Annotated in this window: 46 protein-coding genes (1 of these 46 running past the window's edge); 32 read left to right on the plus strand and 14 right to left on the minus strand. The window is 41.6% G+C overall.

Going from position 1 to position 57,671, the window contains the following annotated elements; translation table 11 throughout:
* The 3 genes from rpsD to rplQ form a co-directional block, all read left to right on the plus strand.
* Nucleotides 1-608 (plus strand): 30S ribosomal protein S4 (rpsD, locus tag ACJAZP_RS11850; RefSeq protein WP_415230955.1); only part of this gene is annotated, 608 nt, incomplete at its 5' end.
* 25 nt (nt 609-633) lie between these two features.
* A complete protein-coding gene (locus tag ACJAZP_RS11855) occupies nt 634-1,620 on the plus strand; it encodes a DNA-directed RNA polymerase subunit alpha (protein WP_415230956.1) in 987 nt (328 codons plus the stop codon).
* A gap of 36 nt (nt 1,621-1,656) precedes the next feature.
* Entirely contained in the window at nt 1,657-2,037 is a 381-nt protein-coding gene (gene rplQ / locus ACJAZP_RS11860; protein WP_011770891.1) for a 50S ribosomal protein L17, read from the plus strand.
* 90 nt (nt 2,038-2,127) lie between these two features.
* Here the strand turns inward: rplQ and oxyR are convergent, their stop codons facing one another.
* A complete protein-coding gene (gene oxyR / locus ACJAZP_RS11865; protein ID WP_415230957.1) occupies nt 2,128-3,033 on the minus strand; it encodes a DNA-binding transcriptional regulator OxyR in 906 nt (301 codons plus the stop codon).
* Between the two features lie 324 nt (nt 3,034-3,357).
* Between oxyR and trmH the strand changes: the two genes are divergently transcribed.
* The 3 genes from trmH to ACJAZP_RS11880 are packed head-to-tail and all read left to right on the plus strand — an operon-like array spanning nt 3,358 to nt 6,900.
* Nucleotides 3,358-4,062, plus strand: a complete 705-nt coding sequence (trmH, locus tag ACJAZP_RS11870) for a tRNA (guanosine(18)-2'-O)-methyltransferase TrmH (RefSeq protein WP_415230958.1) — start codon at nt 3,358-3,360, stop codon at nt 4,060-4,062.
* A 17-nt stretch (nt 4,063-4,079) separates the two neighbouring features.
* Nucleotides 4,080-5,513, plus strand: a complete 1,434-nt coding sequence (locus ACJAZP_RS11875; RefSeq protein WP_415230959.1) for a DUF2868 domain-containing protein — start codon at nt 4,080-4,082, stop codon at nt 5,511-5,513.
* Nucleotides 5,506-6,900, plus strand: a complete 1,395-nt coding sequence (locus tag ACJAZP_RS11880) for a GTPase/DUF3482 domain-containing protein (protein ID WP_415230960.1) — start codon at nt 5,506-5,508, stop codon at nt 6,898-6,900. Before ACJAZP_RS11875 ends, ACJAZP_RS11880 begins: the two co-directional genes overlap by 8 nt.
* A 91-nt stretch (nt 6,901-6,991) precedes the next feature.
* On the opposite strand, the gene ACJAZP_RS11885 is transcribed toward ACJAZP_RS11880, so the two are convergent.
* Nucleotides 6,992-7,849 carry a phospholipase A gene (locus ACJAZP_RS11885; protein WP_415230961.1) on the minus strand — a complete coding sequence of 286 codons (858 nt, stop codon included), beginning with the start codon at nt 7,847-7,849 and terminating at the stop codon, nt 6,992-6,994.
* Nucleotides 7,850-7,954: 105 nt separating this feature from the next.
* On the opposite strand from ACJAZP_RS11885, the gene recG reads away from it, so the two are divergent.
* The 3 genes from recG to putP all read left to right on the plus strand — a co-directional run bounded on the left by recG (nt 7,955) and on the right by putP (nt 12,947).
* Complete coding sequence (recG, locus tag ACJAZP_RS11890) at nt 7,955-10,027, plus strand: ATP-dependent DNA helicase RecG (protein WP_415230962.1); 2,073 nt, start codon at nt 7,955-7,957, stop codon at nt 10,025-10,027.
* Between the two features lie 9 nt (nt 10,028-10,036).
* Nucleotides 10,037-11,338, plus strand: coding sequence for a hypothetical protein (locus ACJAZP_RS11895; RefSeq protein ID WP_415230963.1), 1,302 nt, complete (start codon nt 10,037-10,039; stop codon nt 11,336-11,338).
* A 112-nt stretch (nt 11,339-11,450) separates the two neighbouring features.
* Nucleotides 11,451-12,947 carry a sodium/proline symporter PutP gene (gene putP, locus ACJAZP_RS11900; protein ID WP_415230964.1) on the plus strand — a complete coding sequence of 499 codons (1,497 nt, stop codon included), beginning with the start codon at nt 11,451-11,453 and terminating at the stop codon, nt 12,945-12,947.
* A gap of 174 nt (nt 12,948-13,121) precedes the next feature.
* Here putP and glnG read toward each other — a convergent pair whose 3' ends face one another.
* The 5 genes from glnG to glnA all read right to left on the minus strand — a co-directional run bounded on the left by glnG (nt 13,122) and on the right by glnA (nt 20,380).
* Nucleotides 13,122-14,522, minus strand: a complete 1,401-nt coding sequence (glnG, locus tag ACJAZP_RS11905; protein WP_415230965.1) for a nitrogen regulation protein NR(I) — start codon at nt 14,520-14,522, stop codon at nt 13,122-13,124.
* Nucleotides 14,523-14,591: 69 nt separating this feature from the next.
* On the minus strand, nt 14,592-15,662 hold the full coding sequence (glnL, locus tag ACJAZP_RS11910; RefSeq protein ID WP_415230966.1) for a nitrogen regulation protein NR(II): 1,071 nt from the start codon (nt 15,660-15,662) through the stop codon (nt 14,592-14,594).
* 10 nt (nt 15,663-15,672) lie between these two features.
* Nucleotides 15,673-16,311, minus strand: coding sequence for a DUF4124 domain-containing protein (locus ACJAZP_RS11915; RefSeq protein WP_415230967.1), 639 nt, complete (start codon nt 16,309-16,311; stop codon nt 15,673-15,675).
* A gap of 174 nt (nt 16,312-16,485) precedes the next feature.
* Nucleotides 16,486-18,660, minus strand: coding sequence for a glutamine synthetase III (locus tag ACJAZP_RS11920; protein WP_415230968.1), 2,175 nt, complete (start codon nt 18,658-18,660; stop codon nt 16,486-16,488).
* A 301-nt stretch (nt 18,661-18,961) separates the two neighbouring features.
* A complete protein-coding gene (gene glnA, locus ACJAZP_RS11925) occupies nt 18,962-20,380 on the minus strand; it encodes a glutamate--ammonia ligase (RefSeq protein WP_415230969.1) in 1,419 nt (472 codons plus the stop codon).
* 404 nt (nt 20,381-20,784) lie between these two features.
* Here glnA and typA point away from each other — a divergent pair, with 404 nt between their 5' ends.
* The 10 genes from typA (at nt 20,785) to galM (ending at nt 33,356) form a co-directional block, all read left to right on the plus strand.
* Nucleotides 20,785-22,608: a translational GTPase TypA gene (gene typA, locus ACJAZP_RS11930; RefSeq protein WP_415230970.1), complete on the plus strand. Its 1,824-nt coding sequence runs from the start codon at nt 20,785-20,787 to the stop codon at nt 22,606-22,608.
* Between the two features lie 163 nt (nt 22,609-22,771).
* A complete protein-coding gene (locus ACJAZP_RS11935) occupies nt 22,772-23,653 on the plus strand; it encodes a virulence factor BrkB family protein (RefSeq protein WP_415230971.1) in 882 nt (293 codons plus the stop codon).
* A complete protein-coding gene (dtd, locus tag ACJAZP_RS11940) occupies nt 23,650-24,087 on the plus strand; it encodes a D-aminoacyl-tRNA deacylase (RefSeq protein ID WP_415230972.1) in 438 nt (145 codons plus the stop codon). The genes ACJAZP_RS11935 and dtd overlap by 4 nt, the downstream gene beginning before the upstream one ends.
* 133 nt (nt 24,088-24,220) lie before the next feature.
* Nucleotides 24,221-27,097, plus strand: a complete 2,877-nt coding sequence (locus ACJAZP_RS11945) for an insulinase family protein (protein WP_415230973.1) — start codon at nt 24,221-24,223, stop codon at nt 27,095-27,097.
* A gap of 128 nt (nt 27,098-27,225) precedes the next feature.
* A complete protein-coding gene (rph, locus tag ACJAZP_RS11950) occupies nt 27,226-27,945 on the plus strand; it encodes a ribonuclease PH (RefSeq protein WP_415230974.1) in 720 nt (239 codons plus the stop codon).
* A 4-nt stretch (nt 27,946-27,949) separates the two neighbouring features.
* Nucleotides 27,950-28,591: an orotate phosphoribosyltransferase gene (gene pyrE, locus ACJAZP_RS11955; RefSeq protein WP_415230975.1), complete on the plus strand. Its 642-nt coding sequence runs from the start codon at nt 27,950-27,952 to the stop codon at nt 28,589-28,591.
* A 235-nt stretch (nt 28,592-28,826) separates the two neighbouring features.
* Complete coding sequence (gene galE, locus ACJAZP_RS11960; protein WP_415230976.1) at nt 28,827-29,849, plus strand: UDP-glucose 4-epimerase GalE; 1,023 nt, start codon at nt 28,827-28,829, stop codon at nt 29,847-29,849.
* 50 nt (nt 29,850-29,899) lie between these two features.
* Complete coding sequence (locus ACJAZP_RS11965) at nt 29,900-30,973, plus strand: UDP-glucose--hexose-1-phosphate uridylyltransferase (RefSeq protein WP_415230977.1); 1,074 nt, start codon at nt 29,900-29,902, stop codon at nt 30,971-30,973.
* A 32-nt stretch (nt 30,974-31,005) separates the two neighbouring features.
* Nucleotides 31,006-32,166 carry a galactokinase gene (gene galK, locus ACJAZP_RS11970; RefSeq protein WP_415230978.1) on the plus strand — a complete coding sequence of 387 codons (1,161 nt, stop codon included), beginning with the start codon at nt 31,006-31,008 and terminating at the stop codon, nt 32,164-32,166.
* Nucleotides 32,167-32,297: 131 nt separating this feature from the next.
* Nucleotides 32,298-33,356 (plus strand): galactose-1-epimerase, encoded by a 1,059-nt coding sequence (gene galM, locus ACJAZP_RS11975; protein WP_415230979.1) that lies wholly within the window; start codon nt 32,298-32,300, stop codon nt 33,354-33,356.
* A 218-nt stretch (nt 33,357-33,574) separates the two neighbouring features.
* Here the strand turns inward: galM and ACJAZP_RS11980 are convergent, their stop codons facing one another.
* The 3 genes from ACJAZP_RS11980 to ACJAZP_RS11990 are packed head-to-tail and all read right to left on the minus strand — an operon-like array spanning nt 33,575 to nt 38,389.
* Entirely contained in the window at nt 33,575-36,661 is a 3,087-nt protein-coding gene (locus ACJAZP_RS11980) for a multidrug efflux RND transporter permease subunit (protein WP_415230980.1), read from the minus strand.
* A gap of 9 nt (nt 36,662-36,670) precedes the next feature.
* Complete coding sequence (locus ACJAZP_RS11985; protein WP_415230981.1) at nt 36,671-37,792, minus strand: efflux RND transporter periplasmic adaptor subunit; 1,122 nt, start codon at nt 37,790-37,792, stop codon at nt 36,671-36,673.
* Nucleotides 37,793-37,813: 21 nt separating this feature from the next.
* Nucleotides 37,814-38,389, minus strand: coding sequence for a TetR/AcrR family transcriptional regulator (locus tag ACJAZP_RS11990; protein WP_415230982.1), 576 nt, complete (start codon nt 38,387-38,389; stop codon nt 37,814-37,816).
* 219 nt (nt 38,390-38,608) lie between these two features.
* On the opposite strand from ACJAZP_RS11990, the gene rep reads away from it, so the two are divergent.
* From rep to ACJAZP_RS12015, 5 genes are all read left to right on the plus strand, one after another.
* The gene (gene rep / locus ACJAZP_RS11995; protein WP_415230983.1) at nt 38,609-40,618 is read left to right on the plus strand and encodes a DNA helicase Rep; all 2,010 of its coding nucleotides are present in this window, start codon (nt 38,609-38,611) and stop codon (nt 40,616-40,618) included.
* Between the two features lie 288 nt (nt 40,619-40,906).
* Nucleotides 40,907-41,638 (plus strand): glutathione peroxidase, encoded by a 732-nt coding sequence (locus tag ACJAZP_RS12000; RefSeq protein ID WP_415230984.1) that lies wholly within the window; start codon nt 40,907-40,909, stop codon nt 41,636-41,638.
* A 118-nt stretch (nt 41,639-41,756) separates the two neighbouring features.
* On the plus strand, nt 41,757-43,208 hold the full coding sequence (locus ACJAZP_RS12005) for a dihydrolipoyl dehydrogenase (protein WP_415230985.1): 1,452 nt from the start codon (nt 41,757-41,759) through the stop codon (nt 43,206-43,208).
* A 204-nt stretch (nt 43,209-43,412) separates the two neighbouring features.
* Nucleotides 43,413-43,727 carry a ComEA family DNA-binding protein gene (locus ACJAZP_RS12010; protein WP_415230986.1) on the plus strand — a complete coding sequence of 105 codons (315 nt, stop codon included), beginning with the start codon at nt 43,413-43,415 and terminating at the stop codon, nt 43,725-43,727.
* 148 nt (nt 43,728-43,875) lie between these two features.
* The gene (locus ACJAZP_RS12015) at nt 43,876-44,397 is read left to right on the plus strand and encodes a transposase (protein ID WP_415230987.1); all 522 of its coding nucleotides are present in this window, start codon (nt 43,876-43,878) and stop codon (nt 44,395-44,397) included.
* Between the two features lie 780 nt (nt 44,398-45,177).
* On the opposite strand, the gene ubiA is transcribed toward ACJAZP_RS12015, so the two are convergent.
* The 4 genes from ubiA to rfaH all read right to left on the minus strand — a co-directional run bounded on the left by ubiA (nt 45,178) and on the right by rfaH (nt 48,252).
* On the minus strand, nt 45,178-46,041 hold the full coding sequence (ubiA, locus tag ACJAZP_RS12020) for a 4-hydroxybenzoate octaprenyltransferase (RefSeq protein ID WP_415230988.1): 864 nt from the start codon (nt 46,039-46,041) through the stop codon (nt 45,178-45,180).
* The gene (locus ACJAZP_RS12025; protein ID WP_415230989.1) at nt 46,038-46,595 is read right to left on the minus strand and encodes a chorismate--pyruvate lyase family protein; all 558 of its coding nucleotides are present in this window, start codon (nt 46,593-46,595) and stop codon (nt 46,038-46,040) included. The genes ubiA and ACJAZP_RS12025 overlap by 4 nt, the downstream gene beginning before the upstream one ends.
* A 301-nt stretch (nt 46,596-46,896) precedes the next feature.
* Entirely contained in the window at nt 46,897-47,739 is an 843-nt protein-coding gene (gene glpG / locus ACJAZP_RS12030) for a rhomboid family intramembrane serine protease GlpG (RefSeq protein ID WP_415230990.1), read from the minus strand.
* A 3-nt stretch (nt 47,740-47,742) separates the two neighbouring features.
* Nucleotides 47,743-48,252, minus strand: a complete 510-nt coding sequence (rfaH, locus tag ACJAZP_RS12035; RefSeq protein WP_415230991.1) for a transcription/translation regulatory transformer protein RfaH — start codon at nt 48,250-48,252, stop codon at nt 47,743-47,745.
* Nucleotides 48,253-48,446: 194 nt separating this feature from the next.
* On the opposite strand from rfaH, the gene ACJAZP_RS12040 reads away from it, so the two are divergent.
* From ACJAZP_RS12040 to ACJAZP_RS12075, 8 genes are all read left to right on the plus strand, one after another.
* A complete protein-coding gene (locus ACJAZP_RS12040; protein WP_415230992.1) occupies nt 48,447-49,646 on the plus strand; it encodes a Wzz/FepE/Etk N-terminal domain-containing protein in 1,200 nt (399 codons plus the stop codon).
* Between the two features lie 923 nt (nt 49,647-50,569).
* Entirely contained in the window at nt 50,570-51,646 is a 1,077-nt protein-coding gene (rfbB, locus tag ACJAZP_RS12045; RefSeq protein WP_415230993.1) for a dTDP-glucose 4,6-dehydratase, read from the plus strand.
* Nucleotides 51,646-52,527, plus strand: coding sequence for a glucose-1-phosphate thymidylyltransferase RfbA (rfbA, locus tag ACJAZP_RS12050; protein WP_415230994.1), 882 nt, complete (start codon nt 51,646-51,648; stop codon nt 52,525-52,527). The genes rfbB and rfbA overlap by 1 nt, the downstream gene beginning before the upstream one ends.
* 4 nt (nt 52,528-52,531) lie before the next feature.
* A complete protein-coding gene (rfbD, locus tag ACJAZP_RS12055) occupies nt 52,532-53,413 on the plus strand; it encodes a dTDP-4-dehydrorhamnose reductase (RefSeq protein WP_415230995.1) in 882 nt (293 codons plus the stop codon).
* Between the two features lie 22 nt (nt 53,414-53,435).
* Nucleotides 53,436-53,993, plus strand: a complete 558-nt coding sequence (rfbC, locus tag ACJAZP_RS12060; RefSeq protein ID WP_415230996.1) for a dTDP-4-dehydrorhamnose 3,5-epimerase — start codon at nt 53,436-53,438, stop codon at nt 53,991-53,993.
* 236 nt (nt 53,994-54,229) lie between these two features.
* Nucleotides 54,230-55,678 (plus strand): oligosaccharide flippase family protein, encoded by a 1,449-nt coding sequence (locus ACJAZP_RS12065; protein ID WP_415230997.1) that lies wholly within the window; start codon nt 54,230-54,232, stop codon nt 55,676-55,678.
* A gap of 43 nt (nt 55,679-55,721) precedes the next feature.
* The gene (locus tag ACJAZP_RS12070) at nt 55,722-56,570 is read left to right on the plus strand and encodes a hypothetical protein (RefSeq protein WP_415230998.1); all 849 of its coding nucleotides are present in this window, start codon (nt 55,722-55,724) and stop codon (nt 56,568-56,570) included.
* Nucleotides 56,571-56,658: 88 nt separating this feature from the next.
* Nucleotides 56,659-57,671, plus strand: partial view of a glycosyltransferase family 4 protein gene (locus tag ACJAZP_RS12075; RefSeq protein WP_415230999.1) — the 5' portion only. Its footprint extends 106 nt past the window's final position; 1,013 of the gene's 1,119 nt are visible here — the first part of the coding sequence; the start codon lies at nt 56,659-56,661; its stop codon lies beyond the right edge, outside the window.

Raw genomic sequence — 57,671 nt, forward strand, 5'->3', positions numbered from 1 at the left:
TAGGTCCTAAGCTAAAGCTTAGCCGTCGCGAAGGAACAGATCTTTTCTTAAAATCTGGCGTCCGTGCGATTGAATCTAAGTGTAAAATCGATAATGCACCAGGTGTTCACGGTGCACGTAAACCGCGTCTGTCGGATTACGGTTTGCAATTACGCGAAAAACAAAAAGTACGTCGTATGTACGGTGTGCTTGAAAAGCAGTTCCGTAACTACTACAAAGAATCGGCACGTTTACAAGGCAACACAGGTGAAAACCTGCTTCAATTACTTGAAGGTCGTTTAGACAATGTTGTTTACCGTATGGGTTTTGGTGCAACGCGCGCTGAGTCTCGTCAACTGGTTAGCCATAAAGCTATTCTGGTAAACGGTAAAGTTGTAAATATTCCTTCTTTTAACGTTAAAACAAGTGATGTTATCGCAATTCGTGAAAAAGCTAAAAAGCAGTCACGTATTGGTGCAGCACTTGAAATAGCCGGTCAGCGTGAAATCCCAACTTGGGTTTCTGTTGATGCAACGAAGATGGAAGGCGTATTTACTCGTCAACCTGAACGTTCAGATTTATCTGCTGAGATTAACGAACAGTTAATCATCGAGCTTTACTCCAAGTAAAGTTAACCGATAAGAGAGGGCACAAATGCAGGGTTCTGTAATTGAATTTCTAAAACCGAATTTAGTTGGTATCGAACAAATAAATGCAACTAGAGCAAAAGTGACATTAGGACCATTAGAACGTGGTTTTGGTCATACTTTGGGCAATGCGCTTCGTCGTATCCTGTTATCCTCCATGCCCGGCACGGCGGTAACAGAAGTCGAAATTGATGGTGTACAACATGAGTACAGCACCAAAGAGGGCGTACAGGAAGATATCCTTGAGATTCTTCTTAACCTTAAAGGTCTAGCGGTTAAACTTGAAGGTAAAGACAGTGTTCTAGTCAGCCTAACTAAATCTGGGGCCGGTCCTGTAACTGCAGGTGACATCACTCATGGTAGTGATGTAGAGATAGTCAACCCAGAACATGTGATCTGTAATTTAACGGGCAATGCTGAAATCAGCATGCGTATTAAAATTGAATCAGGTCGCGGTTATGTTCCAGCTTCATCACGTATTCATACTGAAGAAGATGAGCGTCCAATTGGTCGTCTATTAGTAGATGCGACTTTCAGCCCCGTTGAGCGTATTGCTTACAGTGTTGAATCTGCTCGTGTTGAACAGCGTACCGATTTAGACAAACTTGTCATCGATATGGAAACAGATGGCACACTTGATCCGGAAGAAGCGATTCGTCGTGCAGCCACTATTTTGGCTGAACAATTAGACGCATTCGTTGATTTACGTAAAGTCAGTGAGCCGGTAGCGAAGGAAGAAAAACCTGAGTTTGATCCTATTCTCTTACGTCCAGTAGATGATTTAGAATTAACTGTTCGTTCTGCTAACTGTTTGAAAGCAGAAACGATTCACTATATCGGTGACCTGGTACAAAGAACAGAAGTTGAACTTCTTAAAACGCCTAATTTAGGCAAGAAGTCACTTACTGAAATCAAAGATGTGCTTGCATCACGTGGACTTTCTCTGGGCATGCGCCTGGAAAACTGGCCCCCTGCAAGTCTCAGCGAAGATTAATCAGTCATTCGAATCATGAACAATAAGGATTAGGTTATGCGCCATCGTCAAAGTGGACGTCAACTTAACCGAAACAGCAGCCACCGTCAGGCTATGTTTCGTAATATGGCGATCTCTATTGCTATGCACGAAGTTATTAAAACTACCGTGCCTAAAGCAAAAGAGTTGCGCCGTGTAATTGAACCATTAATTACATTAGCTAAAACGGATAGCGTTGCTAACCGTCGTTTAGCTTTTGCTCGTCTTCGTGATGATGCAACAGTAGCAAAATTATTTAATGAACTAGGTCCTCGCTATGCGACTCGTCCTGGTGGATACACTAGTATCATTAAATGTGGTTTCCGTACTGGTGATAAAGCTCCTATGGCTTACATCACCTTAGTAGACCGCCCAGTAGTTGCTGAAGACGAAGAGTAAATCTTAGTTTAAAGCGACATTAAAAAAGCCGAACAGTTGTTCGGCTTTTTTGTATCTGGAATTCAGCTGTTAGCTGATAGCAGATAGCTGTTAGACATATTGTTCTAATTTAGTCTGTACCGTGGTGCTGATGAGTTTTGCTAATTGTTCAAAACAGCTTTTGCGAACACTGTTTTTGCGGCACAATAAACTTATATCACGGGTTGGTTGCGGCTTTTTGAAAGGAATGTATTTTACTCCTCCCTGATGCCTATCCATTGGAATGGCTAATTGCGGTAATAAGGTCATGCCGTTTTCAGCACTGATCATATGACGCAATGTCTCTAAACTGGTCGCTTGAAAACTACCATCTTCTACGGCGCCTGCTGCAAAACAAAACCCCTTGGTTTGATCCCTTAAACAGTGCCCATCTTCAAGCATTAAAATATGCTCACCACGGAGACTGGCAAGCTCTATTTCCGATTTCTTTGCCCATGGGTGTACATCGGCGATGGCCAGCTCTAACGGCTCCTGATAAAGAGGATATTCAGCAAAGGATTCCATACCGGGTAAAAGCGCCAGGATCAGACAATCGAGCTCCCCCTCCTCAAGCTGTTTTAATAACACCTGAGTCTGCTTTTCGTGCAGATACAAAGACAAGTCAGGAAAATGTGCCTTTATTTCTGCAATGATCAAAGGTAACAGATAAGGGGCTATGGTGGGAATAAGCCCGATATGCAGAGTGCCCTGCATCGGTTCATTGTAACTTTTGGCTATCTCTTTTAATGACTTAGCCTCTAGTAAAATTGTTTTCGCTTTAGCAACAATATCCAACCCGGCCTGAGTAAAAAGTACTTTGCGGGGTGAGCGTTCCATTAGTTGTATACCCAGCTCATCTTCTAGTTTACGTATTTGACCGCTTAGCGTCGGTTGACTGACAAAGCATTTTTCAGCGGCTTTGCGAAAATGTTTTAATTCTTCGAGTGCGATTAAGTACTCTAAATCCCTAAAATTCATGGTAAAAACCTTCTTCGTAAAAATTTTAACGGTATGCGGACATTATTATTGAACTGTATCAGAAAATCAGTAATAAAGTGCCACACGAAAATTTTTCAGCGGCGTTTCTTGGATTTATTCTTTGTGACCATGTGAGAACGTCGCGAAAATATATATTTGACTGTCACTTTTTATTTCAATGAGTTGAAAAGAAGTGTTTATTGCAAGCATTGCTAGAGGTTGAGGTCGAAGTTTGTCTAAGATGCGCGCTTTGACTGTCTTCTTGTCCTGTTAATATCATGTATAATAGCTGCTTATATATAACCCCTATTCTTGAGAACGATTATGTCACCCGAACGTTTTGCCCGTATTACGCAAATGCTAAATTATCGCCAACCCGACTTGACCGTATTTTTGGAGCAAGTGCATAAACCGCATAACTTAGCGGCTATTGTGCGCACTGCGGACGCTGTTGGCGTGAGCGATGTGCATGCTACTTGGGAAAATAAAACAACCCGGATTTCAGGCAGCACGGCAACGGGCAGTCAAAATTGGGTCAATGTGCATTCTCACGATACGCTAGAAAATGCCGTAAAAGCGTTACGCGATCAGGGCATGCAGATTATTGCAACTAACCTCTCCGATAGTGCGATTGACTTTCGTGAGGTGGATTATACCAAGCCAACTTCAATTTTAATGGGCCAGGAAAAGCATGGTATCAGTGAGGAAGCTTTGGCGCTGGCGGATCAGGATGTGATTATTCCTATGGTGGGGATGTGCCAGTCATTAAATGTATCGGTTGCCTCTGCACTGATCTTATATGAAGCACAACGGCAGCGTCAACTGGCGGGTATGTATACTGGAGAATGCACTTTACCCGAGGAGGAAGCGCATCGCATTTTATTTGAAGGAGGACATCCTATTTTCAGTCAATTATGCAAAGAGAGAAATCTTCCTTATCCTCCCCTGGATGACGAGGGACAAATTAATGCTTCCGATGACTGGTGGCTGGCGGTTCGTTCAACGACAAAGAGTCTTAAAACTAAATAAGGTTAGGAGAAGTTTCATTGAGTCTATTTCAGCAACGTTTATTGGCCGAAGGTGTGCGCGCTGCTGAAGGTGATTACCCGGTTTTATCCGCGCCCATCTTAAATAAGGCAGAAAGCAGCTTTGAACTATTGCTGCTGGACCGTGCGGAGCAGCTTGATCAGAAGCTGCAAATCTCCGCGCTGTTTAACCATTTTAAAGGATTAACTAAAAACCTTTTTGTTTTGTTATCGGTGCTTCTATTTGTAATAGGAGCGAGCAGTGTCGGGCAGATTGTCTTTACTGAGCAGGGCACGCAGATAAACTTTTTTTGGGCGTTTGGCCTGTTTTTTATTCCCAATCTGATCGCCTTGTGTTTTTGGCTGTTCCTGTTTTTACAAACTAATCTATTAAGCAGCGGCTGGCTGGCGCATTTTAGTCTGTTTTTATTGAAAACCGTTGAAAAACGTTTTAATCCGCAAGCCGTCCGGCATAAGCATTTTTGGGCGCTCTTTAAATGTTATTTTAAAATCACGTTCTCCGGTGATTTAGGACGTTATCAGTTATCTTATGTCACCCATCTGTTGTGGTTAAGTTATTTTTCCGGTGCAACGCTGATGCTGGTGATTATGCTGGCAACCCATCAGGTCGATTTTATCTGGGAGACCAGTATCTTATCGCAGCAAAGCTTTCAGTGGTTAACCGAGTTGCTTGCCTATATCCCCAATCTATTGGGAATAGCAGTGCCTAATCCCGAGCAGATCCAGCAAAGCCATTTAGGGGCGGTCAATCTGCTTGCCGAGGCGCAAAACAGCCGCTTGGTCTGGTCCAGTCTGCTGATCAGCAGCTTATTGATTTACGGTATATTGCCGCGCTTTTTGTTATTGTTATTGATGCGCTTTTTATTGATTAGAAAAACCCAGCGCTTTACTTTAACCTTAAGTCAGCCCTATTACGTACAATTACGGCAGCAGTTAAAACCCAATGTCACCTCTTTGGGCATCAAGGATCCTGACTTGTCTAACAATAAAGCTCACTTTCCTCCAAGCCTGGAAACCACAAACCAGCCACTGCCGAATTGTTTTTATCCTGTGGCAATCGAGTTGTCCGAATCTCAATTTATTGAATGTCAGAAACATGTTAAGCACTATTCTCCCGAGCAGTTGGTGCTATTAAAAAATGTCTGTGATTTTCAAACTCAGCAACACTTATTAAATGAGGTTAAAACCATTGAGCAAAAAGCGCTGGTATTATACGTCACTCTGGCGCGTCTGCCGGATCGTGGTTTGCTGACTTTTATTAAATCATTCACCTGTTTAACCTCAAAATCGTTTTATTTATTACTGATAGATGAAGGTCTGATGGAGCCCTCTTTTGTAAGCAAGCGGCGCAGCGACTGGTATCAGCTGGCGGCACAGGTTGATATTCCGTTGGAAAATATTATTCAGTTTAAAGCTCGGGGGTTAAATGAGTAACAAAGGATTGTCAGTGGCAGTAGTTGGCCATGCAAATGCCGGAAAAACCTCATTAATGCGTACCTTGTTGCGGGATCCTGATTTTGGTGAAGTGGCCGATCAGGCCGGCACCACTCGCCATGTTGAAGGCGGTGCATTATTAATGGATGACGGTCATAACCTCGCTCTGTTTGATACGCCCGGGCTGGAAGACTCGATGCGCCTGCATCATATTTTAAGTAGCTATTTTAGCGGTCAGTCTGTTGATGGGGTTGAGCGCCTGCAACACTTTCTTGCGCGCCAGTCTGAATACCCTGAACTTGAACAGGAAGCGAAAGTACTGCGCAGCTTGTTAAGCGAGGACCTTATTTTTTATGTGGTTGATTTGCGTGAGCCAATTTTAGGCAAATATCGAGACGAATTACAGATCCTCAGTTACGCGGCAAAACCGGTTATCCCTGTCCTTAATTTTACTCAGGCAGGTGCTGAAAATCTTGAGCAATGGAAAACTCAGTTGGCCCGGTTAAATTTTCATGCTGTTGTGAGTTTTGATAATGTGCACTTTAAATTTGCAGATGAAATTAAAATTTACCAAAAAATGCAAACCTTGCTGGCCGATAAAGAAGCGCTGTTGCAGGAGTTTATCGATCAGCGCCGTATTCAGTGGTCTGAACGTTTTAATGCGGCCACCTCTATTGTTGCTAACCTGTTTATTGAATCTGCCTGTGTGCGCTACAAAGCGCTTAATACCGAGCAACAGATTGAGCAGGCCACGCTTAAGCTGCAAAAAGTGGTGCGCAAAGTAGAAAGCAAGTGTGTACGACGGTTGTTAACTCTCTATCAATTTCGTAAAGGGGATGTAGACAACAGCGAGTTACCCGTTGAACAAGATGGCTGGCCGTTGGATCTTTTTTCCGCGGACAACCTGCAGGAGTTTGGTATCAAGCTCACGGGCAATATAGCTAAAGGTGCCGGGTTAGGAGTCACCGTTGATCTGGTTACCGGTGGAATGACCTTAGGTGTGGCGGCATTAAGCGGGGGAATTGCCGGCGCATTATGGGGGGTCAAGCAGCGCTATTATGATGAGATACAGGCAAAAATTAAAGGCAACCGTTATATCTGCTTAAATGATACAACGCTGCAGGTATTGTGGTTAAGGCAGCTTAGGCTGTTAACGCTCTTACAAAAAAGAGGACATGCCAGTTTTGATAAAATAGATTATCAAGTGGACGGGCAGAAGCAACAAAACCAATTGCCAAAAAACTGGGATAAATGGTTACGGCAACTGCGCAGCCATCCCCTCTGGTCATCATTGAATCAGCCCGCGGCTGATCTCGATGAAAACAAGCGCAAATTGTTTATTGAGCAAGTCAATGCGGAAATACTTAATCGGCTAAAGGATTTGTAACCAGCCGATGGAATGCCTTGTTGTAATATCTTGTTGTAATACCCCAAATATCGAGGATGACAAGCGGCTGTTATAAATAGGCTAAATCATTTTATAACCAGTCGGTTAATGAGATGCCTAATCCTATGGTATTGGTATATTCATTATATTCTATCAGGCTGTTGCCATAACCCGAAAAAATTTGAAAATAACCGCGAATTCGACCGTGGAGAGGGAAGCTCCAATTCAACTCCAGTGAGCCTTTTCTAAAACCACTTTCGATATTATTGCGGCTGCTAATCGAGAAATTGTGCTTATCCATTTGATAGATAGCATTAATTTTCCCGTGGCCATAATAATCCAATAAATCCGGATTATCATCATCATCGCTGTTTTCTGGAAAACGTACCCAGGGATTAAGCGCTAAGGTAACATTCCCGTTTTCAAAGACAAAATGACTCTCAATACGATTCCAACTGCGCGATGCCGGATCTGTTTTTCCATTTGATTGATGGGTTAAGTTCAGCGTTGCTAATTTGAAATTCCAGTCTCCCACTAATTTTTTGCTCTGTACCCACTGTAAAAATATTTCCGGCTCATAATTAGTTTCACGAAACGGGGATGAATTACTGCCATTATATGCCTGCCAGAAAGAGACTTGGGTATAACCGAAATAAAGCGAAAGAGGCAAGTCGGCAATATCAACTAATACCGGTATTTTAAAACTAAGCTGAAATTTGACCTCAATGGGTTGCAATTCATCGGACGAAACAACATCCTTATCAGTATCATAGGATTGAATATTATTATTAAAGGTAAAAGGCAAAAGATAATTGGGTTTATAGGGGATAATAGAAAAACGATCCGCCTGAAGTTTTTTTTCTTGATCCATACGCTCATCAACGGCAGATTCTTCGGCAAGTACGGCCGTGCTGAATAATAAAACAAAAATTGAAAATAAGAGATGCATAGCCATTTCCTTGGTAAAGTATGTCAATAATGAGTGTAACTTGAAGCATAATGGGTGCAAGTTCTGATTATTGCTTCTGTCGAGTTTAACTGTTTGGGGTGTAAAATGAAATTAGATAAAATGCCCTTAACGGCGCTTAAAGGAGTCGGGGCTAAAGCGTCGGAAAGGCTGGCTAAGATTGGTTTGCACAGTATTGCCGATCTGCTCTTTCATTTACCTTTGCATTATCAGGACAGAACTCGAATCTATCCTATCGGTGAGTTAATAGATGGTATGCAGGTCAGCGTCCAGGGCCGAGTATTAAGCTGCGATCTGCAGTCCGGCAAGCGCCGTATTTTAAAATGTAAAATAAGCGACGGTAGTGGCAGTGTGAGCCTTAACTTTTTTCATTTTAATGCAGCCCAGCAAAATAGCTTTGTAAAAGGGACATTCATCAAATGTTTTGGCGAGTTTCGGCGCGGTTACCAGGGTTTTGAGGTCACTCATCCCGATTACCGCCTGCTTAATTCCATTGAGCAAAGCCATGTTGAGGAAACGTTAACGCCTATCTACCCGTCAACCGAGGGTTTAAAACAAAATAGTCTGCGCAGTTTAACCGAGCAGGCGCTACTGTACCTGCAGCAAAACCAGATTGGCGAATTATTGCCCACTCACCTGTTGGCTCACCCTATCAGTTTATCCGATGCTCTTTTTTATATACACCGCCCACCACCCGACGCCTGCATCGAGCAATTGGAAAACAAAACCCACCCGGCGCAGCAACGTTTAATTATTGAAGAGTTATTAGCACAGCAAATTAGTATGCTGTCTTTACGGGCAAGCGCCCAGCAACATCAGGCCATTGCGGTCAAACAAAGCGGTTTGCTGCAACAAAAGTTATTACAAAATCTGCCTTTTTCGCTGACCAATGCCCAGAATAGAGCAATCGGAGAGATTCAGCAGGATCTCCAGCAGGCCATCCCGATGATGCGTTTGCTGCAGGGCGATGTGGGATCCGGTAAGACCTTAGTGGCGGCAATGGCAGCCTTAAGTGTTATCGAGGCCGGTTACCAGGTGGCATTAATGGCACCCACTGAACTGTTAGCGGAGCAGCATCTGCTTAACTTTCAAAAGTGGTTTGCCGCACTGGATGTGTCTGTCGGTATGCTTTCTGGAAAAATGCGCGTCAAAGAAAAACGTGATCAGTTAGAAAATATCAGTTTAGGTTTATCGAGAATGGTGGTCGGGACGCATGCGCTCTTCCAGGAAAGTGTCCAGTTTAAGAATTTGGCTCTGATTATTGTTGATGAGCAGCATCGCTTTGGCGTACACCAGCGTTTAGCATTACGTGAAAAAGGGCGCTTGGGTGATTTTGCGCCGCATCAGTTAACCATGACCGCAACCCCCATACCAAGAACGCTGGCGATGACAGCTTATGCGGATCTCAACGTCTCGATCATTGATCAACTGCCGCCCGGAAGAATACCCATTAAAACCGTCGCGCTGGTGGATGAGCGTCGTGACGAGGTCGTTCAGCGGGTTTATCAGGCGTGTAAAAAGGAAGGACGGCAGGCCTATTGGGTATGCACTCTGATTGAAGAGTCGGAAGTACTGGAGTGCCAGGCTGCCGAAAATACTGCGAATGAGCTGCAGTTGGCGCTGCCGGATCTGCGTGTCGGCCTCGTTCACGGGCGTATGAAGGCGATCGAAAAACAGTATGCGATGGACTATTTTAAAGATGGACAGCTGGATCTGTTGGTTGCAACCACCGTCATTGAGGTGGGGGTCGATGTGCCTAATGCCAGTCTGATGATTATTGAAAATCCTGAACGACTTGGACTGGCGCAATTGCATCAGCTGCGCGGGCGAGTAGGGCGAGGTAAAGTCGCCAGTCATTGTGTTTTATTATATAAGAATCCGCTCTCGAAAACAGCCCAAAGACGTTTGCAGGTGTTACGTGAAAGTAATGATGGTTTTTATATTGCCGAACAGGATCTGGCGATTCGCGGCCCTGGCGAAGTTTTAGGGACCAGGCAGACCGGCATTGCTGAATTTAAAATAGCGGATTTACTACGTGATCAAAGTTTATTACCACAAGCGCAACAATTAGCCTTTCAGGTGATGCATTCTTTCCCGGAGTTAGTACCGGCGCTTATCCAGCGCTGGTTGGGGGATAAAGATCAGTATGTGCATGCCTAGGAGAAAGAGATGAAACGTTGTTTTGTCACGGGCGCTTTAATAGTGGCTCTATTGGGCTTTTCGCTGCTCCTTTTTATGCGTTTTTTTGATATTAATGCACATCGCGATTTTATCAGCCGGCAGATAGAGCAGCTCAGCGGCTATCAGGTTAATTTTGAGTCAATTGACAGTCACTTATGGTTCGAATCCACTGTCTCACTTTCGGGCCTGTCTCTGACATTAGATAACCACCAAGTACTTTATATTGATCAAGTGAAGGTGAGTCTGACCAAGCTTAATCTCTGGGACAGAGAATTAGCCCTTGGCCCTGTGCAGTTAACCGGGATGCGCATTAAGGGCGATTTCACAGCCCTTATTAAGGCTGCAGATGCTAATACTGAAGAAAATAGCGCAACTGTGCAGCAAACAACGGCGATCCAAAGCGAGCAAAAATTGGCCTGGCGACAGCTTACTGTCAGCCGATTATCGGTTAACGACTTAAATATAGGTCTTACTCATGCAGGACAAAGGGTGGTGGTTGAGGGGGCTGATTTTAGGTCAGATAATCTGTTGATTATTGATGATTGGCAGCTCGTAAAAAGTCCTTCTTCAGGCAACTTAAAGCTGCTGGTAAGAGAGCTTAGTGCACGGCGATCAGTCGGTGAAATACTTCGGGTTAAAAATCTTCAGTTGAGCGGATCTTTTAATCTAAAAAATTTACAAGCTAACTTGAACCTTAAAGCCGGTTCACTCAATCTTGCTTTAGCGGGGCAGGAGGAGATTGCAGTGCAAGATACAGAGCTTGTAGCTTCACTTGATAATAATAAAGCCCGCATAACCAAGTTAAACAGCACAATATTTTCCGGGGAGTTACAACTGCAGGCAGATGCCTTATTTTCAATAAAGCCGTTATCGTCACCTTTTCTGTCGCTTGAACAGTTAACGGTACAACGTTTGGCCATTAAAGATATGAATATAGTTATTCCCACTATGGCAAATGAGACCGGTGTGGCTGACAAGAATAAACTAACATTTCCGATAAATAACCTTACTTTAAAGGCGCTTATTGTCGAAAATGTAAATATTCGCAGTAATAACTCGAAAATTCCTTTAGCGATAAAAAATTTAAACAGTTCGGTGAGTGATTTTGTTTTACTGCAGAATAAGCAGCTGGCCGGTTTAGTTGAAGAACATAAAGAGGCAGGATCCTTTGTCTTGAGATTCGAGTATCTGCGGTGGATGGAGAGCACTATTGAGCAGTTTGAAATCTCAGGGAAACTGTCAAAAAATGATCTGGGTATCTTGCTGATAAAACAGCTGTTAGCCGGATAAAACACCGTTTATAAAATAAGTGATTGTTTATTTGGTGATAAATTTCAAGAATATGATCCTTTCTCTTGCTATAATAGGTCACAGTTTTTAAATTTATAATAATGGGAGTTTCATGATTGACAACACTTTTGCCATAGTGGGAACATTTTTAGTGTATCTGGTGGTGATGCTATTCATCGGTTATTACGCATATAAACGCACCAGCGATACTTCGGATTATTTTTTAGGTGGACGTACATTAGGTCCATGGCCAGCGGCATTATCCGCAGGCGCTTCTGATATGAGTGGCTGGTTGTTACTGGGTTTGCCGGGTTACGCTTATGCAGCGGGTATGGAGTCTCTGTGGCTCGCAGGAGGATTATTAATTGGTAGCTGGGCTAACTGGCTGATCACTGCAAAACGTCTACGTACTTATAGTATTACAGCCAATGACTCATTAACCTTACCGGAATTTATTGCACGTCGTTTTAATGACAAAACTAAATTGCTGCAAACCCTCTCCGCTTTTTTCATCCTCATGTTTTTCCTTTTTTACACCAGCTCAGGTTTAGTTGCCGGTGGTAAATTATTTGAAACTGTATTTGGTCTGGATTATACCTACGCTGTGATTGTCGGTGCTGTGTGTATTGTTTCTTATACGCTGTTTGGCGGATTTTTAGCAGTATCATGGACAGATTTAGTGCAGGGCTTATTAATGTCAGCAGCGCTAGTGATTGTACCTATCGTCGCAATGCAGGATGGATTCGGTCAGTTAACCACTAACTTAGAAAATATTAATCCGCAATTGCTGACTCTATGGAACGGCATGGACGGCGAACCGTTATCGTGGATTGCGATTGTTTCATTAGTCGCCTGGGGTCTGGGTTATTTTGGTCAGCCTCATATCCTGGCACGTTTTCTGGCGACACGCACCAATAAAGACTTAACCAAAGCACGCCGTATTGCGGTGAGCTGGACGATGCTCTCCATCTTCGGTTCGGTCATGGTGGGTATTGTGGGTCTGGTCTTTGTGCAAAGTCATATGTCCATGCAAGTCATCGATGGCGAAAAAATCTTTATGGTATTGGTGAATGCGGTCTTCCATCCAATCCCTGCCGGTATTCTGTTAGCCGCTATTCTTGCCGCTATTATGAGCACCGCTGATTCGCAGTTATTAGTTTCCTCTTCGGCATTAGCAGAAGACTTTTACAAGCAGCTTTTCCGCCCTCAAGCTTCTTCAGCTGAAGTACTGATGGTTGGACGTTTGGGAGTAGTTGGATTAGCGCTATTAGCCCTGTATTTCGCGATGGATCCCGATAGTTCGGTACTTAGTTTAGTGTCCTATGCCTGGGCCGGTTTCGGTGCTGCATTTGGTCCGGTATTAGTGTTAAGCATATACTGGAAACGCATGAACAAAAATGGTGCTTTAGCCGGGTTACTTGTCGGTGGTCTCACTATTGTTATCTGGAAGCAGTTAACCGGTGGTATTTTTGACGTGTACGAGATTGTACCGGGGATAATTTTTGCGACTACTGCGATTATTATAACCAGTTTAGTCACGGCTCCACCGGAAAAAGCTGTTACAGATCAATACGAAGTCTTTGAGAAAAACTTAAAAGAGTTTGAATAAAAACCAGATAGCCGTCAGTTTATGGCTGACGGTTTGAAAGCCTTATGGTTTGAAGGCTGAAGGCTCGAAGGTCTAAAGGCTTGAAGGCCGAAAGGTTTAAAAGTTTGATAAAAAAAGGCTGTAACTTTGTATAAAGTTACAGCCTTTTTTGCTTTCTGCTGACAGCTCGCAGCTTTACGAAATATCAAACTCTTTTAATTTACGGGTCAGCGTATTTCTTCCCCAACCAAGCAGTGTTGCGGCTTCCTGCCTTTTACCCTGAGTGAACTGCAATGCGGCCTGCAACATTATCTTTTCGAATTCCGGCAGGGCATTGGCGAGTATATTCTCCTTGCCCTGTTTCAATTCAGCTAAGGTCCATTCGCGTAACTGTTTCTGCCAAAGCGGATTTTCATCATCGGCAGCTTGAGTCTCCTGAGCGGTTAATTCCGGAGGTAAATCAAAAACCTGAACTTCCTGTCCGCTGGTCATTACCGTCACCCAACGGCACACGTTTTCCAGTTGACGCACATTTCCGGGCCAGGGCAGTTGCGTTAAATACTCTTTTGTCTCCGGCGTGAGTTGTTTACTTTTGACATTTAACTCTTTGGCAATATTATTTAAAAAATGCTGTGCTAATAAACTAATATCTTCACGGCGCTCTTTTAAGTTGGGCAGCTGGATACGTATGACATTTAAACGGTGGAAAAGATCTTCCCGGAAATCACCCGACTGCACTTTTTTTTCTAAATTTTGATGGGTTGCTGCAATAATGCGTACATCCACTGCGATCCCATGATGGCCGCCCACCCGGTAGAATTTACCATCTGCTAATACTCGCAATAAACGAGTTTGCACATCTAATGGCATATCTCCAATTTCATCTAAAAACAGTGTCCCACCATCGGCTTGTTCAAACCGACCTTGACGATTTGCTGCCGCGCCGGTAAAGGCGCCTTTTTCATGACCAAAGAGTTCAGCTTCGATCAACTCTTTGGGAATAGCTGCCATATTCAGAGCGATAAAGGTCTTATCTTTTCGCGGGCTGTGTTTATGTAAAGCCTTTGCAACCAACTCTTTGCCGGTACCGGATTGACCATTGATCAAGACACTCATACTGGAACGTGATAAACGCCCGATAATGCGGAATACTTCCTGCATTGCCGGTGCTTCACCGATAATTTCCGGTGTTGCAACAAGTGATTCCGGCACCGTTTTTTTGCTTTTTAATTCAATGCTATGGCTAATGGCGCGTTGAATTAAAGTCGTAGCTTCATGAATATCAAAGGGTTTTGGCAGGTATTCAAAGGCGCCACTTTGATAGGCATTCACCGCACTGTCCAAATCACTGTGCGCGGTCATTATAATAATAGGAATGGTCGGAAAACGTTCATGGATACGTTCCATGAGTGCTATCCCATTAATGCCCGGCATACGCACGTCGGAAATAATTACTTCGGGCTGCTCTATCTGTAACTGCTGCCATAAACATTCACCGTCGGGGAAACTGGCATAGTCAATCTTTTCAGCTTTTAGAGTGCGCTCTAAAACCCAACGAATAGCGTGGTCATCATCCACAATCCAAGCTGAAGGCATCTGTTTTTTCCTTTTTCATCACTGTTAAATTATTAATGCCTGCTAGGGCCTGTTTATTTTGTTTTTATATCAAATAGTTAAAGGCAGATAGATAATAAACTCAGTATGACCTTCGGTGCTGTTGCATTCAACACGCCCTCTCTCCTGTTTGATAAGCTCCTGAGCAATGGATAACCCCAAGCCCGTACCATCACTGCGGCCCGTTACCATGGGATAAAATAAGGTGTCTTTTAAATGTGCCGGGACACCTGAGCCATTATCAATAATTTTAATTTCGGCGACCAGACGCTGCAGCACACCATGAATAATGACCTGATGAGCGGTACGTGTTTTTATAATTATTTGTAAGTTTTTCTCAGGCTGTGTATTCAGTGATTGCACCGCATTCTGCAGAATATTTAAGAATGCCTGCTGCAGTTGATCGGGCTGCATTTCAAAATCCGGAATACTCGGATCATAATCAATTTTAATGTGAATATGCTCGGGCAAATCCATACAGACCAATTTTCGCACTTTCTCAAGTACCGAATGTAAATTATGGTAGGAGCGCTCTCCTACCGTTTGCGGGCCTAATAAGCGATTAACTAATGCGCTTAGACGATCCGCTTGTTGGATAATTATTTGGGTAAACTCTTTAAGTTCAGGATCCGCCAGTTCACTTTCTAATAATTGTGCCGCGCCGCGCAAGCCACCAAGCGGATTTTTTATTTCATGGGCAAGACCGCGAACCAGATCTTTTGCGGCTTTTTGCTGATGCTCCTGATAATGGAATTGACTTATTTTTCGCTGCTGATCAATACAGTGCATTTCAATGGCCACATAATCCTTATTTTCAAACTCAAAATAGGTCGCGCTTAATGCCATTAAAAGCGCCTGACCATCAACCAGTAAGGTTGTTTCACTGTCGGTGAACGCATTTTTTTTGATAAAAACAGCTTCAATATAGGAGGGATTAAAATGATAATAGTTGGCCAGTTGCTGCAAACTTTGCTGGTAAAGGCGCTGTTTGCTTTGTGACAATAAAACCTCACTCGCGGGGTTTGCATAGATCAGTTTTAATTCTGCGCTTATAATAACGAATGCCGTATTCGCTTCTTCAAGTATGGCAACGGCAAATGAGTTCGAATGATTATTTAACATCTCAGCCTTATTATTGAATGGATATCCGCAGCAAATGCACGGTAACTACCTGTGTTCTTGCAATAACCGTGCCACTTTCATCTAATAATTGAACTTGTATCTGATGGGTGCCTCTGTCAATGTTGTCGGCCCGTATTGTTGATGAAATTTGCGGGCTTCCCAGCGCTTTACCATCTAAAAAGAGTTGCAGTTTCTGGGCGGGTTTTTTCTCTGGCATTATTTTAACCTGGATATCAATAGAGCCGTTATTACTGCGCAGCGGACTGTCATTTTCAGGAGAGATAATCTCAGCTTGATAGATAATTGCGGGGTCTTCTTTGACGCCAGCTTTATTTTCTGAGGTTGTTTCCTGCTTAAGGTTTTCCGGGGTTGTTTCCGGCTTGAGGTTATTTGATGTTACGACATTTGTATTAACAACTTGGATTTCTGTTGTGCCAAGCACCGCCGTATCAGAATAATGGCTTATACCGTTGTCATCAACCCAATGATATATTTTTGCCGGTGCCGCTGCCGCTGTCATTGATGAAAAAACACTACAAAAACAGATTAAAGATACCGAGCTCAATAAAGAAAAATTCATATAATAGATACCGCCAATAGTAAAATATAATAATTCATTGTGGGTTAACGCCTTCTGATAGGCAATCATAAACCCTTATAATTGCAGGTTATGTCACCCAAGAGCAGCACCGTGTGGTCAGCTCTGATAATCCTGCTGCAGGCATATTATAACTTAACTGTAAAAAATAAGGCTCACTTTTTATGTACAAAAAGTGAGCCCTGTTATTGACCTTTATTGAGTGTGCCCGAAGACTAGATAATGTTATTTGATAAATAACATCTCTTGATATTTAGGCAATGGCCATAATTCATCAGCAACCAGCGTTTCAAGCGCATCGCCATGTACACGAGTTTGATCCATCAAAGGCAGAATAACATCAACACAGAAGTGCATATGCGCTTCCACATCAGCAAACTCATCAGCAGCAATTGCTTCATTCAGTTTAGCAACCACCGACATCATTGCATTGGCCTCAACTGCTATTGTAGAAGCTAATGAAGTATCAAGATCGATACCCAGCCCGCTCATTGTCGAAGACGTCACACCGAGCTGAGATAAATAACTGATAGCGGCAGGGTAGATAGTGGTTGTGGCCATATCAACCGTTAATTTAGCTTCTACTTCAATCGAAAGAAGATATTGCTCTGCATACACTTCATAGCGGCTTTCTAATTCAACGGGTGAAAATACCCCGGTGCTTTCAAAAAGATTAACCACAGACTCTTCACGAAATGCAGGTAAGGCATCGGCTGTGGTTGGAATGTTTTGTAAACCACGCTCTTCAACTGCCAATTTGTGCCATTCTTCCGAATACCCGTCACCACCAAAGATAACATTACCATGCAATTCCATTAGCTCTTTTAATACCGAGATAACTGCAACGCTTTGGTCCTCAGAGGTTGTTAAAGCAACTTCTAATTTGTCAGAAATCCAGTTTAATGAATCTGCAAGCATAGTATTCATCGCCACCAATGGGCCGGATACTGATTGCGAGGAGCCAACAGCACGGAACTCAAAACGGTTACCGGTAAATGCAAAGGGAGAGGTTCTGTTACGGTCACCCGGATCGCGTTCAAAGTGAAGGATTTGCGATAAACCTGAGTCCATGAAACCAGCATCAGCACAAGTTAACAGCTTGCCATTTTTAATATCGTTAAATAGCCCTTCTAACTGTTCACCTAAATAGACAGAAAGAATGGCCGGTGGAGCTTCATTAGCACCGAGACGATGGTCGTTAGAAGCAGTTGCAATAACCGCGCGTAATAACGAGCCATATTTATGTACGCCGCGAATAACCGCACCACAAAAGAGTAAGAAATTAAGGTTATCATGGGGTGTTTGACCCGGATCTAAGAGGTTACCCTGAGTGCTGTTACCTACGGACCAGTTAACGTGTTTACCTGAACCATTAATACCTGCAAAGGGTTTTTCATGTAATAAACACAGGAAACCATGCTCTTTCGCAGTGCTCTTCATGACCGTCATCAAGAGTTGCTGATGGTCGGCGGCGACGTTGGCAGCTTCGTAATAAGGTGCAATTTCAAATTGACCGGGCGCCACTTCATTGTGGTGAGTTTTCGCCGGGATACCTAATTTGTACAGTTTGTTTTCAAAATCCTGCATGAACACTTGCACGCGCTCAGGGATTGCACCAAAGTAGTGATCATCAAATTGTTGACCTTTCGCGGGAGCTGCACCAAATAATGTTCTGCCTGCCAGTAACAGATCCGGACGTGCATTGGCAAAATTCTCATCAACTAAGAAGTATTCCTGCTCGGCACCACAGCTTGAATTAAGTGGCGCAATATCTGTCTCACCCATTAATTTAAGTACTTTTTGTCCGGCTTCGTTCATTGCTGAAATGGAGCGCAACAGTGGAATTTTTTTATCTAAGGCTTCACCTGTCCAGGACATAAAGACACTTGGAATCATTAAGGTTGAACCATTAGCTGTGTGCATAATGTAAGCCGGGCTGGTTGGATCCCAAGCGGTATAACCACGCGCAGCATTGGTCATGCGTAAGCTGCCGTTCGGGAAAGATGATCCGTCTGGTTCGCCTTTGATTAACAGGCTGCCGGTAAATTCAGTAATAGCACCGCCGTCAGAATTGGTAATGATGAAACCATCATGTTTTTCTGCGGTAATATTAGTCATAGGGTAAAAGATATGTGAGTAGAATTTAACACCTTTAGTAAGTGCCCAATCTTTCATTGCCGCCGCAACAACATCCGCCGTTGCCGAATCTAACGCGCTACCCGTTTGCACCGTTTTTTTAATAGCTTTAAAGGCATTTTTTGATAATGCTTCTTCCATTTTCTGAAGATTAAAAACATCTTCAGCCCAAATTTTACTTAATGGCTCAGGTTTATCGAGTAACTTAGATGCACGGTTAGTAATTTGCGTGATGGCTTGAAGACGGTTTTGGTTTCCACTCATGTGGGGCTCCTTACTTATAAAATAGAGGCTGGATGAGATCAGCTTGGCGATTTTTAAATTTAAAAGACAATATACGCAGAATAAATGCAATAATTATGCCAATATTTTATTCGCTAAAAAATAGCGTGTTTTTTGGTGGTATAGTGATTTTTATAAGGGGATAGAGGCTGTGAAGGTCTATTTGAAGGTCTAAGAAAAGCTAAAAAGAGCACACAAGTTGCTCCTTTCAGCTGCTGACAATTCCGTTAATAGAGTGGAATTGCTGTCAGGTTATAAGTGTTTATAACCTGATATTAGCGAATTATACGCTGTAGTATAAGTCGAACTCTTTTGGATGTGTGGCGCGCGAAACAGCTTCGCATTCAGCTATCTTAAGGGCGATGTATGCATCAATTGATTCATTCGAAAATACTCCGCCTGCTGTTAAGAAGTCACGGTCAGCATCAAGAGCTGCAAGCGCTTCTTCAAAAGAAATAGCTACTTGCGGGATTGCATCCGCTTCTTCTTTAGGAAGGTCGTACAAATCTTTATCAAGAGAATCACCAGGGTGAATCTTGTTTTTAATACCGTCAAGACCTGCCATTAACATTGCAGAGAAACCTAAGTACGGGTTCATTGTTGGATCCGGGAAACGGACTTCAACACGTGCCGCTTTTGCTGAGGGTACGATTGGAATACGGATAGATGCGCTGCGGTTACCGGCAGAGTAAGCTAACATAACAGGTGCTTCAAAATGTGGTACTAGACGTTTGTATGAGTTAGTTGACGCGTTAGTAAAGGCATTAAGTGCTTTAGCATGTTTGATAATACCGCCAATGTAGTAAAGCGCTAGCTCAGAAAGACCGCCGTACTGGTCACCGGAGAACAGGTTAACGCCGTCTTTACCAAGGGATTGGTGACAGTGGTTACCTGAACCGTTATCACCAACAAGGGGTTTAGGCATAAAGGTTGCGGTTTGACCGTATGCATGGGCAACGTTATGTACTACATATTTGTAAATCTGCAGTTCATCGGCTTTTTTAACCATGGTATTGAAACGACAAGCAATTTCATTTTGGCCGGCGGTGGCAACTTCATGGTGATGCGCTTCAACAACAAGGCCCATCTCTTCCATGATTAGACACATCGCGCTGCGGATATTTTGTGCAGAATCAACCGGTGCTACAGGGAAATAACCACCTTTGATACCAGGACGGTGACCGGTGTTGCCTTCTTCATAGGTCGTACCTGAGTTCCAAGCCGCTTCTTTAGCATCAATGGAAAAGAATGCACCCTGCATAGTATTGCCGTATTTAACATCGTCAAACAGGAAGAACTCTGGCTCTGGACCAAATAAAACGGTGTCTGCAATGCCCGTTGAACGCAGGTAAGCTTCTGCACGTTTAGCAACAGAGCGCGGGTCACGGTCGTAACCAAGCATCGTTTTAGGCTCTAACACATCACAACGCAGGTTCAGCGTTACATCATCTGTAAACGGGTCAAGAACAGCAGTTGATGGATCCGGCATTAATACCATGTCCGAATCTTGAATGCCTTTCCATCCGGCAATTGAAGAGCCATCAAACATTTTACCATCTTCGAAAAAGTCTTCGTTTGCCTGGTGATGCGGAATAGACACGTGTTGTTCTTTACCATGGGTATCGGTAAAGCGTAGATCTACGAATTTTACGTCTTGCTCTTTGATATAATCAAGAACATCTTGTGCTGTTTTTGTAGACATGTTTGGAACCTCAATTGACATTTAAAGTAGTGGACAACCATAACAAATTTATTTAAATACTCAAGCGGGCTAAAATTGTGCCAACCCGAGGGCTATCTATTATATCTGAGCTATTTTTTTTAACGAGTAAAATATTACCTCATAAATGCACTGTTATGGTGCAATGCTGCTCTGGCTTGGTGCGTGGCTGGTATTGTTGTTGGGTAAGGGTGATAAAAGCTCTCATAGCAGAACGTTTCATTAACTGTGACCGAGTTAAAACTTTCTATTTTTCGAATAATGGTTACAATGTGCGCTAATAATACCAATTAGATAAATAAAGTGTGAAATTGCGCTGGGTTTACCTAATTGGTATTTTTCATACATTGTTACTTTTTTATAAATTGTTACTTTTGAGGCTCGTCATGTTGTTAGAAAAATTAAGAAATATTGCCATCATTGCTCACGTTGACCATGGTAAAACCACCCTTGTTGATAAATTGTTAGAGCAATCTGGAACGCTAGATTCACGCGGCGGTTCTGAAGAACGCGTTATGGACTCGAATGATTTAGAGAAAGAACGTGGTATTACTATCCTTGCAAAAAATACTGCGATTGTATGGAATGATTACCATATCAATATCGTAGATACTCCTGGACACGCCGATTTCGGTGGTGAAGTAGAGCGTATTTTGTCTATGGTAGACAGTGTTTGTCTAATCGTCGATGCCGTTGACGGTCCAATGCCACAAACGCGTTTTGTAACTCAAAAAGCATTTGCACACGGCCTTAAACCAATTGTTGTTGTTAATAAAGTCGATAAAGCAGGCGCACGTCCTGAGTGGGTTATCGATCAAGTATTTGATCTTTTTGATAATCTTGGTGCCACTGACGAACAGTTAGACTTCCAGGTTGTTTATGCATCAGCGATAAACGGCTGGGCAACTAAAGATATGGAAACTGAAAGTGATAATATGGAACCTTTGTTCCAAACTATCGTTGACAGTGTTGAACCGCCTGCTGCAGATCGCGACGGTGACTTCCAAATGCAAATTTCCCAACTTGATCACAACTCTTATGTAGGTGTTATCGGAGTAGGTCGTATTACCCGCGGTAATGTTAAAGTTAACCAGCAAGTGACAGTGATTGGCGCTGATGGTAAAAAACGTAACGCTAAAGTCGGCCAGGTATTAGGTTATTTGGGACTTGAGCGTAACGATGTAGAACTGGCAGAAGCCGGCGATATCGTTGCTATCAGTGGCTTGGGTGAACTTAAAATCTCCGATACTGTTTGTGCGCAAAACAATGTTGAAGCTTTACCAGCACTGACTGTTGATGAACCAACGGTTACCATGACCTTCCAGGTAAACAATTCACCTTTCTGTGGTAAAGAAGGTAAATTTGTTACTTCACGTAATATTTTAGACCGTTTAAATAAAGAGCTGGTACATAACGTAGCGCTTAAGGTTGAAGAAACTGGTGACCCGGATAAATTTAAAGTATCTGGTCGTGGTGAACTGCACTTAGGTATTCTAATTGAGAATATGCGTCGTGAAGGTTACGAACTTGCAGTATCTCGTCCTGAAGTTATCGAGCGTCTTGTTGACGGTCAGTTACAAGAACCCTTTGAAACATTAACCGTTGACGTTGAAGAGCAAAGTCAAGGTTCGGTTATGGAGCAGTTAGGCATTCGTAAAGCTGAATTGACTAACATGACGCCAGATGGAAAAGGTCGTGTACGTTTGGATTTTGTTATTCCAAGCCGTGGTTTAATCGGTTTCCAAACTGAATTCATGACAATGACTTCTGGTTCTGGTCTTCTTTACCATTCGTTTGATCACTATGGTCCTCATAAAGGCGGCACTATCGGTCAACGCCAAAATGGTGTGTTGATTTGTAATCAAACAGGTAAAGCGGTTACTTACTCTCTGTTCTTCTTACAAGATCGTGGTCGTCTGTTCCTCGGACATGCGACAGAAGTATACGAAGGTCAAATCATCGGTATTCATAACCGTGCTAATGATTTAACGGTTAACTGTATTCGCGGTAAGCAACTTACTAACGTACGTTCTTCCGGTACAGATGAAGCACAAACACTTTCACCTGAAATTATTTTAACCCTTGAGCAGGCGCTTGAGTTTATCGATGTTGATGAATTAGTAGAAGTAACGCCAAAAAGCATTCGTATCCGTAAGAAACTGCTTACAGAGAACGAACGTAAACGTGCAACACGCCCTACTAAAGGCTAAATAGCTGAAAGCAATACAGATATAAAAAGGTCTTACTTCGGTAAGACCTTTTTTTTATCTGCAATTTAGGGTTAAATGGATAAGACTAACAGCTATCAGTCATTAGCCGTCAGTCTTCAGTCGTCAGGAGTAGGTAGTAAGGTGTAATACTATAAGGATAAGAATGATGAAATTGGGTAGAAAAATTGTTATGGATAAAATTAAAGTTGCCTACCAATATCTGCTCTTTGTATGGCGGCGAAGTGAACAGGATAATATTAAGGTACCGGCAGGGCATCTGGCCTACGTGACTTTATTATCTATCGTGCCCTTATTGGCGGTCATTTTCTACATGCTATCGGCCTTCCCGGTTTTTGCTGATCTTAAGAAAATATTAGAAAATCTTATTTATAATAATCTGCTGCCTACGTCCGGTGATACGATTCAGGTACATATCAGCGGCTTTATTGAAAATACCAAAAAAATGAGCATGATGGGAATCGGCTCATTAATAGTGATTGCCTTGTTATTGATATCAACCATAGATCAAACCATTAACCGTATCTGGCGCTGCACCAATAAACGTTCACGGATTCAGGCCTTTACTATTTACTGGACCATTTTAAGCCTGGGTCCGGTGATTATCGGCGCAAGTATTGCTTTAAGCTCCTACCTTTTTACTGTTTTTCAAGAGGATGGCTCACTGTCATTTGTGCAGCGCATATTAAGCGTCATGCCCTTCATGCTAACATGGTTAACCTTTGCCGGTGTTTATACGCTGGTTCCTCATCAGCGTGTCAGTTTTCGTTATGCATTAATCGGTGCTTTTATTGCCACTATTCTGTTTTCCTTCGGTACCGACCTTTTCCGCTTATACATTACAAATTTCCCTTCACAGCAGATAATATACGGTGCGTTGGCAGTGATCCCGATCCTCTTCGTATGGATCTATTACACTTGGTTAATTGTGTTAATCGGTGCTGAGGTCACGGCGACCTTAGAGGAGTTCTTACAGCAGCATAAAGAGAGCAAAGTGGCTAATGAATATCTGGGAGCTGATACATGATTGCCCTGATACAGCGTGTTAGCGATGCCAGGGTTAGCGTTGCCGGAGAAACTGTTGGTCAAATAGGACCGGGTTTACTGGTTTTGTTAGGCGTTGAAAAAGAGGATGACGAGTCCAAATGCAAACGCCTGGCACAACGGGTTTTAGCCTATCGAATATTTGCTGACGGTGACCATAAAATGAATCTTAATGTGCAGCAGGCCGAAGGGGAGGTGTTAGTTATTTCACAATTTACTCTGGCGGCACAAACCGATAAAGGCAATCGTCCGGGCTTTTCCAAGGGCGCGCATCCGATCGAGGCCAAACGCCTTTATAAACTGTTTAAACAAAACTGTGCCGACACGGGTATCAAGGTTGAAAGCGGGAAGTTTGCCGCTGATATGCAGGTTTCATCAACTAATAACGGCCCGGTAACATTTTGGCTGCAGGTCTGATTTTGTTTAATTCAGCGAACTTTCTTTTCAGTTAAACTTATTGCATAGTGGACTGTCTTATAGCAACCCCCCTGATTTGGTCTGCATAGTTTCCGGGATTTTTTGCAATTTATCATATTCAAGAGAATAAATAATGTCATATTATAATCGACTAACGGTATTGGTTTCTTGCCTCATATTGAGTTTTTCTTCGCAGGTTAATGCCGATTCGAAGCAGCCTTCCGCTTCGCTTGAAATACTCAAAGCAGAGGTCATTAAAAGTCCGAATGACGCCCGTGAATATCAGGTGATCCGCTTAGCGAATCAACTGGAAGTGTTGCTGGTTTCAGATCCGGATTTAAAAAACAGCGCCGCCTCCTTATCTGTGCCCATTGGCAGTATAAATAATCCCGATCAGCAACTGGGTCTCGCTCATTATCTGGAGCATATGTTATTTTTAGGCTCAGAGCGTTACCCGACCATTAATGAATACAGTAAATTTATGACTCAACACGGGGGTTATACTAACGCTTATACCGCGCAGGAGAGTACGGTCTACGGTTTTGAAGTCAATGATAATAACTTTGCAGAAGCGTTAGACAGATTAGGCGATGTAATGCGCGCCCCATTACTGGATAAGCGTTATGCGGACAAAGAAAGAAATACCGTTAACGCGGAATACAAAACCTATTTTGATAACGACATGCGTAAATTTTACGCGCTGCAGCAGTATACTTTAAATCCGAAGCATCCAGCTGCTCGCTTTAGCAGCGGTAATTTAAACACCTTAAAAGATAAACCCGGCAGTAAACTACAGGATGAATTAGGCCATTTTTTCGAAACTTATTATTCAGCTAATTTAATGAAGGTGGCCTTAACCAGTCCGCGCTCGATCAATGATTTAGAGCAAATGGCCCTTTTATATCTCAGCCAGATTCCCAACAAACACGCAACTCAACCGTTGATCGTGAGTCCCATTTTAACCGCAAAAGAGCTTGCTATCAGTGTCGAGATGAAACCCACGGCCGATATTAAATTATTACAGGTGAATTTTTTAATACCGAGCGTAAAAGATGAATATATGTACCAGCCCGGCGGTTATATCAGCCGCTTATTAGGCTCGGATCATGACGGCGGGTTATCGGATCAGCTGCAAAAAGCAGGCTTGGTAGAGTCGGTGATGACAAGTTTCTACGACTCTTTCAGTGAGCACTATTCACAATTTTCAGTGCAATTTGCAATGACCAAAGCAGGTTTAAAGGATCAGGATAAAATTTTAGCCAGTTTATTTGCCTATATTGAGTTAATTAAGAAACAGGGAGTGAATCAACAGCAATATCAGCAACAAAAAAGTGGTTTAGACAGGCGGTTTGAGTTTTTAACTAAAAACTCCGGCTTTAACTATGTCATGACCCTGTCCGCTGATATGCAGCAATACCCGTACAAAGATCTGCTTTTTCATCCCTATCGTCTGGACGGTTTTAATACAAAATTTATAAGCGAATTATTAACTTATTTAACCCCTGAAAACAGCCGTATATTTAAAATGATCCCGAATCTGCAGGAAGGAGTACAAATCCCTTATTATCAGGGTAAATATGCGCGTCATAGTATCACTAAAAAAACTCAGCAAAGCTGGTTAAAACAAGCGCAGAAAATTAAATTAACCTTACCTGCTGGGAATCCGTGGTTACCTGAAAATTTCAACTTAGTAGACAAAGGCAACTCGAATATTGCGCTGCATCTCGTTGATCAACCTGGACATTCGGTGTGGTTTAAGCAAAGTGCTTATTTTAATGAGCCCAAAGCGAGCCTTAAGCTGCATTTAAACAGTGCCCTTAGCGATCAAAATCCTAAGTCTCGAGTCACCATGAGCCTGTTACTGGAAATGTTCAGCAACCAGTTTGCAGCGCTGCATTTTGTTAGCAATGAGGCCGGTTTAGGTTTTGCTTTAAGCGATTCCAATGGTTTGTTAATCAGCACCTCCGGGTACAGTGATAAACAGAATAAATTATTACTCACCGTCTTAAAGGAGATTAAAAACGCACAATTTAGCGAACAAACCCTTAACCTTGCCAAACAGGAGATAAGGAGGCAGTTCAGTAATAAAGCGACCATGAAACCGCTGGATTTTGCCTTTGCTGGTTTTCGTCAATTAGTGCGTCAACCGGCGTGGTCCGATGCGGCTCTGCTGGCTGAAATTGAAGGCATCACTTTAGTGGATATTGATCATTTTATTGAACAAATATTGTCTCAATCACGTTTACGCCTGTTAGCCTTGGGCAATTTAACCCGTCAACAGGTTGTTGATTTGAATAGTGAATTAAGCAAAATTGTAAATGTTCAGCCAAAACCTTTTTATACTATTAAACGTATTCAGGCGGATCTCAAGCAAGGGCCATTAAACTATCAAATCAACTCAAAAATGGAAGATGACGCGTTAGCGAGTATTTATCTTTCTGATTTCAAAGGGGATGCAGCATTAGCCACAGCGGAGTTATTAAATAAATTGCTACAACCGGCATTTTATAATCAGATTAGGACGCAGGAGCAATTAAGCTATTCGCCTTTTAGTGCCACTTTCCCAGTTGATGATTATGTGGCCTTCGGACTTTTCACCCAAAGCCCGACGCTAAGCAACGCACTGTTATATCAGCGTTTTGCTGTTTTCCTGCAAAATTTTAATAAACAGCTGGATAAAACCACTGAGAAAGAATTTGCCGCTATTAAAGAAGCACAGCTTGCTAATTATTTAGCCAAACCCACTTCGATTGCCGATGAGTTTTCTTATTTGAGTCATCAATGGTTAAGTCTGGAACCGGAAATAGACACTGAGCAGGCTTATATTGACAGTTTATCGGCGGTTTCTCTGAATGATGTTAAGGCTTTTTTCCAGGCTGTTTTGGTTAATGGCAAAAATGCCCAGTCCGTGGTTGTTCAAGTGCAGGGGACAAAATTTTCAAAAGATGAAATCTTAGCGCTAAAAAATGAAGTGAAAATTTCAAATATAGACAGTTTACCTAAGCATTAATCATCTCTGCTTTGCAGTTATACCCAAATTCATTGAAGCTACGGTTTCAAGTAATGTGGGTATAACGTGACCTCTATTAACTTTACTCTTATAATAAGCCTTCATTTTCAAAGAAGGCTTTTTAATTTATGCGCCCTAGTAATCGTACTCCTGAACAAAACCGCGAAATAAAAATCACCCGCCATTATACTGACTATGCTGAAGGCTCTGTGTTAATTGAAATGGGCAATACCAAAGTGCTTTGTAATGCCACTGTTTCCGATTCTGTGCCGCGTTTTTTAAAAGGCAAAGGCAAGGGTTGGGTGACCGCGGAATACGCTATGCTGCCGCGCGCGACACATAGTCGCAATATGCGCGAAGCGGCAAAGGGCAAGCAGGGCGGACGGACGCTTGAAATTCAGCGTCTTATTGCGCGCTCACTGCGTGCCGCCGTTGATCTAAAGGCGATGGGTGAAAATATGATCACCGTGGATTGTGATGTGATTCAGGCCGATGGTGGCACGCGTACCGCTGCCATTACCGGCGCCTGTATTGCATTAGCAGACGCCCTTAATTGGATGGTCAAAAAGGGTAAACTGAAGAAAAGTCCTCTCAAGCAGATGATTGCTGCGGTTTCGGTCGGCATTTATCAAGGTACGCCTGTTTGTGATTTAGATTATGCCGAAGATTCTAACGCCGACACAGACATGAATGTAGTCATGAGCGACACTGGTGGTCTGATTGAGATTCAAGCGACAGCCGAAGATGGCGCATTCAGTCATGAACAACTACTTAGCATGTTAAGCCTTGCCAAAGGCGGAATCGATGCCCTTATTGTGGAACAGAACAAAGCACTCAACGCGGAATAAAAAGATGAAAGATTATCAAAAAGAATTTATTGAATTTGCCCTGGAAAAACAGGTCTTAAAGTTTGGCCAATTTACCCTGAAATCGGGCCGTACCAGCCCCTATTTTTTTAATGCCGGGTTATTTAATAGCGGCCGTGATTTGGCGCGTTTAGGGCGCTTTTACGCAGCCGCCTTAATGGACTCCGGTATTGACTATGACCTGCTCTTTGGTCCGGCTTATAAAGGGATCCCTATCGCTACAACAACGGCGGTTGCCCTGTCTAACGATTACGATTTAGATATACCCTACTGCTTTAACCGCAAAGAAGCTAAAACTCACGGAGAAGGAGGGAGTTTAGTCGGTTCTGAACTGCAGGGTAAAATCATGCTGGTGGATGATGTGATCACCGCCGGCACCGCAATTCGTGAGTCAATGGATATTATTCAAGCGCACCATGCACAATTAGCGGGTGTTTTAATTGCTTTGGATCGTCAGGAAAAGGGCAGGGCTGAGCTTTCTGCTATTCAGGAAGTTGAGCGCGACTATGGTGCTAAAGTTATTTCTATTGTGAAGCTTAGTGACCTGATAACTTATCTGGAAGAAAATTCAGAAATGCAGGAAGATCTTGCGTCAGTTAAAGCCTATCGCGAGCAGTACGGCATTTAATCTGCGTTATTGTGAATAGTCTCAGCAAAAACCGCAGTCTATTAATAATAGGCTGCGGTTTTTTTATATCTAAGAACCTAAGTTTTGTAATAAAAATATTCTATTCGGAATAACATTATTTAAAGAAAAACAAAAATAAACTCAAAGTGTAAACGTTTACACTTGCGATCTTGATCACGGATAGAGTATGCTTTTTGCTGTTAATATCATCACATCAACATTACTGGAGTTAAAAATGAAAATTCTTATTACGGGTGGAATGGGTTATATCGGCAGTCATACCTGCATTCAGCTGATGGCTGCGGGCATGACACCCATTATTCTGGACAACCTATCTAACAGCAGTGAAATAGTGTTATCAAGAATCCATGATTTAAGCGGCGCGACACCGGTTTTTTATCAGGGAGATGTGCGCGATCGTCTGATTTTAGAAAAAATATTTGCAGAGCAGGAAATCGCTGCTGTGATTCACTTTGCCGGTTTAAAATCCGTTGGCGAATCCGTTGCAAAACCACTGGAATATTATGATAACAATGTCCACGGCTCGCTCTTATTAGCCGAAGTAATGAAAAATGCGGGTGTCAAAAGTCTGCTGTTTAGCTCATCGGCCACGGTCTACGGTGATCCGCTGCAAATGCCTATTACTGAATCGACGCCAACGGGTGCAACCACTAATCCCTATGGCCGTAGTAAATATATCGTTGAAGAGTGTCTACGAGACTTACAGGCTGCACAGCCTCAATTAAGTATCACGCTATTACGTTATTTCAATCCCGTTGGCGCACATATTTCCGGTACTATCGGCGAGGATCCGCAGGGTATCCCGAACAATCTGATGCCCTTTATTGCTCAGGTTGCGGTAGGCAGACGTGAAAAATTGTCTGTCTTTGGTGATGATTATAATACCCCCGACGGCACCGGCGTACGCGATTATATCCACGTGATGGATTTGGCCGACGGACATGTTGCAGCCCTTAAGGCGGTTGGATTTAAATCCGGCCTGCATATCTATAATCTTGGAACAGGCCAAGGCAGCAGCGTATTAGAGATGGTAGAGGCTTTTGCTAAAGCAAGCGGCAAACCGATCCCTTACACTATTTGTCCGCGCCGACCCGGTGATATTGCCGAGTGCTGGGCAGATACCTCTAAAGCAAACCGCGAACTGAACTGGAAAGCGAGCAGAACATTAAAAGAGATGTCCGAGGATAGTTGGCGCTGGCAGTCACAAAATCCCAATGGTTATGGACCTCAAGAATAATCTGAAGGTCCCGGACAAGAAGTTCTATATTATTTAATTAAGGTTTAAAGATGTCACATTCAGTTGCACAGGATCACGAATTTAGAGCGGTTGATCACCCGCATCGCCGTTTTAATCCACTGACCGGTCAATGGATATTAGTCTCTCCTCATCGTGCCAAACGTCCCTGGCAGGGGCAGGATGAAGAGCCTGAAAATAATGTGCTTAAAAGTTATGACAAAGAATGTTTTTTGTGTGCCAATAATACCCGTATTTCCGGTGATAAAAATCCCGATTATAAAGGCACCTTTGTTTTTAACAATGACTTTGCCGCGCTGACCACGGATACTCCGGACGCTCCGGTTAATAACAATCCGCTTTTTCGCATGGAAAGTGCGCGTGGTTTGAGCCGGGTTATCTGTTTTTCTGCGGATCACAGCAAAACCTTACCTGAATTAGAACCGACTCAAATTCGTGCTGTTATTGATACCTGGGATGAACAGATAAATGAACTTGGTAAAGAGTATGTTTGGGTACAAGCTTTTGAAAATAAAGGTGCCATGATGGGCTGTTCACAACCTCACCCGCATGGTCAGGTTTGGGCGAATAACTTTTTACCCAATGAAATTGAAAGAAAAGACAGATTGTTAGCAGCATACTATCAGGAAAACAAAAGTAATCTGTTAGTTGATTATGCCAATAGTGAGCTGCAGGACGGTTCACGTACCGTCGTTGAAACAGAACACTGGCTAGCCGTAGTACCTTATTGGGCTGCCTGGCCCTTTGAAACTATGCTGATGCCAAAAGCGCATATTCGCCGAATGAGTGAATTAAATGAGTCGCAAAGAGATGATCTTGCTGTGGCTTTGAAAAAGCTGACCAGTCGTTACGATAATCTTTTCAAATGCTCCTTCCCGTATTCAATGGGCTGGCATTTCGCACCCTTCTTTAAAGATGCCGATACCGATATTGAGCACTGGCAACTGCATGCGCTGTTTTATCCGCCGCTATTACGCTCTGCTACCGTGCGTAAATTTATGGTGGGTTACGAAATGCTGGCGGAGAGCCAAAGAGATTTAACCGCTGAACAAGCTGCAGAGAAACTACGTGCAGTCAGCGACGTTCATTTTCGCAGTAATCCGTAAAGCTGTTTATTCAAAACTTAGAGAAAATTAACATGACAAATTCAAATTCATTGATCGAAAAAGTAAAACAAACTTTTAAGCAGCAGTTTGCTTATCAAGAAGCGTTTATTATCCAGGCACCGGGACGAGTGAATCTGATTGGTGAGCATACCGATTATAACGATGGTTTTGTTTTACCCTGTGCAATTAACTATCAAACCATGGTCGCAGCGGCGCCGCGAAACGATAATATTGTGCGGGTTATATCGGCTGATTATGGCAACCAGGTGGATCAGTTTGACCTTACTGAGCAAATAGAGTTTCTTGAAGATCGCATGTGGGCCAACTATATTCGCGGAGTAGTGAAATGTTTGCTTGATCGCGGTTATAAATTTGCCGGTGCGGATTTGGTTGTCAGCGGAAATGTACCGCAGGGTGCCGGATTAAGTTCATCCGCCGCATTAGAAGTGGTTATTGGTCAGACCTTTAAAACACTTTACAATCTTAATATCAGTCAACAGGAAATCGCTTTAAATGGTCAGCAGGCAGAAAATGAGTTTGTTGGTTGTAATTGCGGCATTATGGACCAGTTAATCTCTGCCTGTGGCGAAGAGGGCCATGCTTTATTGATTGATTGCCGCTCTTTGCAAACAACCTCAGTCCCGATGCCGAAGGATGTGGTTGTGATGATCATCAATTCAAATAAAAAGCGCGGGTTAGTGGACAGTGAATACAATACCCGCCGTCAGCAGTGTGAACAGGCGGCCAAAGTATTTGCTGTGCCGGCATTAAGGGATGTCACTATCGAGCAGTTTGAGCAGCGTATTAATGAGCTTGATGGCGTGGTTGCTAAACGCGCCCGCCATGTGATCACTGAAAATGCCCGTACAGAAAAGGCAGCTATCGCCCTAAAAGAGGGAGATTTGATGTTAATGGGGCAGTTGATGGAAGAATCCCATCTGTCGATGCGCGATGATTTTGAAATTACGGTACCGGAAGTTGATCTGTTAGTAGAAATTGTTAAAAAACAGATTGGCAGTTTGGGCGGAGTACGTATGACTGGTGGTGGTTTTGGAGGTTGTATCGTGGCTTTAATGCCGCCTGAAAAAGTGGCCGCGGTGACAAAAGCCGTTGAGGCCGAATATGAGACTGCGACCGGATTAAAAGAATCAATATATGTGTGCCAGGCAAAATCGGGCGCAGCTGCTGTTTAAGCCCGTAGAGCTTTGATAAAGAAAAGTAGCAGGAAGGGAGCAGTTGCTCCCTTTTTTTATTTATAGCCAAATGACTTATGCTGCTTTGTGTCGTGCAGCTGATTTGGTACACAATAGAGGTCGAGAAAAGCATGTCTCTTTTACAAAAAATGACTCAAACTGATTTTTCTGATGGTCAAAAAGCAAAAATTTTTACTCTGACTAATAAACACGGCTCAACTATTTCAGTCATGGATATTGGCGCAACCTGGCTGAGCTGTAAAATTCAATTAGCAACAGAACTGCGAGAAGTACTATTAGGTGTAGATAGTATGGAAAAACAGCTGGCGCAATCGGCCTATATGGGGGCAACGGTGGGGCGTTATGCTAACCGTATTCATAGGGGGCAGTTTGGAATAAACGGCTTAAACTATCAGCTTGATACAAACCAAAATGGAAACACATTGCATGGCGGCAGCGAAGGCTTTGATAAACGCCGCTGGCAGGTTGCACAACAGGAAAATAACAAGATTACTTTTGCGCTGTTTTCAGCCGATGGCGACCAGGGCTTTCCCGGGAATTTGACTGTGAGTGTAAGTTACCAGTTCGACGATGATAATGAAGTCGCGATCGAATATTTGGCAAGCTGTGATAAAGCCTGTCCGGTTAACCTCACAAACCACGCTTATTTTAACCTCTCGGGAGCAGAATCGGGTGAAAACTGTTTCGCGCATAGCCTGCAGATTAATGCGCAACAATACCTGCCAACAGACGCACAGGGAATACCTTTAGGAGCACTGGCTACGGTCAAAGGAACCGGGTTTGACTTTTTAACCGGTAAAAAAGTAGGCCGGGACTTTATGTTAGATGCGGATCAAAAGTTAGCTGGCGGTTACGATCACTGTTTTTTAATTGATCCTCAGTGCAGTGACGGTAAACAGGCAGTTGCACAGTTAGTATCACCCGATAATGCGCTGAGTATGCTTGTCTCTACCAGCGCACCTGCTGTACAGCTTTATACGGGTAACTTTTTAGACGGTAATCCAAGCCGCAAAAATACCCCCTATAATAACCACGCGGGGCTGGCATTAGAAACGCAGTTGTTACCGGACTCGCCAAATCATCCCGAGTGGCCGCAGGCGTCCTGTGTTTTACAACCGGGACAAACTTATCAATCACACAGCTGTTATAAATTTCAAATTTGCAAATAAACCGCCGAGCCTGAAGGTTCAGTTCGAGCCGTCTGTCCGAATCTGCCTTTGGACCCGCGGCTTTAGGCGGACAAAATAACAAGCCGAGCCTGAAGGCTCAGTTTCAAGAGTGTGTACGTATACCGTCATCTTCTGTCTACACAAGCCTGTAAAACAAAAAAAGGCCTGACATTCATAATGTCAGGCCTTTTTAGTTTACTAAATTAAATCAGTGATGATTAGTACTCGTGGCTTTTTACCTTATGCTCAAGCGTTTCATCAAATATCTCCGCAGGCTTATGCTTGCTGGCAATAAATGAATACAGAACAGGCAAAATAAACAGGGTAAATAAAGTACCAATTGATAATCCCGCTACGATCACAACACCTATTCCGAAACGACTTACCGCACCTGCGCCCGTTGCAAAGAGTAAAGGTACTAAACCTGCCACCATCGCAGCTGTGGTCATTAATATTGGACGCAAACGCACCGTTGCGGCTTTTTTAACTGCATCGATACGATTTAAGCCATGATGTAACTGCTCTTCTTTGGCAACCTCGGCAATCAAAATACCGTGTTTGGTAATTAAACCCACCAGGGTTATCAAACCAACCTGAGTATAAATGTTCATGGTTGCCGCTCCCCAGGCAAGCGCTACCAATGCACCGCTGATAGCAAGGGGGACGGTCAGTAGAATAACCAGCGGATCGCGTATACTTTCAAATTGACTGGCAAGTACCAGAAAGATAATCAATATAGCTAGGATAAAAGTCATGTATAAGGCACTGCCTTCAGTTACAAATTGACGCGCTTCACCTAAGTAATCATGGCTATAACCCTGCGGTAATTTGGTCTCTGCAATGCCATCAAAGAAGTCAATCGCATCACCCATGGCGACCCCGGGGGCTAATACCGCACCAATAGTGGCACTGTTAAGCTGGTTAAAGTGGGCTAAAGAGCGCGGCTCAGCAGTGATTTCAATGTCAATTAATTCACTAAGGGGCAGCATATCGCCATTTTTAGCACGCACATAAAAGTTACCCAGTTTGTGCGGAGATAAACGATATTTCCGTTCCACCTGCGCAATCACTTCATAACTGCGGCCGTCAAGATCGATTCGGTTTAAATACCCGTCACTGACTAATGTCCCTAATGTCACACCAATATCTTGCATGGTGACACCATAAGCACCGGCTTTATCACGGTCAATTTTGATGTTCATGGTCGCCGAATCAAAGGCCAAATCTAACTCCGAGTAAACAAAGTTAGGGTTTGCCTGGGTGGCTGCCAGTACATCGGAGGCGATACTGATTAAGCTTTCAAATTGATTGCCCGTGGTGATCACAAACTGCACCGGTAATCCACCCGATGAACCGGGTAATTCAGGCATCTGAAAGGCAGTGGTTGCAACCGCTGCTACGCTGTTAAACATGGGCGTTAAAGTGGTTGAAAGTTGTTTAGGATCTTTCTCTCTTTGACTCCAGGGTTTCATGATCGCAATACCAAATGCCTGGTTGGAATTTGGAATACCGGACATCGCTAAACTGCTGGTCACTTCAGGCTGCTTGGCTAATTCGCCGGTGATAACACGCATGCTATTTTCGATGTAATCAAGGTTGGCATTGGCAGGCGCTTTTGCCATTACCATTAATGCGCCTTTATCTTCTTTAGGTGCAAGTTCAGAAGGAATAGATCCGAACAAAAAAGGTAAGGAGATAAAAACCAAACAGGCAAACAGGATAACCGCAGGGCGACGGGTCATTAATTTATCCAATAAACGCGAATACCCCCTGGTAATAGAGGATAAAACTGACTCTACCGTACGCTCAAAACGGTTCGGCTGGTGATTGCTGGTAAGCAGTTTGCTACACATCATGGGTGACAATGTGAGCGCCACAATACCCGAGACAAACACCGCCCCTGCAAGGGTTAACGCAAACTCGGTAAACAGTGAACCGGTGATCCCGCCCATTAGGGCGATCGGTGCATATACCGCGGCCAGCGTTATCGTCATGGAGATAACGGGTAGCGCAATTTCACGTGTGCCGAGAATAGCCGCACGAAACGGATCTTCTCCCGCTTTGATATGGCGGTCAATATTTTCTACCACCACAATCGCATCATCAACCACCAAACCAATCGCTAATACCATAGCAAGCAGAGTCATCAGGTTAATGGTAAAACCAAACAGCTGCATCACCACCACCACACCGATTAAGGACAGCGGAATAGTAATAATAGGAATAATAACTGCGCGCCATGAACCTAAAAACAGGATCATCACCAGTAAGACGATAAAACCGGCTTCGGCAATGGTTTTAATTACTTCAGATATCGACTCTTCAATCGCGATAGTTGAATCGTATAAGACGTTCATTTGTATTGAACTGGGGTTGTTTTTCTCCAGGGCGGGCAGCATTTCGCGCACCCCGGCGGTAATAGTAAGGGGGTTAGCCGTTGGTGCTGCATCGATTGCCACCACAACCGCATCATTACCATTGGCCATCGCACGATAAATATCGTGACTTTTCTCTAAAGACACTCGAGCAATATCCTGCAGGCGGATAACCTTGCCATTTTCACGCGTGGCAATAACCAGATTTTCCAGCTCAGCGCCGGTTTTTACCTGAGTTTGTACATTACTGTTAAACAGGGTGTAATAACTGTTAGATTGTCCCGCAGCCGATTGAATATTATTCGCCTGCAGTATCTGCACAACGTCTGTCGCTGTTAAACCAAAACCGGCCATACGCTCAGGATCTAACCAGATACGTAGCGCAAACTTAGTGCCGCCATAAAGGTTAACTTTTGCGACACCACTAATACTGAATAACTGCGGTTTAATAATACGCTCAAGGTAATCGGTTATTTCACTTGAACTAAGCTGCTCACTGGAAAAAGAGATATAGATAACCGAGGTTGTTGAACCGGTACTCATATCAATGGTCGGATCTTCGGCTTCACTGGGCAGCTGTGAGCGCACACTATTGACCTTGGCCAGAATATCAGCAACCGCGCCACTGGGGTCGGTGTTTAATTTCATAAACACCGAAACCTTTGAATTACCCATGTAACTTTGTGAGGTAATAAAATCAATATTGTCGGCTTGAGCAATAGCCTGCTCAATAGGTTGGGTAATAAAGCCCTGAATCAGGTCGGCATTTGCGCCATAATAACCGGTTGAAACTGTTACCAAGGTATTGGTCATGCTCGGATACTCGCGTACCTGCATTTTACTTAAGCCCTGCAGGCCCAGTAAAACAAGTAACAGGCTGATCGAAATCGCCAGTACCGGACGGCGGATAAAAATATCAGTAAATTTCATCAATGGCCCCTATAATGCCGGAATTTCAGCAGGTATATTTAAAATATCTGATTCGATAATTTTCACATGCGCCGAATTACTTAATCGTACCTGGCCGCTTGTGACTATCAGGTCACCTTCTTTAAGACCATCGAGTATACGGATTGAACCCTCTTTACTTTTACCTAGTTTAACAATGCGTTGTTCAACTTGGAGGAAGCTTTTACCCGATTTATCCTGCTGCTCTGTTATCACATAAACGGTTTCACCATAGAGCGTATAATTAATGGCAGTTTCCGGAATAATGATCTGTTTTTGCACTGTCGGCAAAATGATATTGGCCTTAGCAAACATACCCGCGCGTAACTTTTGCGCTGTGTTGGGGATATCCGCCTGTACTTGAATCAGACCGCTTTGATAGTTTACCGCAGGCTCGATAGCAGAAATTGTGCCGGTAAAAGCAATTTCCGGCTCAGCATCGACAAAAATATTCATTGCCTGACCGATATGAATTTTATTGAGATCATTTTGCGGCACGGTAAAGCGCAGTCGCATTTTACTGACATCTTCCAAGCGCACTATATCGGTACCGGCACTCAAATAATCACCGATAAATACATTACGCAGACCGGCAATACCGTCAAAGGGAGCACGGATAATGCGTCGGCTAATCGTTGCCTGATAGCTTTCTATCTGTCCCTGTAAGGCTAATAACTCAGCTTCAGCATCATCAACATCACCCTGAGATACAGAGCCTTTGGCAAATAACGAGTTCATTCGAGTATAGTTACGCTGCACAGCAGACAAGCGGCCTTTAGCGGCTTTTAAATTAGCCAGTTCAACTTCCGCATCAAGGTATACAATAGGTTCATTGGCTTTTAGTTTTTGACCGGATTCAAATTCTATTTTACTCACTTTACCGGTTACTTCATTGGCAATATTAACGCCCTGAATCGGTTCGATAAAACCAATGGCGCGCAGATGAGGTGTCCAGTCTTGCAATGCAGCTGTCGCACTGGTGACGGGGAATTCCGGAATCGGACGGTTAGCTAAAAACTCTTTAATCTTCATGGCTTTAAACATATTAAAGCCAATCACAGAGCCGAACACAAGCAGGGCTAAAATAATTGCCGATGCGATCCATTTTTTCATATCAGTACCTTTAAAAAATAATTAATGGGTGGGTTTTAAAATTGCCTGCCAGGAGGCATCTATTATTTGTGTAATAAGTTGTTCGTCAGGTGGTGTAATACTATGATTGAGTACTTTTTTTGCTATGTTAATGGCCGATTCAAAGCTTAATGACATTAAAACCGGTATCGGAAAATCGAGTAATGTTTGCTCACGAATACCTTGTTCATAAATATTAAACAGCGGTGCAAAGAGACTATCATTGCAGGAAAGCATCTCTTGTCCTTGTACGCAGGGTCTAAGAAATAGCATCGACACGGCAATGATTCGATTGGGGTTGGTTAGCACTGACTGGTAGGTATTACGCCAGCATAAAGCATATTTTTGTTTTTGATTTAGCTCGTCATGCAGCCCCTTAAAAGTAACCGCGGCAATCTCTGTTTTAACATGCACATGCAGCTGGTTAATCATATCTTCTTTATTTTCAAAATAACGATAGATAGTGCCTGCCGCAACGCCGGCAGAATTCGCCAGCGCCTTCATCGACAGTCCGTAAAAACCGCGTTCTGCAAGTAGAATTTCGGCTGCAGCTAGTATTTTTTTGCGTTTATCGACCATAATACACCAATAATGAATGAACGTTCATTATCGTGTATTTGTAATATTAAGCAATATTTAAATGATATTAAATATCAATATGACCAATGAGTTGCGATATTGCATAGGCAGCGTTCCTGAGTATCACCATCAGAGTCTAGATTGTTGATTGGTATTCAACCTAAACTGGCGTAAAATCGACAGCTGTTTATTCAAGTTATTTTGCATGTAGGAAAAACCATGAAGCTTAATCCCGGACAAGATGCCGCCGTTAAAATGATCTCAGGCCCATGCCTTGTTTTAGCGGGAGCGGGAAGCGGTAAAACGCGTGTGATCACCAATAAAATTGCCCACCTGATTCAAAATTGTGATTATCTGGCCAAAAATATTGCCGCGGTAACCTTCACCAACAAAGCGGCCCGCGAGATGAAAGAGCGGGTCAGTCAAACGCTGGGGCGCAAAGAAGCGCGTGGTTTAATCGTCTCAACCTTTCACTCTCTGGGCTTGGATATTATCAAACGTGAAGTAAAAACCCTGGGCATGAAAGCCGGTTTTACGCTGTTTGACGATCAGGATACGCTGGCATTATTAAAAGAGCTCACTGAAAAGCAGCTGCAGGAAGATAAGGATCTGCTCAAAGCTTTAACATCGCAAATATCCAACTGGAAAAATGGCCTGATATTACCCCCGCAGGCGATCAAACAGGCTAAAGGTGAACGAGAGGTGATCTTCGCCCATTGTTATGACCTTTACCAGCGCCAGTTAAAAGCCTATAACGCTCTGGATTTTGACGATCTGATCGTTCTGCCAACCCTGCTGTTAACCCACAAAGAAGAGGTCCGTTTACGCTGGCAGAAACGCATTCGTTATCTGCTGGTGGATGAATACCAGGATACTAATACCAGTCAGTATGAATTAATTAAAGCCTTGGTGGGTGAGCGTGCCCGTTTTACCGTGGTCGGTGATGATGATCAGTCTATCTATTCCTGGCGTGGTGCACGTCCGGAAAATTTACTGCTGTTACAAAAAGATTTTCCGCAGTTAAAAGTGGTTAAACTGGAGCAGAACTATCGCTCTAGCCAGCGGGTATTAAAAGCCGCCAATGTTCTAATCGCCAATAATCCCCATGAATTTGAAAAACGTTTATTCAGTGAATTAGCCTATGGTGATTCCTTAAAAGTCCTCTTTGCTAATAATGAAAAACATGAAGCCGAGCGTGTGGTGATGGAGCTTTCCGGACATAAATTTATGAATGGTGCCTCCTTTAAAGATTATGCCGTGCTCTATCGGGGTAATCATCAAAGCCGCCTATTGGAAAAGGTCATGATGGAAAACCGCATCCCCTACCGCATTAGTGGCGGAACCTCTTTTTTTGCGCGCAGTGAAGTGAAAGACATCATGGCTTACCTTAAATTACTGGTGAATCACGAAGATGATAATGCTTTTTTGCGTGTGGTTAATACACCGCGTCGTGGTATCGGTCCGGGCTCTCTGGAAAAACTGGGCAGTTACGCCAATATGCGCCACGGTCGTTTATTTACCTGTAGTTTTGAAATGGGTCTAGAGCAAACCTTATCGGGCAAAGGTTTACAGTCACTGCAGGCTTTCACCCGCTGGTTGGTGGAGCTTAATGATCGCCTTAAATGTGATCCGGCGGTTGATGTGGTTCGTGATTTAATTCGTGATATCGGTTACGAAGACTGGTTATATGAAAGCAGCCCCAGCCCCAAAGCCGCCGAGATGCGCATGAAAAACGTATCGATGTTGTTTAAATGGGTCACCGAAATGCTTAAAGGGGATGACCTTGACGAGGAGATGACCCTGGAACAGGTCGTTGCCCGTTTAACGCTGCGCGATATGCTGTCGCGTAATGAAGATGAGGAGGAGTTGGATCAGGTCCAGCTAATGACCCTGCATGCATCCAAAGGGCTGGAGTTTCCCTATGTTTATATGATTGGCATGGAGGAGGGGATTTTGCCGCATCAGGTCAGTATTGACGAAGACAATGTTGAAGAAGAAAGGCGCCTTGCTTATGTGGGCATAACTCGGGCACAAAAAGAGTTAACCTTCACTTTGGCCAAAGAGCGAACTCAATATGGTGAGACAATTAAACCCACACCGAGCCGTTTTTTAGCGGAATTACCGCAGGATGATTTAGATTGGGAAAGTGGACCATCGATCAAATCCGTTGAGCAGAAAAAACAGCTCGCGGACAAAGGTATAGCCAGTTTACGTGCTCTGTTTGATTAATATTCGTCTTTAAGCGGGTACTCCCTTTGGAATTCCGCCTTCAGGCGGGCATTTTTAGAATGACGGTTTCACTTTCCCGTCCAAAGGAAACAGAAAGGTTGATTGATAGTTATTAGCTATTGCAGTTATAAATACAAACGATTTTACCTATCTATGATTTTCCCTCATAATCACTCCATCAAACAAAAGTTAGTAAATACAATATTTACTAACTTGTTTAAAAATTTTTAAAACTATGTAATATTAATAAACCTTATATAAAATTGATATAAAAAAAAGGAGTTACACATGTTAGATAATATCGAAGGCCAAAAAATTCCAAACGTTACTTTCCCAACTCGTCAAGACGATCAATGGGTAAATGTTTCTACCGACGAACTGTTCGCCGGTAAAACCGTGGTTGTATTTGCTTTACCCGGTGCGTTTACACCAACCTGTTCTTCAACGCATCTGCCGCGCTACAATGAATTAGCAGGCGTATTTAAAGGAAATGGCGTGGATGACGTTGTTTGTTTCAGTGTTAACGATACCTTTGTAATGAACGCCTGGCTTGCCGATCAGGAAGCTGAAAATATCACTGTTGTACCAGACGGTAACGGTACATTTGCTGAAGGTATGGGCATGCTGGTCGATAAAAGCGACCTCGGTTTTGGTAAACGCAGCTGGCGCTACAGCATGCTCGTCAAAGACGGCGTGATTGAAAAAATGTTTATCGAGCCTAATCAGCCTGGCGACCCCTTTGAAGTGTCCGATGCGGATACCATGCTTAATTACATCAATCCCAATGTCAAAGCACCTGCTGCGGCAACTTTATTCACTAAGCCGGGTTGTCCTTTCTGTGCAAAAGCGAAAGCGGCATTAAAAGAAAATAATATCGCTTTTGAAGAGATTATCTTAGGTAAAGATGCAACTACTGTAAGCCTAAGAGCAGTAAGCGGACAAACAACTTTTCCACAGTTATTCGTTGATGGTAAACACATTGGTGATAGCGAAGCGATTGTTGCTTACCTTAAAGGTTAATCGGTCTTTAAAGAGCGCTAGTTAAGCTCATATCTGAAGCGCACTTTCACTGAAAGCTGCGCTTTTTTTTAACCTAAATTTCACCACAATGCTTGGTAAACCAAAGCATGGAGTCTTTATGAAACAGTTAAAAGTAGAAGTTGCAGTTATCGGTGGCGGTACAGCGGGACTTGCCGCATACCGGGCTGCCAAAGAAAAAACAGATTCAGTTATATTAATCGAAGGTGCGCAATTTGGTACTACCTGTGCGCGTGTCGGTTGTATGCCCAGCAAATTGTTAATTTCCGCAGCCGACGCTGCGCACAGTGCCGCGCATACAGCACCTTTTGGTGTATTTATTGACGGCAAAATACGCATTGATGGCAAAAAAGTAATGCAGCGCATTCGTGATGAGCGGGATCGTTTTGTGGGTTTTGTGCTGGAAGCTGTTGATGGTCTGCCTGCGCAGGATAAAATAATAGGTAACGCAACTTTTACAAGTACAACAGAGCTGCAAATTGGCGATCATACTCAGATAAGCGCCGAGAGAGTTGTTATTGCAACGGGCTCCCGTCCAAGTTATCCCGCGGTTTGGAATGAACTTGGCGACAAATTAATTATCAATGACGATCTGTTTAACTGGACTGATTTACCAAAATCTATTGCAGTTTTTGGCCCCGGCGTGATTGGTTTGGAGCTTGGTCAGTCATTACATCGTCTCGGCGTTGAAGTCTTAATGTTTGGGATGGGCGGCCAAGTAGGCCCGTTTACCGATCCAGAAGTGATGGCCTATGCTCAAAAAACATTTGCCGATGAATTTTACTTAGATGCTGATGCAAATGTTAAAAACATGGTGCGTAAAGGCGACAATGTTGAAATCACCTATTTAGATAAGCAGGGCGCTCAGCAGGTTACTGAAGTTGAATATGTATTAGCGGCAACGGGGCGCCGTGCAAATGTAGACAATTTGGGTCTGGAAAATATCGAGATTGAAAAAGATGGACGCGGTGTGCCAGTTGCAGATCCCTTCACCATGCAGACATCGGTGCCATCGATATTTATTGCAGGCGATGCCAGTAACCAACTCCCGCTACTTCACGAAGCAGCAGATCAAGGTAAAATAGCGGGCAGTAACGCCGCGGTTTACCCCAACATTCGCGTGGGATTACGCCGCTCATCAATTTCCGCGGTATTTACCGATCCGCAACTGGCAATGGTCGGGTTAACTCACAAACAGGTGACTGAAAAATATACCGGCTGCAACTGTTTTGAAACGGGCAGTGTCTCCTTTGAAAACCAGGGACGTAGCCGTGTAATGCTTAAAAACCAGGGGTTATTAAATCTTTATGGTGCGCATGGCACCGGGCGTTTTTTAGGTGCAGAAATGATTGGCCCGCAAGCTGAACATCTGGCACATCTCTTAGCCTGGGCGCATCAGAACCGAATGACTATTTCGCAGATGCTGGATATGCCATTTTATCATCCGGTAATCGAAGAGGGTGTGCGCTCAGCATTGCGCGATTTGAATGCTAAATTGAGACTTGGCTCGGAAATGCTCGACGAATGCATGGAATGTGGACCCGGCTGTTAATGAGTTAAATTTTAATCACATTATCTGTTTAAATCTTTTTTAACTGTTTGTTTTCATCCGTTAAAAGTTTTCGTAACAAAGCTATCTAATTGTTATTGATTATTTTTTCTGGGTGTCAGCAAGCATAAAAACCACAAACAACAAAAATAAGTCAATTAATAGTCTAGTATGATTAGTTCCCAAACTACAAAAAAGGACTTTTTAATGAAAAACAAACTAACCTACCGTTTATTAGCTATTGTTCCACTGCTTTTTCTACCTTTTAGTCATCAGGTTTTGGCTGCTGATAAAGTTGAAGAAAGCGTGCAAATGACAACTCAAGTAGTTGAAAAAATAAATATTAACACCGCAACGGGAGAGCAACTTGCGGCTATCAATGGTATTGGTGTAAAAAAAGCACAGACCATTATTGACTACAGAAAAATGAACGGTAATTTTGTTGATATGAACGATTTAGTTAACGTAAAAGGAATTGGAGAAGCCACACTGAAAAAAATCCAACCCTTTATCACCTTATAATAATCAATAAAAACATAGAGCCTTTTATTTGGGCTCTTTTTTTTGTTCACCTAAAAGCGCGATTCCTGTTTGGTGCCTTCGGAACTGAGCCTTCAGGCTTGGCGCTTGTTATTAAGAGTATTGGCAATTATTAGAAAGGGGTTATGTGATGCCTCATAAACATTTACCGCATGCAGATGTGACTGGATATCACCAGTTTATTACTTTTCGCACTTTTGATAGCACAGATGCTTTTTTACAAAAATTATCTGCTCAAGAAATCGAAAATAATAAGAAACAGTTACAAGCTGATTTACATCTTGATGAATCACAACAGGGTGCTTATTTGCATGGTGAAGTGTTGCTTTATTTGAGCGGGTTTCTAAAAAATAACAACCAAGAATTATATCAGCTTACAGCATTTTGTATTATGCCAAATCATGTCCATCTATTAGTAAAACCACTTAAAAAATTATCGGTACTAATGAATAACCTTAAAGGCAGCAGTAGCAAAGCGATTAACCAGATTATGAATAAAGAAGGAACATTTTGGGCGAAAAGTTATTATGATAAAGCTATTCGAGATCAGCAGCATTTTAATGTTGTTTATGACTATATAAAAAATAACCCGTCTAAGCTAATTGAAACGAATATAACAACCCCAAGATTCTATGGGATTTACGAAAAGTAGTTTTCATCAAATGTTTGCAATAAAACATCAGCACGCCTAAAGGCGCGATTCCGCTGAGGGTATCTTTGGAACTGAGCCTTCAGGCTCGGCTTGTTGCTTTTACCCGCCTAAAGACGCGATTCCGGTGCGGGTATCTTTGGAACTGAGCCTTCAGGCTCGGCTTGTTGCTTTTACCCGCCTAAAGGCGCGATTCCGGTGAGGTTATCTTTGGAACTGAGCCTTCATTCTCGGCTTGTTGCTTTTACCCGCCAAAAGGCGCGATTCCGCTGAGGGTATCTTTGGAACTGAGCCTTCAAACTCGGCTTGTTGCTTTTACCCGCCTAAAGGCGCGATTCCGGTGAGGCTATCTTTGGAACTGAGCCTTCAGGCTCTGCGGTTGTTGCTTTTACCCGCCTAAAGGCGCGATTCCGCTGCGAGTATCTTTAGAACTGAGCCTTCAGGCTCGGCTTGTTGCTTTTACCCGCCTAAAGGCGCGATTCCGCTGCGGGTATCTTTGGAACTGAGCCTTCAGGCTCTGCGGTTGTTGCTTTTACCCACCTAAAGGCGCGATTCCGGTGAGGCTATCTTTGGAACTGAGCCTTCAGGCTCGGCTTGTTGCTTTTGCCTGCCTAAAGGCGCGATTTCGCTGCGGGTATCTTTGGAACTGAGCCTTCAGGCTCTGCGGTTGTTGCTTTTACCCGCCTAAAGACGCGATTCCGGTGCGGGTATCTTTGGAACTGAGCCTTCAGGCTCGGCTTGTTGCTTTTGATCGCCTAAAGTTATGATCCTGCTGTTTGTGTATTATAAATAACTCAAAAATAACCCGGCAAAAATGACTAATCCTACATAATTATTGTCTAAAAAAGCTTTAAAACAGGCACTTTTTTCGCGGTTTTTTATCTGTAGATGTTGTCTTACAAATAAACCGGCAACAACCAGCAGGCTAATAAAATAAATCCAATTTAAAGCTTCCAGCCAACCTAATAAGATTAATAAAATCAGGCAGAGCAGTTGCAACAACGCAATAATTAACTTGTCATTTTCTGCAAATAAAATCGCTGTGGATTTTACGCCAATTTTCAGGTCATCCTCTCTGTCCACCATGGCATAAAGAGTGTCGTAGGCAATGGTCCAAATAATATTAATAGTAAAGATAATCCAAACCACCGCAGGCAAGGTATTCGCCTGTGCTGCAAATGCCATGGGAATAGCCCAACTAAAAGCGAGTCCTAATACAAATTGCGGCAACTGCGTGAAACGTTTCATAAAGGGGTAAGAAAATGCCAGCAGTAAGCCTATAAAGGATAACTGAATGGTTAAACTGTTTTGGGTCAGCACCAATAAAAAAGAGCTGATCGCCAATATTAAAAAAAGAATAATCGCTTCGCTGCTGGTGGCACGGCCGGAGGGCAATGGCCGATTTTTAGTGCGCTCGACAAAACCATCAATGTTACGATCTGCAAAATCATTAATCACACAACCTGCACTGCGCATTAAAAACACACCGGCAGAAAATACGATTAATACACTCAGGTCGGGAAATCCCTGCGCGGCTATCCACAACGCCCAGAGGGTTGGCCAGAGTAATAAAAGCGTGCCAATAGACTTATCTACCCGCATTAATTCTGCATAGGCCTGGCGTTTTTCTCTGCTAAAAAAACTCATGTTAAATACAGCCCCAAAGCAGGTAAAAAGACTTCACTGACTAATAACGGTTTATTATTAACATAAAAAAGAGAACGTCTGCCCCACAGCGGGAAATCAACCTCTTGGTTAAGATCAATACAGAGTTGGTGCACTGCAGAAGAAACGGGGAACTGTGCAACTTCAATTTTATCGCGTTTCATGCTCGGATCTTGAAATAAAAATGTGCCTAACGAATCGCTGCCGATTTCCGCCAGTTTTGCCTGCTGATCGGTTAAGGTCGTAAAGGGAATTTCAGTTTGGGCAAACACCACAGGTTTATTATTACAAATTAACAGCACTTCACGCACCAGAACTTTATTTTCATCAGAAAAATAAGATGAAAGTAAATCTTTACTACGGCTAACTGTCACTTGTTGCCTGACTTTTACCTGAAAATTACCTGATAAAGCCTGCAGCTTTATCGTTAAAGAGTTTTGATCTAAAAGCCAATCAAGGAGCTTTTTCGAACATGTTGCGGGTGTTACATCGGCTAACCAAAGAGTTGAAGATGCCAGAGGAGTGATAGTATCCATTAACGATTAAAGCCTTTCTATCAACGCGAGAGTGAGTGAAATAAGATTATAACCCTAAGTTGCGGAAAAGGTCACTTTACATTCCGGAATGGTTCTGGAATGTAAAGTACACTATAGCATTCCCCCGCCAAAAAATTGTTATTAAGCTGCAGTTAGTTATACCAAAACATGATTAAGTGATCAGCTTGTAAAACCGGCTTACATCCTTTTACGGTTGAGTTAAATTAGTCTTTCCATTTTATAATTCAACCCATAATTTTATTTTTTTGGGTATTAGGTGATTAGCTTTCCTGTTAATAAGTTAAACATGCAACTTTAGTTTGCTGGTCAAAACCGCCATTAATAAACCAGCCAATAATCCGACTAGGTGAGCATAGTTAGCAATATTAACCGGTAAAATATCTACAAAACCCAATACCAGCCAGGCGAGTAAAAACAGGAAAAGGGAATTAGGCAGCATCACTTGACTGCTTTTATTGAGTTTGCCGAATAACCAGCAGTAACCCACCAAGCCATAAACAACGCCGCTTAATCCCCCAAAATAGGGGCTGACTAAAAAATATTGCGCTAGATTAGCAGCGACCCCGGAAAACAGAAAAAGTACTAGCAAGTGCATTTTACCCTGCTGTCTTTCAACAAGACCGGCTAATTGCCACCACCAAAGTAAATTAAAAATAATGTGCAGCGGACTGAAATGCAGCAGCGCCGGGGTAATGAAACGCCAACTCTGTGAGTAATCAAAGGGTTGTTGGGTGAAAAATGACAAAATGGAAGGGATTGGTTGAAATACCCCGGAAGCTGTTAGCAGATAGATAACTAAAGAGAGCGCAAAAATAACATGCGTTACTAAGCCCGCATGATGGATAAAATTGCTCACTAAATTCGACTCAGCAAAAGCAAAATAGTTGCTGTCACTACTCACTTCACCGGTTTGCCAACTAGCCGACATATATTTGGGATTATTGGGATGCTGTAAAAACAGATCCAGCTCAATTTCTGCTTGTGCTCGCTGCTCTTCTTGTGCAATCAATAGCTGATAACTAAAGTCGTCATGGTGAAGTCTGTTTTTAATACCAATGGTATTTAAATAATCAGAAAATGCCTGCGCCGCACGTCTGTTTTGAAATTGATACAGTGAAAACATCGGTTAGCTCTCCGCTTTTATCAGATCTGAATTTTTGAATGAAATTTTATTCTCTTGATTTAGAATATTAAGCAGCAGCATCGAACGTGCTAACCCATCTTCGATATCAAATATAGCCGTTAAACCTTTAAACGGGCCGCTTAAAATATCGACTTTGTCACCACTTTTATATAAAGCATCACAATCAATATCGAGTTTATTATTAACCTCGCATAACCGCTCAAGTTGTTTGACCTGCAGATTCGGGATAGTGGCAATGCTAAGACCAAATTTAACAAAATTATTAATACCACGGGTAGATCGAATAGAGCTGAATTGTTTGTCTTTTTGAGAGATATTAACAAACAGATAACTGGGAAATAGCGCTTCTTCAACTACCTTTTTTTTGCCGCGTACCATTTTTTCTTTGACTATTTTAGGAAAAAAAGAATAAACGCCTTGATTGGACAAGTTTTGTTGCGCACGCAACTCTTCTCGGCTTTTACAATATACAACAAACCACTGCTTATACATTTTGTCGCCCCATTTTTTTAAATTTTTTAAGGATACCGAAAACCAAGTGCTGAAACGAATAAAAAATAGCTCATAGCCGAGGGTGTTGCTACGGGGAAAAGGTCTATTTGAAATATTACAGATGTAAATAGTAACACTAATAGTATAAAATAAATCAAATTCACCTTTGTTTTCATTTATAAAAGAACTTAAAAATGACCCTGATAAATAAGCAAGATAATTTTATTAACCCGGATATTGACTACCATTCAGATCAAGCCACGTACCAAGATGATGAAATTGACTTGCGGGAATTGATTAAAGTTATTTGGGATTATAAATGGCTAACAGTGTCACTTTGCACACTGGCGATTATCGCTTCTGTTTTTTATGCGTTAAATGCACAAGAGTGGTGGGTGGCAAAAGGTAAAGTCATTGAGCCGCAATTAAATGATGTTGCTTCGTTATATGCACAAAGTCAAAAAGTGAGTGCAATATTACAGGCTAGTAACTTGCAGGATAACAATAATAATAATAATAACAATAACAATAACAATAACAATAATAACAAAACAGAACAATTTGTCGCACTTTTTGAGCCAGAGACTTTATTCAAAAATTTCATTAATAGCTTTAATTCATCGTTGAATAAAAAATTATTTCTCGCTAACAACCCAATTTTTTTACAATATTTACAAGAAAATAAAATAAAAGTGCCCAGCAATAAAAACTTGCTAGGAGAACAACAAATAGATCCACAGCAGTATTTACAAACGCTTGATAGTTGGATGCAAGAGATTAGTGCATCATACGATAAAACAACATCAGAGCTTGCTTTATCATTTCGTAGTACAACAAAAGAATCTTCTGCTCAATTATTAAACCAATATATTGCAAATATCGCGCAAACGGTTAAAAAAAATCAATTTGAAAAATTTTCATTATTAGTAGACTCATCAAAAAATGGATTGCAAGAATCATTAGATATGGCAGAAGAGCGAGCAAAAAATAAATTATCGCTGTTATTGCAACAAACGGAATATGCGTACCAAATTGCGACACAGGGAGATTTGGCTGGATATCATCCTAATTTAAATAAAGAAGATGAGTTATTTCAGGTTAATTTAGGAGCAAAGGTACTTAAGGCAAAAATTAATGTTTTAAAATCTGTAAAAGATTTAAACATTATCGAACCATCAATATCACAGATCAAAATAACGTTAGCGGCATTAAATAAACTTAAACTTACGGGAGATGCTGATTTTTCGCCTTTCCGCTACTTAGATAGTGTTGAACCACCTTTTAATCGTGCCGCACCTAAACGTGCATTAATCGTTATTTTAGCGACACTGTTAGCAGGTATGCTGTCTATCTTTATTGCGTTAGTGCATTATTTTATGACGAAAAAAGGGTAGTTTTCAAAAATATTTGTCATTTCAGAATTACCACACAGTTGTCATTTCCGAGGTCACATGTTCGGGAATCTCAATGTATGTAGCGCAAAAAGCTAACTGGCTGTTTAAAAACAAATAAACTGCTGAGTCTAAAGGGCCTGTTTTGAAAATGCCAATATCCACATTAGGCTAGTGTTGATTTAGTCAAATTTATGGCATTTTGCGCGAGATGGCGGTGCACTATAGCTAACTAATTTAAGAAACTTGTTAAGCGTGATTATTTGCTCTGCTTTTTCCATCAAGATATTGCCTTTAAACAACGCAGTATTACGACATTGACACTAGATGAATACCAACAGTAATCATCTACGCGTAATGAAGCAATAATAAAAGCCTAGCAATCGGTGGTTATACGATGAAGGTCATTGGTGAGTACTTTAAAGTACATTATTCACTGTTTAGCTGTATCGTGATGGCAAATAAAAAGTAAGCTCAAAAGAATGGGGATGGGAAAAATGCAAAATGAAAGACCAGACCCCAATGGCTTCACAACATTCTGGTTATTCCTGAGCTTTTTTAATCGAGTATCTTCTTTAAGCTACTCCCATACTTTTTGTGTGAAAAGATCGCATTTTTAACTCATTAATTTATAATGTGCAGCGCTCGCTAACCACTGTTTGTAAATAATAAAGCCGTATTCTGCTTTGGAATTAACTACCGCGCCCCAAACCGGCAAATTGGAAAATAAGTAACTTGCCTTTAGGAGCGTTGAACCTAGGGGCCGTAGCGTGCTTGAAATTGCTACTTTTAGTCACTTCTTGCATTTAATTCACGTTTAGAAGATGGGTTAATGTTACCTTGCTTGTGGTTTTTGATAACTAAGAACAGTTTTGAAGTTAGCTATACAAAATAATTAAACTCACAATTATTAAAAAGAAGATAAAATGAAAATTTTAGTGACAGGTGGAGCAGGTTTTATTGGCTCAGCAGTTATCCGTAATATTATTAAGAATACAAAAGATAGTGTTATCAATGTCGATAAATTGACTTATGCGGGTAATTTAGAATCATTGTCAGAAATTTCCGATAATGAACGTTATTCTTTTGAGCAAGTTGATATTTGTGATCGGGCAGAGTTAGATCGTATATTTGAAAAATATCAACCTGATGCGGTTATGCATTTGGCTGCAGAATCTCATGTTGACCGTTCTATTGATGGGCCCGCAGAATTTATCGAAACAAATATTATCGGCACCTATCAATTATTAGAAGCCACTCGTCAATACTGGAATCAGTTAGAGACCTCTCGTAAAGAAGCATTTCGTTTTCATCATATCTCAACAGATGAAGTTTATGGTGATTTAGAAGGCCCTGAAGATTTATTCACTGAAACTACGCCTTACGCACCAAGTTCTCCTTACTCCGCTTCAAAAGCATCAAGCGATCATCTGGTTCGCGCCTGGCAACGTACTTATGGGTTGCCCACGTTAATTACCAATTGTTCTAATAACTATGGCCCATACCATTTTCCTGAAAAGCTTATCCCATTAGTCATTATCAATGCATTAGAGGGCAAACCATTACCGGTATACGGTAATGGCATGCAGATTCGTGATTGGTTATACGTAGAAGATCACGCTCGCGCCCTGTATAAAGTGGTAAGCGAAGGTGTCGTTGGTGAAACCTATAATATCGGCGGACATAACGAAAAATCCAATATTGATGTAGTCAAAACGATCTGCACATTATTAAAAGAATTAGTACCCAATAAGCCGGACGGCGTTGATTTTTATCAAGATCTTATTACCTATGTTAAAGATCGACCCGGTCACGATCTGCGTTATGCCATCGATGCAACTAAAATGTCCAAAGAGCTTAACTGGACACCGACTGAAACATTTGAAAGCGGCATTCGTAACACCGTTCAATGGTATTTAAACAATAAAGAATGGTGGACTCGTGTATTGGATGGTTCATATACCGGTGAGCGTCTTGGCATATCAGCAAAAGGAGTTGCATAATGAAAGGTATTATTCTAGCGGGTGGTTCAGGTACTCGGCTTTATCCCTTGACACGTGGCGTTTCAAAGCAGTTATTGCCTGTTTATGACAAACCAATGATTTATTACCCATTATCAGTATTAATGCTAGCTGGTATTAAAGATATTTTAATTATTACTACTCCAGAGGATAACGAGAGTTTTAAACGTTTATTGGGTGATGGTGCTGATTTTGGCATTAACCTTGAGTATGCCATCCAAGCAACTCCCGATGGTTTGGCACAAGCATTTATTATTGGTGAAGAGTTTATTGATGGCGATAGTTGTTGTTTGGTGCTGGGAGATAATGTTTTCTATGGTCAATCCTTTAGTCAGACTTTAAAAAAATCAGCCAGTCGAACAAAAGGTGCAACAGTGTTTGGTTATCAGGTAAAAGATCCTGAACGTTTCGGTGTGGTGGATTTTGATAAAAACCACAAAGCTATTTCAATTGAAGAAAAGCCAGCGAAACCAAAATCTAACTATGCGGTCACCGGGTTATATTTTTATGATAATCGTGTTGTTGATTTTGCTAAAAAAGTAACACCTTCTCACCGTGGCGAATTAGAAATTACCAGCATTAATCAAATGTATTTAGAAGACGATTCTTTAAATGTGGAGTTATTAGGACGTGGTTTTGCTTGGCTAGATACAGGCACGCATGAAAGTCTTCATGAAGCATCTTCTTTTGTGCAAACAATAGAAAATGTTCAAGGATTAAAGGTCGCTTGTCTGGAAGAGATAGCATGGCGCAATGGTTGGTTAACAGATGAACAAGTTATTGATGTTGCCAACCCCATGATGAAAAACGGATATGGTCAGTACCTAAAACGTTTAATTGAAGAATCAAAAGCTAAGGCATAAATATATGCGCGTATTAATTACAGGATGCAACGGACAAGTTGGCCATTGCTTAACTGAGCAGCTAAAGAAACATGCTAATGCGCAAGTCTTAGCGTTAGATTCAAAAGGCTTAGACATTACTGATCAATCTGCTGTTCAGGCGACAGTGAACAAGTTTAAACCAAGCATCATCATTAATGCAGCCGCATATACTGCAGTTGACCGAGCTGAAGACGAAGTTGAGCTTGCTTATGCAATTAATAGTGATGGTGCTAAGTACTTAGCCGAAGCGGCAAAAAACGTTGATGCGACAATATTACATATCTCTACAGATTACGTTTTCTCCGGTGACAAAATTGGTTTATATGAAGAGACTGATATAACCGATCCTCAAAGTGTTTACGGTAAAAGTAAATTAGCTGGCGAACAAGCGGTAATAGAAGCTTGTGATAAGCACATCATACTGAGAACAGCTTGGGTATTTGCTGAAGTCGGTAATAACTTTGTCAAAACCATGCTTCGTCTTAGTAAAGAACATAAGGCTTTGAGCATTGTTGGGGAGCAGTTTGGTGGTCCTACTTATGCGGGTGATATTGCAAGTGCATTAATTGAGATAGCAATAATGATTGATAATAACGAGTTGGTGAAATATGGCTTATACCATTTTTCTGGTTTGCCGCATGTCAGTTGGTTTGAATTTGCACAAGAAATTTTTGAAAATGCGAAAGCACAAAATATATTGGATGATATTCCTACATTAACCGCTATAACAACCGCTGAATATCCTACGCCCGCAAAACGGCCTGCAAATTCTACGTTAGCTATGAATAAAATAACAGACACCTTTGCTATTGAAGCAAGCGATTGGAAAGTGGCTATCAGCCATCTTGAGCTATATACAAAATAATTAAACCAGAAGAGTAAAACGAATGAAAGTCATTGATACTAACATCCCAGATGTAAAAATCATTGAACCAGATGTGTTCGGTGATGCACGTGGTTTTTTTATGGAAACATGGAATCAGAGAGAGTTTGAAGAAAAGGTAACAAAAGGGCCTTGCCGGTTTGTACAAGACAATCATTCAAAATCGAAAAAAGGCATTTTACGCGGTCTTCATTACCAGACTGAAAATACCCAAGGCAAGCTTGTTAGAGTTATCTCAGGTGAAGTGTTTGATGTTGCCGTTGATATTCGCAAGGGCTCGCCTACGCTTGGTCAATGGGTGGGGGAATACCTCTCTGCAGAAAATAAAAAACAGCTATGGGTACCAGAAGGTTTTGCACACGGTTTTTATGTAACTAGTGATGAAGCTGAATTTGTGTATAAATGCACTGATTATTATAATCCTAAAGTCGAGCAAACTATTCAATGGGATGATTCCATATTAAATATTGAGTGGCCAATTAGTGACAATAGTAGCCCTTTGGTATCTGAAAAAGATAAAATGGGCAATAAATTTTCAGACGATATATATATTTCAAACTAATAAAAAGTGTAAGAAGTTAATTATGGATATTAAATTTATATAATTTCAAATCTATGGTGGTAAGGGCAAGATTACGAAGGAGTGCTTTAGTTTTTACTTTTTTATATTGACCAGAAGTCTTCTGTCCCAAAACAACTTTAATAAATCAACTATCTGTAATTCGTGATCTTTCCCTTATATAAGAGTCTGATTTTTTGATCATTACATTTTTAGCTAAATATATATATAGGATTTTCATGAGAAATAATCTCTATCGAGCAATATATAAGAGTGTCTCGGGAAGGCTGGCAACTTATTTTGTTCAATTTTTTTCACTTGCTATTTATGCACGAATGTTTACTCCAGAAGAATTTGGGATTATTGCCTCAATCCAAGTTTTTGTCGTTTTTTTTCAACTTATAGCTGATGTTGGAATTGGTCCTGCAATTATTAATGAAAAAGAGTTTGGGGTTAATAAAAGAAATGGTGTCTTCACGGTAACAGCTATTCTAGGTTGTATAGTTGCTGCTCTTTTTTATGCCTTTTCGTTTGCATTAAATGAATTTTATGATGGGTATCAGTATCAAGAAATTGCTGTTTTTGTTTGTATCAGCATATTTTTTAGTTCATTAAATATTGTTCCTCTTACGGCAATGAATAAAGATGCTAAGTTTATTCACATATCTGTTGTGGATATCATTGTTGAATGTATGTCGTTAGGCCTAATTTATATTCTTTATCAAAATGGATTAGGACTTCTTTCTTTAGCCTCTAGGCCCGCTATACAAAGTTTATTTAAATTTATTTTTATCTTTTATTTATCTGAAAAAACAGAGTTAGGGCGCTCTTCTTTTGGTAAAGAATTGTTTCACATAAAATCTATTTTAGGTTTTTCCATTTATCAGTTTGGCTTTAATTTTATTAATTACTTTTCACGTAACTTAGATAACATTTTAATTGCTAAATACTTTGGTATGACACACGTGGGTATTTATGATAAAGCTTATCAGTTAATGCGCTACCCTTTGATGCTGACAACATTTGCAATGAATCCAGCAATTCAGCCCATATTGACGAAGGTGAGAGATAACAAAATTCTGGTGATTTTAGAACATAACTTACTCACGTCTAGGTTATTGGCGATATCTTTACCGATTAGTTTATTTATTTATGTTAATAGTCACTCTGTAGTGTTATTTCTATTTGGTGAGCAATGGATAAAAGTTGTCCCTTTAATTGAAATATTTTCATTTATGATCCCTATACAGGCAGTATCTTCTTCAAGTGGCTCTTTTTTTCAAGTAATGAATAAAACAAAAATATTATTTTTTGCCGGTTCAATATCGGCTACTGTTAATTCAGCTGGAATTGCTATTGGAATAATATTAGGTGACGTAAAATATGTTGCAATAGCGTTAGTTATTGGCTTCTCTCTTAATTTTTTTCAGACTTACTTTATACTTTTTAAATATTGCTTCTGTGAGAGCCCTAGAGTGTTCTATTTACAATTGGTAAAAGTACTCGGTGTTATGTCCGGACCATTAGTGTTGTACTTCTATATTAACGCGTATTTTTTAACAAATGTAGCTTACTCTGTATTTGTAGATCTGCTTGTTAATTGTTTGTGTGGTTTAGTTGCCCTCGCTTTATTTTCTGTGCCTATTAAAAGAATTTTATTAACAAAGCCTTTGATAGATAAAGTTTAGTGAGTATGGTGGGTATTATTTTCATGGTAACAAAGGAGGTAAGGTGTTTAATTCAGCGGTGCTTGTAGTGCTGTACAATTCAGAGATCAAGAGTTCAAGTACGCTATTAAGTCTACGTGAACATGGTTCTTTGCTAAAATCGGTTAAGTTGGTTATTTGGAATAATGGACCAAATTTGTTAACTAATAAAGACGTATCGTTCTTATCAGAGCTAGATGTCGATATTTTTATTAACGAAACGATTTGCAATGAGTCTTTGGCCGTTATCTATAATAACTTCTTAAATATGGTTGATGCGCAACGATATATTATATTAGACGATGATTCGAAATTGAATGCTGCATACATCAATGCGGCCTCTAAAATTATTTCTCAAGGCTTGGGGGTTCCAGAAATAATATCATTTGGGAAGATAAGAGGTCCTATTTTAAATGGTTATGTTTGTACAACAAGTTCTGAAATAAGTAATAAAGATAAATTGCTCGCTATTGGTAGTGGGATGGTGGTGGGGTCTGATTTCAAGAATGAGTTACTTTTAAAGTATACCAATGTTTTTGATGAAAGATTTTATTTGTATGGTGTTGATACTACGTTTTTTTATCGGGTGTTTGAGTCATGTTTATCTTCAAAAATAGAAGTTATTAGTGGCTTCGAGCATTCCCTTTCAAGACTGGAGTCAGAGAGCAAAAGTATTTCTTCTTTTCGAAAACTAGAGCGGACATATGATAGGGGCTTGCGATTAAGATATTACACACCAATTTGGCATACTGTATATTTAGTTGTAAAATTTAGTTTTTCTACTGTACTAAAAAAAATACAAAAAAAAGACACCTCATTTTATTACTTTAGCCTTCTAAAGGCTCTTGTAATGGGGAAACATTATCGAAGTTAACTCTTGTATATATAAAAGCTCTTATTCTTATTCTTATTACCATGACATTTCATGGTGAATATTCTGATTTTCACATAAAGCGAATACCATGCAGAAATTGATTTTAACCAGTAATTTATTTTTTCCAAATGTAGGTGGTATTGAAAACTCACTTAAATCTTTAGCTATAGAGAATGTTAATAGTAATAGCGAAGTGGTGATTATTGTTAGCAATATTGTTGATGGAGGAAAAAATGTAGATAGTGGGATAACAAATTTAGATGGGATAAAAGTTGTTCGATATAATGTCCCTGATTTTAGCAATAAATTACTGAAACTGATCGCTCATGGTCGTTATGCGATAAAGGCATATAAAGCTGAACTAATGGATTCCCGAGATACGGTTATTATTGCTAGATATCACTGGAATGTCATTTTTGCTTATTTAGCAGGTGGTCGAAATATTAGGTACTTAGTTCCTGGCGTTGTTAAATTTCAAAGCAATAAAAAAAATAGAAATGACTCTGTTAAGTTTAAACTTAAGCTAGAGATGCTTGCACAGAAGATAGCGTTAAAATTATCAAAAAAAGTTTTTGTTTTTAGTGATACGATGCAAAAACAAGTTAACTTAATCGCTAATAATATATTGGTTGATAGGGTTGTCCCGGGCATAGACAGTTCGCGTTTTATTTTAAATGGAAAAAAGACTAACGACAAGGTGACATTGTTGACAATGTCTAGATTAGTCACAGCAAAAGGGATTAACTTTGCTATTGATGCGTTGCAGTATTTACCTGATAATTATCAATTATTTATAGTTGGATCTGGGCCTGATGAACACCTTTTGAAGTCTAAAGTTCAACTGTTAAATTTAGATGATAAAGTTAAGTTTCTAGGTAAACAGTCATCACCCGAAAGTTTTTATCAAAAGAGTGATATTTTTCTCTTACCATCGATATATGAACCATTTGGACAAACTCTTCTTGAGGCATCTGCTTCCGGTTTACCCACAGTTGCATTTGATAAGGAACTTGTAGATACAGCGACTTTTGATGTTTTAGGTGATTTTGCTTTTTATGCAAACGATTTAACTGGGTACTCTTTTGCAGAAACTATCATTGA

Source organism: Psychromonas sp., assembly GCF_047632955.1.
Lineage (GTDB): Bacteria > Pseudomonadota > Gammaproteobacteria > Enterobacterales > Psychromonadaceae > Psychromonas.

Coding starts and splice junctions, on each gene's coding strand:
- ACJAZP_RS11855 (WP_415230956.1), top strand. CDS start 634: ATGCAGGGTTCTGTAATTGAATTTCTAAAACCGAATTTAGTTGGTATC.
- rplQ (WP_011770891.1), top strand. CDS start 1,657: ATGCGCCATCGTCAAAGTGGACGTCAACTTAACCGAAACAGCAGCCAC.
- oxyR (WP_415230957.1), bottom strand. CDS start 3,033: ATGAATTTTAGGGATTTAGAGTACTTAATCGCACTCGAAGAATTAAAA.
- trmH (WP_415230958.1), top strand. CDS start 3,358: ATGTCACCCGAACGTTTTGCCCGTATTACGCAAATGCTAAATTATCGC.
- ACJAZP_RS11880 (WP_415230960.1), top strand. CDS start 5,506: ATGAGTAACAAAGGATTGTCAGTGGCAGTAGTTGGCCATGCAAATGCC.
- ACJAZP_RS11885 (WP_415230961.1), bottom strand. CDS start 7,849: ATGCATCTCTTATTTTCAATTTTTGTTTTATTATTCAGCACGGCCGTA.
- recG (WP_415230962.1), top strand. CDS start 7,955: ATGAAATTAGATAAAATGCCCTTAACGGCGCTTAAAGGAGTCGGGGCT.
- ACJAZP_RS11895 (WP_415230963.1), top strand. CDS start 10,037: ATGAAACGTTGTTTTGTCACGGGCGCTTTAATAGTGGCTCTATTGGGC.
- putP (WP_415230964.1), top strand. CDS start 11,451: ATGATTGACAACACTTTTGCCATAGTGGGAACATTTTTAGTGTATCTG.
- glnG (WP_415230965.1), bottom strand. CDS start 14,522: ATGCCTTCAGCTTGGATTGTGGATGATGACCACGCTATTCGTTGGGTT.
- glnL (WP_415230966.1), bottom strand. CDS start 15,662: ATGTTAAATAATCATTCGAACTCATTTGCCGTTGCCATACTTGAAGAA.
- ACJAZP_RS11915 (WP_415230967.1), bottom strand. CDS start 16,311: ATGATTGCCTATCAGAAGGCGTTAACCCACAATGAATTATTATATTTT.
- ACJAZP_RS11920 (WP_415230968.1), bottom strand. CDS start 18,660: ATGAGTGGAAACCAAAACCGTCTTCAAGCCATCACGCAAATTACTAAC.
- glnA (WP_415230969.1), bottom strand. CDS start 20,380: ATGTCTACAAAAACAGCACAAGATGTTCTTGATTATATCAAAGAGCAA.
- typA (WP_415230970.1), top strand. CDS start 20,785: ATGTTGTTAGAAAAATTAAGAAATATTGCCATCATTGCTCACGTTGAC.
- ACJAZP_RS11935 (WP_415230971.1), top strand. CDS start 22,772: ATGATGAAATTGGGTAGAAAAATTGTTATGGATAAAATTAAAGTTGCC.
- dtd (WP_415230972.1), top strand. CDS start 23,650: ATGATTGCCCTGATACAGCGTGTTAGCGATGCCAGGGTTAGCGTTGCC.
- ACJAZP_RS11945 (WP_415230973.1), top strand. CDS start 24,221: ATGTCATATTATAATCGACTAACGGTATTGGTTTCTTGCCTCATATTG.
- rph (WP_415230974.1), top strand. CDS start 27,226: ATGCGCCCTAGTAATCGTACTCCTGAACAAAACCGCGAAATAAAAATC.
- pyrE (WP_415230975.1), top strand. CDS start 27,950: ATGAAAGATTATCAAAAAGAATTTATTGAATTTGCCCTGGAAAAACAG.
- galE (WP_415230976.1), top strand. CDS start 28,827: ATGAAAATTCTTATTACGGGTGGAATGGGTTATATCGGCAGTCATACC.
- ACJAZP_RS11965 (WP_415230977.1), top strand. CDS start 29,900: ATGTCACATTCAGTTGCACAGGATCACGAATTTAGAGCGGTTGATCAC.
- galK (WP_415230978.1), top strand. CDS start 31,006: ATGACAAATTCAAATTCATTGATCGAAAAAGTAAAACAAACTTTTAAG.
- galM (WP_415230979.1), top strand. CDS start 32,298: ATGTCTCTTTTACAAAAAATGACTCAAACTGATTTTTCTGATGGTCAA.
- ACJAZP_RS11980 (WP_415230980.1), bottom strand. CDS start 36,661: ATGAAATTTACTGATATTTTTATCCGCCGTCCGGTACTGGCGATTTCG.
- ACJAZP_RS11985 (WP_415230981.1), bottom strand. CDS start 37,792: ATGAAAAAATGGATCGCATCGGCAATTATTTTAGCCCTGCTTGTGTTC.
- ACJAZP_RS11990 (WP_415230982.1), bottom strand. CDS start 38,389: ATGGTCGATAAACGCAAAAAAATACTAGCTGCAGCCGAAATTCTACTT.
- rep (WP_415230983.1), top strand. CDS start 38,609: ATGAAGCTTAATCCCGGACAAGATGCCGCCGTTAAAATGATCTCAGGC.
- ACJAZP_RS12000 (WP_415230984.1), top strand. CDS start 40,907: ATGTTAGATAATATCGAAGGCCAAAAAATTCCAAACGTTACTTTCCCA.
- ACJAZP_RS12005 (WP_415230985.1), top strand. CDS start 41,757: ATGAAACAGTTAAAAGTAGAAGTTGCAGTTATCGGTGGCGGTACAGCG.
- ACJAZP_RS12010 (WP_415230986.1), top strand. CDS start 43,413: ATGAAAAACAAACTAACCTACCGTTTATTAGCTATTGTTCCACTGCTT.
- ACJAZP_RS12015 (WP_415230987.1), top strand. CDS start 43,876: ATGCCTCATAAACATTTACCGCATGCAGATGTGACTGGATATCACCAG.
- ubiA (WP_415230988.1), bottom strand. CDS start 46,041: ATGAGTTTTTTTAGCAGAGAAAAACGCCAGGCCTATGCAGAATTAATG.
- ACJAZP_RS12025 (WP_415230989.1), bottom strand. CDS start 46,595: ATGGATACTATCACTCCTCTGGCATCTTCAACTCTTTGGTTAGCCGAT.
- glpG (WP_415230990.1), bottom strand. CDS start 47,739: ATGTTTTCACTGTATCAATTTCAAAACAGACGTGCGGCGCAGGCATTT.
- rfaH (WP_415230991.1), bottom strand. CDS start 48,252: ATGTATAAGCAGTGGTTTGTTGTATATTGTAAAAGCCGAGAAGAGTTG.
- ACJAZP_RS12040 (WP_415230992.1), top strand. CDS start 48,447: ATGACCCTGATAAATAAGCAAGATAATTTTATTAACCCGGATATTGAC.
- rfbB (WP_415230993.1), top strand. CDS start 50,570: ATGAAAATTTTAGTGACAGGTGGAGCAGGTTTTATTGGCTCAGCAGTT.
- rfbA (WP_415230994.1), top strand. CDS start 51,646: ATGAAAGGTATTATTCTAGCGGGTGGTTCAGGTACTCGGCTTTATCCC.
- rfbD (WP_415230995.1), top strand. CDS start 52,532: ATGCGCGTATTAATTACAGGATGCAACGGACAAGTTGGCCATTGCTTA.
- rfbC (WP_415230996.1), top strand. CDS start 53,436: ATGAAAGTCATTGATACTAACATCCCAGATGTAAAAATCATTGAACCA.
- ACJAZP_RS12065 (WP_415230997.1), top strand. CDS start 54,230: ATGAGAAATAATCTCTATCGAGCAATATATAAGAGTGTCTCGGGAAGG.